The following is a 51,204-nucleotide window of genomic DNA, read 5'->3' as shown; positions in this document are numbered from 1 at the left end:
TCAAAATCGACTACACATTGAATATTATTAATTGTCGAACCATCGTTCAACGCTATAAATTGATTGTTTCTAAAAGTTCTAACCCAACCTTTTGCATTTACTTCATAATTCGCTTTCGAACTATTTAATAAGTCTTTAACTTTTGTATGTTTCATTATAAATATTAGATTTTAAATATTAAATATTAGATATGAATCTTATTGCAAATATAAATTATTCTACTGATTTAGCCCAGATATCTAATTGCTTTCGCATTTACCTTTTTATTTTTTTCTTTACAAAAAGAAAATGAGAGAGCAGATACTTAGATTAACTCCTGAAAAACTATTTATTTTTGTTTTCTAACTCGTCTAATTCTTCGTCGGTGTGCTCTAAAATATCAATTATTGGAGTTTTCAATTCTTGTTCGTTTGCCAATGTTTTGTTCAAAGTTAATACTAATGACGGAAGCAAAACTAAATTAGATAACATTCCGAAGAATAGTGTCAAAGCAACCAATCCGCCAAGAGCAATGGTTCCGCCAAAACTTGATAACATGAATACGGAAAATCCAAAGAACAAAACAATTGATGTATAAAACATACTGATTCCGGCATCGTCGAAAGTGGCAAAAACCGATTTTTTTATTTTCCAATCGTTTCTAGAAAGTTCTAAGCGGTATTGTGCTAAGAATCTCAAGGTGTCATCAACTGACATTCCGAAAGCAATTCCAAAAACCAAAATCGTTGATGGTTTTAACGGAATTCCTAAAAAGCCCATCAAACCAGCGGTCATTAACAGTGGCAATAAATTTGGAATGATAGAAACCAAAACCATTTTAAACGAGCGGAACATTATGGCAACTAAACCTGCTGTGATTAAAAATGCGAACAATAATGATGACAACAAATTATCTAATAAATATTTAGTTCCTTTTTGAAAAACCAAAGCTTTTCCGGTGATAATAACCTCATATTTTGGTGACGGAAATATTTTATTGATTTTGTTTCGAAGTTGTGCCTCGATTGATTTCATTTTTTCACCATTTTCATCTTTAATAAAAGTGGTGATTCGAGCAATACTTCCATCATTAGAAATATAACTTTTCAGTTGATTGTCTTTCGAATTTTTTAACGAATTTTTTATGTAAGGCAACAATGCAAACTCTTCATTTGGTGAAGGCAACGAGTAAAATTCTGGATTTCCGTTGTAGTAAGCTTGATTAAAACTTTTGGCAACATTAACGATTGACAATGGTTTAGAGAGTTCAGGAATGTCAGTTATGGTTTCTTCTAAATCTTCCATTCTTCGCAAATTGGTCAATTTCATAGCACCATTTTTCTTTTTGGTGTCAATCATTATTTCTAATGGCATTACACCATCAAATTCTTTTTCGAAGAAACGAATGTCATCAAAGAAGGCCGTTTTTTTAGGCATATCTTCAATAATACTTCCCGAAATTCTTATTTCATAAATTCCTATGATTCCAAACACAAGAAGAATTACCGCCGTTACATAAACTCCAACGCGATTGAATTTTACTGTGCGAACAATCCAGTTCATAAACGAGGTGAGATACTCTCTTTCTAAATGTCCTAAATGTCTTGGAATTGGCGCAGGAATGTAACTAAAGAAAATCGGAATTACGATTAAGCAAAGCAAATAAATTGCAATAATATTGATAGAAGTAACCACACCAAACTCTGACAATAAGGTGTTGTTTGTAGCAATAAAAGTAGCAAAACCAAAAGCAGTCGTTAAATTGGTCATCAACGTTGCTGTTCCGGTTTTTGTAATAACGCGTTGCAGTGCTTTGGCTTTATTGTGGTGTTTTTGATATTCTTGATGGTATTTATTTATTAGAAAAATACAGTTCGGAATTCCGATTACAATTACCAATGTTGGTACTAAAGCAGTTAAAACGGTGATTTCATATCCGAAAAGCGCAATGATGCCGAAAGACCACATTACACCGATTATTACTATAAGGAGCGAAATTAAAGTTGCCCTAAACGAACGAAAGAAGAAGAAGAAAATTAAAGAAGTGATTAGCAATGCAGCTCCAATAAATATTCCGATTTCGTCTACAATTGTTTTTGCGTTTAGTGTTCTAATATAAGGCATTCCTGAAGTGCGAAGGTCAATTCCAGTTTCTTTTTCGAATTTATCGATTTCAGGTATAAACTTTTTTAAGATGTATTCTTTTCTTGCAATAGTATTTACGATTTTTTTATCTAAATAAATAGCTGAACGAATAGCGCCTGATTTTTTATTGAACAACAATCCTTCATAAAAAGGCATTTTGTTAAACAATTCAGCTTTGATTTGTTTTAAATAATTTTCGTCAAGCGTTTTAGATTGATCTACTAAAGGTTTGAGTTCAAAGGTTTGTGAAGCATTGTTTTTACTGAGTTTTTGAAGGTTATCAACGGTAATCACTAAATCAATTTCTTTATCAGATTTGATTTTGTGCATCAATTCGCTCCATTTTTTATAAATGTCGGGAGTGAATAATTTTTTGTCTTTTGTGGCAATAACAATAAGGTTTCCCTCTTCACCAAAGTTTTTAAGGAACGTATTATAGTCAACATTTACTTTGTCATCAGCAGGAATTAAGTTGGCTTCAGTTTGAGTAAATTTCAAATTCTTCCACTGAAATGCCATTAGCATTGTAAACAATACAACTAGACACAAGAGTAAAATTCTATTTCTAAGGATAATTCGGGCAATTAATTCCCAAAAACCAATACCTAATAACTTTTTCATTTGAAATTTTAAAACGAGTGCAAAGGTAGTGAAAACCGCTTGGACTTAAAGAATTTAATGCTATCTTTTATGCTTAAATTTAACTAGAAAAGCAGGGATTTAAAATTTATATTAATTTTATAATATTGCGCCAATTTATAATTAAGTTTTCTCATATTTGTAGTGGAAAAAAGTGTTTTTTAAGATGAAGAAATTTAAAAATGGAATATTCTACATTGGTGTAACGGGCGGTTTTATAGCGCTAATGTTTTGGATTGTCACCAAAGGAAAAGATTTGGAAATTGGTCGCGATGTGATTACCAAAACGTCAAATGATACTTTTTTTGGTCAGTTTCTTAATTCATTGATACACAATCTTGAACATCCATTGGCTATCTTGTTGTTGCAGATTATTACCATTATCATTGTGGCTCGTTTTTTCGGATGGATTTTTAGAAAAATTGGTCAACCTAGCGTTATTGGTGAGATTATTGCCGGAATCTTTCTCGGTCCATCTGTTGTTGGAATGTATTTTCCTGAATATTCGTCACTGCTTTTTCCGAAAGAGTCATTAGGTAATTTACAATTCTTAAGTCAGATAGGTTTGATTCTTTTTATGTTCGTGATTGGAATGGAATTGGATTTAAAAGTATTAAAAAACAAAGCGAACGACGCAGTAGTTATTAGTCACGCAAGTATTGTATTTCCGTTTGCCTTAGGAATAGGATTGTCTTATTTTATTTATTATAAATTTGCGCCCGAAGGCGTTGAATTTCTATCTTTCAGTTTGTTTATGGGAATTGCTATGAGTATCACGGCGTTTCCGGTTTTGGCAAGAATTGTTCAAGAACGAGGAATTCACAAAACCAAACTCGGAACCATCGTTATAACCTGTGCTGCAGCCGACGATATCACAGCTTGGTGTTTGCTTGCAGCAGTTATAGCCATTGTAAAAGCAGGAACATTTGTGAGTTCGTTATACATCATTTTATTAGCGACTTTTTATGTGTTAATGATGCTTTTCTTGGTGAAACCATTCTTGAAAAAGATTGGAGACTTATATGCTACCAGAGATAATTTAAGCAAACCTGTTGTTGCCATATTTTTGCTGACCTTAATAATTTCATCTTATTTAACTGAAATTATCGGAATTCATGCACTTTTCGGAGCTTTTATGACTGGTGCAATTATGCCAGACATCATCAATATCAGAAAAATATTTATTGAAAAAGTTGAAGATGTAGCACTGATTTTATTACTTCCATTATTTTTTGTTTTTACCGGTTTGCGCACACAAATAGGTTTGATAAATGACATTTATTTATGGAAAGTTACTGGCTTAATTATCCTTGTGGCGGTTGTCGGAAAATTTGTGGGTAGTGCTCTTGCAGCAAAATTCGTGGGGCAAAATTGGCGTGATAGTTTAACAATTGGTGCCTTGATGAATACTCGTGGATTGATGGAATTAGTTGTACTTAATATTGGCTACGACTTAGGTGTGCTTTCTGCGGAAGTTTTTACAATGATGGTGATAATGGCCTTGTTTACAACCTTTATGACTGGACCAGCAATTGATTTTATTAATTATATTTTTAAGCGAAGAGAAGTTATTATTCCTACCGAGATTAGTAACAGTAATTTTAAAATATTAATTTCTTTCGGGAATAATGAAAAAGGAAAATCGCTTCTTCGTTTGGCCAATAGTTTTGTCAAAAAGCAGAAAGAGAATTGCAATGTTACTGCTTTGCATTTGTCTTTGAGTGATGAGGTGCATTCTTACAACCTAGAAGAATATGAAAAAGAAACTTTTGAACCAATACTTGAAGAATCACAGGTGTTGAATCAAAAATTAACCACGATATTTAAATCTACTATAGATATTGAGAATGATATCGCTGATATTGCCGTTAGAGGAGAATATGATTTGGTACTAGTTGGTTTAGGAAAATCAATTTTTGAAGGTTCGTTTCTAGGAAAAGTTTTAGGATTTACCACACGACTTATAAACCCTGACCGATTATTAGATAAATTTACCGGAAAAGAAGGTTTGTTTGTCAATTCACCATTTGATGATCGAACACGTTTAGTGATTTCTAAAACTAAAAAACCACTTGGTATTTTAATTGATAAAGATTTAGTAAAAGTTGAAAATGTATTTGTTCCAATATTTGGTTCAGAAGATGCTTTTTTGATGGAATATTCTCAAAAATTAATTTATAACAACGATACCAAAATCACTATTTTAGACATTAACAATCAGGTTAAAAATAATTTTGTTATTGAAAATGCTATAAGTACGCTTCAAAATTCTTTTGTAGATAGAATTACAACTATTGATGAAACTCAAATGAAAGCTGGTTTTCTTTTACAACAAGACATGATGATGATATCACTTGAAAGTTGGAAAAATTTAGTAGATTCTGAAAGTGTTTGGTTAAGTAATATTCCGTCGGTTTTGATTATTAAGCCTTGAAACTAAAACCCTAAATCCAAAACATAGCTCAATTTTAAAGCAAAATTATCTTCAAATTTTGGTAAAGCATTTGGACCATATCTCATAAAAAAGGTCAATCCAAATCCTTTGAAAATTTGGTTGACTTCAACGCCACTTTCAAAAAAACCTCGCTCCATCGTTTTGTATTTTAAGCCAATGTGTTGTTCTGGTTTATCCATTTCGCCCCAAGCCATTCTTGTTACGACTGAAATTAATGGTTTAATTTTATAAGCTAATCTAACTTTATTGAACGTATGTTTTACGTGAAAACTCACATATTTGCTAGAGAAAAATTCATTAAAAAACATTGTTTCAAAACTGTTTTTTCCGGCAAATGTAATTCGTTTAAACAATGTTTCACGATTTAAATTGTTGGGTGCAATACTGTATAAATGCGTTAAAGGAACGTCTCCAAAGGCAAATCCGCTTTGAAAAATTAACGAAGTATTTTGTCCTGATAGATAAGGTATTTCGTGTGTTATTCGCAAATCAATTTTTGAAAAATCAAAATCGCTGTCTAGAATATTTTCAAATGATTTTGTAAACTGAAAAGAGAATTTGGGGAACCTTTTCTCGATTTCTAGTCGTCCTGAAGAAGTTTGCATGTAACTACTAAACGGATTCCATTGAATGGCAAACTGCGCTGTTGTCATCTTATATTCAGCATACGATTTATCATTGGTATTGAACGTATAATCAAAAAGCGGTTGGACTTCCGATCGTGCAAGCCCAAAATAAATTTCGGTTTTCGGAACATACTTACTTTCTATAAACGATGCATAGGTTTTGTTACTATAAAAAGTTGAAATATTAATTGGTCGCGGATCATAAATTTTGAAACGGCGTGTTTGTGTAGCAAATTGAATTTGACCAATTTCACTTAAATCTTCGACATAAGAAGCGCTTAACCAGGTATTGGTTTCTTTGTTTAATAGATATGAAGGCGTTATTCCGTATTTTAATTTGTCATCTTTAAATCCGTAGGCAACATAACCGTTGATTTTGTATTTATTGGATAATTTGTTGTTAGTTGTACCGCCAATTCCAAGTCTAAATCCTTCATAATTGTTGTATTTAACTAAGGTTTTTAAATCAATATCTATAAAACTCACAGGTACATAACCATTGATTATTTTTTTGCCTAAAAATATTTTTTCTTCAATATTTTCGGCCAACGACAAGCTGTCTAGATTGGTATACGTGCGCAGTTTTCTTCGGTCTAAAGTGTCTTTTTTTAACGATTGCCAATAAGAATCAGGTTTTGACATACTTGCGTCAGGAACATCAATTTTTATACTTGGTGTTTTAAATGCAACAGCTTCATTTATTTTAATATCATAAGGTGTTGATTCTAGCTTAAGATACATTTGATCGGTGGCATCTTTTTGAAGTCCTTCGATACTAGAATTAAATTTAATAGTGCCACCTAATACTTTTAAATCTTCGCTATTATTTCCTTTTACAACAATAAATTTTCTTTTTTCCGGAAACCATACTTTGTGATCTTTTAGATAATTAAAAGTATAAGTTGCATTGATGTTTATAATTCCATAAATTCGGTAGAATGCTTTTGCGATGGCAAAATTTTCAGCGTCAACATATAACAAACCACGAAGCTTATCTGAATTTAATTTTTTAGGTTGAAAATAAATTCGGTAAACGGTTCGATTTTGAATTTTTACAGTATCAATGATTTTGAAAACAAATAATTTTCTTCCATAGTTCGAAATCGGATTCCGAATTGGAATTTCTAAAATTTCTAAGCTGTTTTCATATAAGGAGTAAGAAACTAAATTAAGTCCTAAATATTCGTAAAGAGGTTTTTTGAAACCTGCCATTCTTGATGCAATTACGGTTTCTTTGGTACCATAATTATTGTGCTGAAGTAAATTAACTTTTTCGGTTTGATAGATATGTTGTTTTTCTACGAGTTTTTTAAACTTATAATTGGTTGAGTCAAATTGCATTTTCTTTTTGCCAAAAAGTGACTTTTTGTAGATTGTATCAATTTTGTTTGAAATAGAATCGGGATTAGCCGTTACTAATAAATGTTCGTAATTTTTATATTCAAAAGTATTTAAAGCTTTTTCAGGTTGGTTGTTTTTCTTGTTTTCAATAACTTTTTTAATGATAAGATTTACCTGATTTTCTGAAAAAATTTCTTTTTCTTTCATGGTGTTGTTATTCACCATTTTTATTAAAAGAAATTTTGCGCCAACTGTTAAATAGTAGTTTTTATCATAATAACCTTTATAAGAGATGACTATTGGTTTTTTGTCGTCTTTAATTTCAAGGTTGAATTTGCCTTCCCAATTGGAAGTTATGGTTTTATTGTTATAAGTTATTTTTGCAAAAGCTATTGGTACAGTAGTATCATAATCAATAACTTGACCTTTCATTATAGTTTGCGAAAAAGCAAAATTGCAAAAAAGAAGCAGCCAAAAAATGCAAAAATTTCTCATTAAGTTGATTTTGTTTCAATCGTTTAAACGAATAGTGACAAATGTAGGAATAAAAAAATCCGCTCGAACTATCGAACGGATTTTAATATACATTTAACGAAAATTACTCCTTCACCAATTTTTTACTAACAACTGCACTTTCATTGTTTTTTAAAACAACTACATAAGTGCCTTTTTCTAGTGATGAAATATTTAGAATTGCAGAAAAATTTGTTGCTTCAAGAGGTTGTTCTTTATGTACAACTCTACCAGTTATGTCATAAATAATAATAGTGTTGACGTTAATTGTACCTTGATAACGTATTCTTACTTCTGAACTTGTTGGATTTGGGCTTAGTACTACATTATTTTGTATTGTTTTATACTCATTATTTGCTAAGGTACATCCAGCTATGTTTAATAAACCTGGTGAAGTTGTAGAAGTAGCTGTACCATTACCCAATTGAGCATAAGTATTATCACCCCAAGTGTAAACACCACCATTTGTTTTCATTGCTACAACGTGGTAACGACCAGCAGAAACCGTTGCCCAATTACTATCTGTGCCAATTTGGGTAGGTGTAAAAGTATTGGTTGTTGAACCATTACCCAACTGACCATAATCATTTTTACCCCAAGCCCACAAAGTACCATCGGTTTTGATGCCTAATGTGAACTGATCACCACCAGTAATTTCCTTCCAGTTACCAGCAATTTGATTTGGGACTGAACCGGCATAAGAAGAATTAGGATCAATACCTCTTTCACCTTCACCTCCGCAACCCCAAGCCCAAAGTGTACCATTTGTTTTCAAAGCTAGCATATGTCCAAAACCTGCGTTTATAGTTTTCCAGTCGGTATCAGGAAATCGTTGTGTTGGTGTTTGCCAAACCGATACCGAACTATCTCCTAACATAAAACAGATATTCTGACCCCAAGCCCAAAGTGTGCCGTTATTTTTTAAAGCAAAACTAGAACTAACTTTTGAAACAGCAACCATTTTCCAGTCGGTGGCCGTACCTATTTGTACTGGACTTAATACATTAGCACAACACGTGCCAATACCAGTTTGATAAAAATCATTTTGGCCCCAACCCCAAATGGTATTGTCGGCTCTAATACCTATAGTTTGTGAAGTACTGCCAGCAATTTCTTTCCAATTGGTGGCAGTACCAACTTGGACAAACACATCTGAGCCAAGAGCAGTAGTTCCTATTCCTAAACTTCCATAAACATTATAACCTGTTGCCCATAATGTTCCATTTGTTTTTATAGCAAAAGTATTTCCATTACCATTTGAGATATAACTCCAATCTGCTGTTGTGGCTAATTGTATTGGTTCATATTCGTCAAAATTAGTACCATTATTTAGTTGGCCATTACTACCATTACCCCAACCCCAAATTGTGCCATTAGGTTTTATAGCTACTCCATTAAATGCGCCAGCATTTGCTTTAGTAAAACATTGTCCGTAATTATTTAAAGTAGTTAAAAAGGCTATCAATAAAAAAAGATTTTTTTTCATGATTACTCATTTATTAGTTTTTGTTGAAAGAGGTTGTAGTTGCTAGTTTTCGAAGATATTAAAATTTTTATAATTATCACTAAGTAGTTTTACGTGATTTTTAAAAATAAAAAAATCCGCTCGAACTATCGAACGGATTTTAATATACATTTAACGAAAATTATACTTTCATTATTTCAGCTTCTTTTTGAACCAAATGCTCTTCTACTTTTTTAATGAAACTGTCGGTTAGCTTTTGAATAGTTTCTTCAGCTACTTTACAAACATCTTCAGAAACACCTTCTTTTTCTTGTTTTTTGATGTCGGAATTGGCATCTTTTCTATGGTTACGAATTCCAATTTTAGCATCCTCAGCTTCGGCTTTGGCTTGTTTTACTAAATCACGACGACGTTCTTCTGTAAGTGGTGGAACACTGATAATGATTAAATCACCATTATTCATTGGGTTAAAACCTAAATTAGCAATCATAATTGCCTTCTCAATAGGTTGTAACATGTTTTTTTCATAAGGTTGAATTGTAATAGTTCTTGCATCAGGAACATTCACATTTGCAATTTGCGAAAGTGGTGTTTGTGAACCATAGTACTCAACAAAAACACTTCCTAGCATTTGTGGTGATGCTTTTCCGGCACGAATATTTAAAAAAGATTTTTCTAAGTGTGCTACCGAACCGTTCATCGCTTCTTTAGCTTCATCAATTATAAAGTCAATTTCTTCCATTGTATTTCAGATTTTATTCTAAAAGTTTTTTAATTATATATTCACTACTGTTCCAACACTTTCGCCTTCACAGATTTTTAGTAGGTTTCCCTTTTTGTTCATATCAAATACCACGATTGGTAATTTGTTTTCTTGGCTTAAAGTAAAAGCTGTTGTGTCCATTACGTTCAACCCTTTTTTAAGAACGTCATCAAAAGAGATGTAATCAAATTTTACTGCCGTTTTATCTTTTTCAGGATCGGCTGTGTAAACTCCATCAACTCTAGTTCCTTTTAAAATCACATCGGCGTGTACTTCAACACCACGCAAAACAGCCGCAGTGTCTGTTGTGAAATACGGATTTCCTGTTCCTGCTCCAAAGATTACAATTCTTCCTTTTTCTAGATGACGTACTGCTCTTCTTTTGATATAAGGTTCAGCAATAGCTTCAATTTTTAGTGCTGTTTGTAAACGAGTTAACATTCCTTTATCTTCTAGTGCGCCTTGAAGAGCCATTCCGTTAATAACAGTTGCTAACATTCCCATATAATCACCTTGCACTCGGTCCATTCCGTTACTTGCTCCAGCAACACCTCTAAAGATATTTCCGCCACCAATAACAATAGCAATTTCTACTCCTTTGTCGTGAATTTGTTTGATTTCTTCTGCATATTCGGCCAAAATCTTAGGGTCAATTCCATATTGTCTTTCGCCCATTAATGCTTCGCCACTCAGTTTTAGAAGTATTCTTTTGTATTTCATTTATTCTGAATTTATTTCAGAATCTCATCTTTTTAAGATTCTTATTATTGTTTTTAGTTGTGTAATTCTTGTGCAAATATAGTTAATATATGATTTTGTGAAATAGTAATTTAAAAATTATACAGTCAATTGTTCAAATGATTTTTTTGCTGCTTGATATCCAATTTCAAAAATGGCATCCATTTTAATTTTACTCGTTTCAAAGGTACTGAAGTGGACCAATTCTTCAGGTTCAATAACCCAGTCGCAGTGATTAAACTTTTGGAAATTAGAATTTGCCGAAAGCAAATCAAATGCTCGTGTGGTAACTGATTTAATCGAGTTTAAATCTTTAGCTTCGATCTTTTGAATCGGACTTACATATACACCAATAATTGTATCACATCTTCCGTGTAAAATATCGGTCGGAAAATGATTTAAAATACCACCGTCACTGTACAAATTTCCATAAACTTCATAAGGTGAAATTACGCCAGGAACGGCTGAAGAGGCTAAAACGGCATCAACAATTCGGGTACTGTTGTTGAAAATTTTTAGTTTTCCTTTGACCATATCTGTGGCGGTAATTTGCATTGGTATATTCAAATCACACATTTTATGGTCTTTAAAAATTTCTTCAAAATATTTTATAAACGATTCTGAATCTATGATGCCTGCTTTTTTTAGCGTAAAATGTTTCCAATGAAAAAAGTAAATTGATTTAAAAAAACTCAAAATTTCTTCGGGAGTTTTACCCCAAGAATATAAAGCACCAACGATGGCACCAGCGCTGCTTCCGGCTATTTGTGATGGTTTTATATTTAGTTCATCCAAAAATTTTAAAACGCCTGCGTGTGCAAGTCCTTTAGAACCACCACCAGATAATGCTAATCCGATTGATTTTGATTGTAAATCCATAGGTGTTTTTTGTTTAGATACTTCAAGTGTAATCTGTGTTACATTTAGTATGTAAAAATAATACTAATTTTGTGGAATAAATTTAAAAAAAGAAATGAAATCAATTATAGCCAATAGTCTAAAAAATAGTTTTTCGTACCCAGAATATAGAGCACACGTTTCGAATTTAGCAACTCAAAATAAAACTACTGGAAACGAACAACGCGAGGATTTAATTCATTACACGCAATTAAACGAAACGCGAATGAATAGATTAGACAAAACTATGGAGGTGATTGAAGAAGTAAAATTGGTTTTAAATAATTTAAACAAACAATACACTTGGTTGGTACTTTCAGAAAGTTGGTGTGGTGACGCTGCGCAAATACTTCCTATTATTAACAAAATGGCAGCGGTTTCAGAAAAAATAGATTTAAGAATTGTGTTACGTGACGATAATGAAGATTTAATGAATTTGTTTTTAACCAATGGAACAAAGTCTATACCTAAATTAATTATTTTGGAAAATGAAACTAGTGAGGTTATTAATGTTTTCGGACCACGACCAAATGCCGCTAAACAACTCATTTTAGATTATAAAGCATTACACGGAATGGTAGATGAAACTGCTAAAATTGAATTGCAAAAATGGTATTTGAACGATAAAGGGATGTCGACTCAAAAGGAAATCATTGCGTTGCTGTAAGTCTTTATTTATATGTTGGAATTGCTATTCCTAAGCTGAAACTTCCGGTGTTTTCAATATTGCGAACACCAAAACCGTTTAAACTAACATCAGCAAAAAGTAGAAAGTCATCATCTCCAAATCCTATTCGAAACTTATTGTAATATCCTGAGAGATTGCCTCGACCTATCGCAAAAGATTTTCCATAACCATATTGAAGTAAAATGGAGTTTTCGTCTGAAATTCTAGGCGTTAAAACTATTGAACCATAAACAGGAACGCTGAATAACTTTTGTTGTGCAACAACGTCAAATCCGGCGTTTAAACTAAATACAATCCATTCGCTGAAATGAATTCCGTAACCAAATTTGGCTCCGATTCCGTCGGGTAGAAACCAATAGTCGCTGCGATTTCCGTTTTCATCGACTTCGCCATAAGTTTCATTACCACGAAAAGGAATACTAAAGTCATAAATAAAAAATTGGCCATTATCTGATAACGCTTTTGGTTTTTCTTGTTCGTTATAAGATTCTAAATGACTTTTTGAAACTTGCAGACTGTCTTTTTTCACTTGAGCTATCAAAAGAGATGGAAGTAAAAATACTATAAATAAGAACAACTTTTTCATAGTTAAAAAAGGTCTAATGCTTCGGGCGAATGTCCGTTTTCAACTGAATAATCTCCAATTTTTGTTCTACGTAATTTAGATAAATAGCCACCAGATTGTAATGCACTACCAAAATCAAAAGCTATAGAGCGAATATAAGTGCCTTTGCTGCATTGAATTCTAAAGTCAATTTCAGGAAGTGCAATTCGTGTGATTTCAAATTCGTAAATCGTAGTTTTTCTTGAGGTAATTTCAACTTCAATTCCTTCGCGAGCACTTTCGTACAGTCGTTTTCCATCTTTTTTTATGGCCGAAAAAACAGGTGGTTTTTGGTCAATTTCACCAAGAAATTGTTTGGTAGTTTCAAGTACTAAAGCTTCTGTAATATGTTCCGTAGGAAATGTTGCATCAACAGCTGTTTCTAAATCATAACTTGGAGTAGTTGCTCCAACAGTTATTGTGCCAGTATATTCTTTGGTTTGTGATTGAATTTCAGTAATTCGTTTGGTGAATTTACCGGTGCAAATAATTAGTAATCCGGTTGCTAATGGATCTAAAGTTCCGGCGTGACCGATTTTAAATTTTTTAGGAAGTTCATATTTCCTTATTAAATGATATTTCAATTTATTCACCGCCTGAAAAGAACTCCAAGTCAATGGTTTATCAATTAAAAGAACTTGACCTTCAAGAAAATCTTCTGCTGTTTTCAAATTTTATTTGTTTAAAGAAAAATAAGTCAATAAAATAATTCCAGCAATAATTCTGTAATAACCCCAAGGTTTAAAGCCATATTTTTTAATGATTCCGATGAAGAATTTTATTGCAATTATGGCCACAACAAAGGCGACAATATTTCCGATTAGAAACAATTTTAAATTATCACTTGATTGTGTTAACAATTCGTATCCTTTTAATTGTGAAACTTCATAAGTTTTAAGGAAAAGAGAATAAGTAGTTACAGCCAACATCGTTGGAACTGCGAGAAAAAAAGAGAATTCGGCAGCGGTTTCTCTTGTTAATCCTTGTTGCATTCCTCCAATTATTGATGCAGCCGAACGACTTGTTCCTGGCATCATCGCTAAACATTGCCAAAAACCAATAGTTACCGCTTTTTTTATAGTGATGTCTTCTTCGTTAGCAATAGTTGGGCTGTTAAATCGACCGTCAATAAATAGCAAAACAATTCCGCCAAGAATTAAAACGATGGCAATTGGAATCGGATTTCCTAAAACGGCATCAATTTTATCATCAAATATTTTTCCTAAGATTAAAGCAGGTATTACGGCACAAGCCAATTTGATATAGAAATTGATTTTTTTGAAGTCAAAAAACTTTTTCCAATACAAAACAACAACTGCGAGAATGGCTCCAAATTGAATTGAAACTTGAAATAATTTTACAAAATCGTCCTCTTGAATACCAAAGAACGAGCTTGTAAAAATCATATGAGCTGTTGAAGAAACCGGCAAATATTCTGTTAATCCTTCTACTATTGCAATAAGAATTGCTTGAAGTAAATCCATTTTTTTGTAATTAGCGATTAGTGACTAGTCAAGAAGTAATTAATGAATAGAATTAAAAAACTATTCACTATTTATCATTCACTATTTACTAGATTTAGGATTTTTAAAAATCGAATAAATGGTTACACCAAATCCTAGTAAAACAACTGTTGGTGCTAATCTAATTCTTCTAAAACTAAACAACTCTGCTTCATTAAATACTTTTGGATCATCACTGCCGCCACCAGCCATTAAAATAAATCCAACTGCAATCACTGCAATTCCTATCAAAAGAAATTTATAATTGATTTGATCAAAAAGAAAGTCTGGTTTTTGTTCGTTATTTTTCATTTATGCTGAGAGTTTAAAATTAGTAAAGATCGTCGGTTCTTAAGTTTAAAAAACGTTGGGTTGCAAAGTGCGTACTGATCCAAGTGATTAACACACCAAGAACTAACACACCTAATAATACTATAATGGTTAGTTCGATATCTTTAAAAATATCTAAAGCAGGATAATTACTAGAAACATAAAAAAGAACACCTAACAATGCGAAAACGGCTAGAATAGCGCCAATAACACCAAGAATAATGCTTCGTTTTACAAATGGTTTTCTAATAAAGGCTTTGGTTGCTCCAACCATTTGCATCGTTTTAATGATAAATCTATTGGCATAGATAGAAAGTCGCATCGAACTATTAATTAATAAAACCGATATAAAAGCAAAAACGCCACTAACAATTAAAACCCACATACTAATGGTTTTTACATTATCGTTAACCAAAGTAATCAATTGTTTGTCATAAACAACATCGGCAACTAACGGGTTTTTACGAATTTGACTTTCAACTTTAGAAAAACCTGGATTGGTTACATAATCTGCTTTGAGGTGAATATCATAGGAATTTTGCAACGGATTAACTCCTAAAAACTGCATGAAATCTTCACCAATCACTTCTTTGTGTTGTTTTGCAGCTTCTTCTTTAGAAACATATTTAAAATCTTTAGCAAATTTTCCGGCGGTCATTTCGGCTTCAAATTGCTTGAAAATGGTATCGTTAGCTTCATTTTTAAAGAAAACAGTCATTACAATATCTTCCTTAAAATTATCAGATAAGCGTTTGGAGTTGATGATAAAAAGACCTAACATTCCTAACAAAAAAAGAACTAAGAATACACTCATCACAACCGAAACATAGGATGTAATTACTCTTCTTTTTTGGAATTTATCGAAATTTGATGACATATATTGTATTTTAAGCCGTAAAAATAATAAAGAATTTGTTTATTCATAGTTTATAACGTTTAAAGTTTTGAGTTTAGTACAATAAATGTAAATTTGTGACCAATTAGCGTAAACATTAACTTTCGATTAACTTTCAAGGTTTTAGCCTAAATTTTTATCAAAGTAAATTCTTACAAGTTATTGGGTTTCGATAACCAAAATTTTGTAATTAATTAAAACAAAACTAAGTCAATCACAATCGCAACGATTCAGAATCTTAACATATGAAATACCATCACGAAAAAGTAGAAGCCAAATGGCAAAAATATTGGGCAGATCATCAAACTTTTGCTGCATCTAATAACAGCGAAACCCGAGGCGAAGCCGAACTGAACGTAGTTAAACCAAAATATTATGTTTTGGATATGTTTCCTTATCCATCAGGTGCAGGTTTGCATGTTGGTCATCCATTAGGATACATTGCTTCCGATATTGTGGCTCGATTTAAACGTCACAAAGGTTTTAATGTTTTGCATCCGCAAGGATATGATTCGTTTGGTTTGCCTGCCGAACAATATGCGATTCAAACAGGACAACATCCTGAAAAAACTACTCGTGAGAATATTACACGTTACCGTGAACAACTAGATAAAATCGGATTTTCATTTGATTGGAGTAGAGAAGTGCGCACATCTAATCCAGATTATTACAAGCATACGCAATGGATTTTCATTCAGTTGTTCAATTCTTGGTACAATAAAAAAACCGATCAAGCCGAACACATTTCAACCTTAATAACCATTTTTGAAATGGCAGGAAATTCAACGGTACAAGCAGTTTGCGATGATAATGTTGAAATATTTTTTCCGTCAGATTGGAAGTTTTATACAGATGAGGAAAAGCAAAAAATTCTTTTAAAATATAGATTAACCTACTTAGCAGAAACCGAAGTAAATTGGTGTCCGGCTTTAGGAACCGTTTTGGCCAACGACGAAATTGTTAACGGAGTTTCAGAACGTGGTGGTCATCCGGTTATTCGTAAAAAAATGACACAATGGTCGATGCGAATTTCTGCTTATGCCGAACGATTATTGCAAGGTTTAGAAACTATAGATTGGAGTGAATCGATAAAAGAATCACAACGAAATTGGATTGGAAAATCGGTTGGAGCTTCGGTAGATTTCAAATTGAAAGATTCAGATAAATTAATTTCAGTTTTCACAACAAGACCTGATACTATTTTTGGAGTTACGTTTATGACTTTGGCTCCAGAACATGAATTGGTTTCAGAAATCACAACTCCAGAACAAAAAGCGGCGGTTGAAGCTTATGTTGATGCAACTGCTAAACGTTCTGAAAGAGAACGAATGGCCGACGTAAAAACCATTTCAGGAGTTTTCACTGGTGCGTTTGCCGAACATCCGTTTACAAAAGAACCAATTCCGGTTTGGATTGGCGATTACGTTTTGGCTGGTTATGGAACAGGTGCAGTTATGGCAGTTCCGTGTGGTGACGAACGTGATTATGCTTTCGCAAATTTCTTTAAAGGTCAAAACGGAATGCCCGAAATCAAAAATATTTTCAATCAAGATATTTCTGAAGCGGCTTATGGAGAAAAAGGTGGTTTCGAATTAGTAAATTCAGATTTCTTAAACGGATTGGGTTACAAAGAAGGAACGAAAAAAAGTATCGAAGAGCTAGAGAAAATCCATCAAGGTAAAGGCAAAACCAATTACCGTTTGCGCGATGCTGTTTTTTCTCGTCAAAGATATTGGGGTGAACCATTTCCGGTGTATTATGTGAACGGATTGCCACAGATGATTGATGCCAAACATTTACCAATTGTTTTGCCAGAAGTGGAGAAATATTTGCCAACCGAAGACGGACAACCACCGCTAGGAAACGCAACAACATGGGCTTGGGATAGCGAGCAGTGTTCAGTAGTTAGTAATCAGTTGATAGATAACGTTAAAATTTTTCCTTTAGAATTGAACACGATGCCAGGTTGGGCAGGAAGTTCTTGGTATTGGATGCGTTATATGGATGCGCACAATGAAAACGAATTTGCCTCAGCCGAAGCACTAAAATATTGGGAAAACGTAGATTTATATATTGGCGGAAGCGAACACGCAACCGGACATTTATTATATTCTCGTTTTTGGAACAAATTTCTAAAAGACAAAGGTTACGCTCCAACAGAAGAACCATTCAAAAAATTGATCAATCAAGGAATGATTTTGGGAATGAGTGCGTTTGTTTATAGAGCTTATTTTGACGTAACTTGGGTTGAACAAGACAACTCAACTAATGAGATGACTGAACTATTTAAAAAATTAATAAATGAAAATCCAATTCTTTTTTCTAAGGGCATTAAAGAAAGTATCGAAAGAGGAAATGTTACAGATGAAATAAATCAAAGAATTTCAGAAATTGAAAAGAAGTTTGAGGTTTTAATAACTAATAAAATATCAAATTTAGAAAGTTGTGGTGTTAGTGTGAAATTTGATTTTACTCCTATCCACGTTGATTTATCAGTGATAAATGATATTACCAATGAATTAAACATTGAAGCATTTAAAAACCATCCACTATATTCTGATTATAAAGATGCAGAATTCATTTTAGAAGATGGAAAATACATTGTTGGTCGTGAGGTAGAAAAAATGTCAAAATCCAAATACAACGTTGTCAATCCAGATGATATTTGTACTGATTATGGCGCGGATACTTTGCGTTTGTATGAAATGTTTTTGGGTCCGTTAGAGCAAGCAAAACCTTGGAATACTGCTGGAATTACAGGAGTTTCAGGTTTCTTGAAGAAGTTATGGCGTTTGTATTTTGATGAAAATACTGGTTTGAATGTAACTAACGATGAACCTACGGCAGAAATGTACAAGTCATTACATAAAACCATTAAGAAAGTTACTGAAGATATCGAGAATTTCTCGTTCAATACTTCGGTTTCACAGTTCATGATTTGTGTAAACGAATTGGCACAAATGAAATGCCATCACAGAGCGATTCTAGAACCATTAGCGATTTTGGTTTCACCATATGCACCACATATTGCCGAAGAATTATGGAATCAATTAGGTAATGAAGGTTCGGTTTCAACTGTGGCTTTCCCAATATGTGAAGAAAAATATTTAGTAGAATCTGAAAAAGAATATCCGGTTTCATTTAATGGCAAAATGCGTTTTACTATTAAACTACCTTTAGATTTAACCGTTCCGCAAATTCAAGAAATTGTAATGGCCGACGAAAGAACGATAAAACAATTAGACGGAAAAACTCCTAATAAAGTAATCATCGTTCCGGGAAAAATCATCAATTTGGTGGGATAATTTTTTCAATTATTATTTACCGCAAATTCGCAAATAACTTTATTGAAATTTGCGAATTTGCTGTTTTTTATAGCTATTGTTTTTATTTTCAAAACAATAAACGTTAGATGATTTATAATTTAAAGTTAAAAAGCAATTACATCCTAAATCCGATTTGTAGTTTTGATAAGAATAACTTAAACAAATAACGTATGAAAAATTTTAAGATTTTGCTGGCATTACTGTTTGTTAGTGTAACTTTTGCTCAAGAAACAACGTCAACCACGACTAAAGAGAAGCCAAAATTTTATTTCACTTACGGACTAAATGCTCAAGTCCACGATGAGTTGGCTATTGATAAAAAGTTACGTGCGGCAGGTTTGCCCGAGGTTAATAGTTTTACGCCCGAATTATTTATCGGAATGACTTTATTTGACAAAAAATTTTCGGGAGATCTTGATTTTGGTTTTTTGAATTCTAAAAACGATAATGCTGGTAATGAAAACAGATATATTGGTTTTACAACACGATTAAGAGTGCATTACAACGTAATCAATAAAGAAAAAATTGCTTTCACCACTGGATTGAATTTGTCAAATACTCAAGGCGAATTAAATATTTATGCTAAAAATAATGCATTTGATTTAAACGATTTGACGCCAGTAAACAATGTCGGAAATGTTTCGCTTAAAAACAGTATGGTTTACTTTGGACCTTCGGCTTCGTTATATCTTTTTAAAAATAAATCAACCAAACTTCGTTTAAATGCAGGTTATGAATTCGCAATTACTAACGGAAAATGGAAGTCGGATTATGCAAGTGTGAATAATACAGTAAAAGAGCAAGGTAATAACCGATTTGTCTTCGGAATCACATTGTTGTAGTCTTTTTGTAACATTTTTGATTTTTTACGTATAAATAAGAAACAATAATTTTGAATTTAGTTCCTTAAAACCGTAAAGTACATTAAAATGAGTAAAAAACACGAAATTCACATATTGAGTAAAAAATCTGGTTTTTCAAGTATGAAAAAAGAGCTGACGCAACAAGTAGAAGATTTTTTGAATTCAAAATCAGAGGAAGGATATGAAATCGTCAATGTTTCGTTTACATATTATGAATCAAGTGAGTTGATTGCCTTTGTAACTATTTGCAAATAAGCTAATGTCAAACTGTCATTTTTAAAGTTTGGCGTGTAATTTGATATTTATTATTTAATTTAAATTTTAATAATTATGTATTTTTTAATAATAGGAGTTATAGCTTTATTTAGTTGGATAGTAAGTTCAAAACTGAAAAGTAAATTTGAGCAATATTCAAAAATTAGTTTACGTAATGGAATGAGCGGCGCCGAAATTGCAGAAAAAATGCTAGCCGATCACGGAATTCGCGATGTAAAAGTAATCTCAACTCCAGGTATGTTGACGGATCATTACAATCCTGCTAACAAAACGGTAAACCTTTCGGAAGGAGTTTATAATCAACGAAATGCTGCTGCTGCTGCAGTTGCTGCGCACGAATGTGGTCACGCGGTGCAACACGCACAAGCTTATTCTTGGTTAACGATGCGTTCTCAAATGGTGCCTGTTGTAAATGTTTCTTCGACTTTATCGCAATGGTTGATTATGGGTGGATTGATTCTAGGAATTGCCTCTAAAGGAACTTCGCTTGGTCTTTACATAGCAGTAGCTGGATTAGTTTTAATGGCGATTGCAACGGCATTTAGTTTTATTACTTTGCCAGTTGAATATGATGCAAGTAATCGTGCTCTAGCGTGGTTAAAAAACAAAAACATGTTGAGTCAAGAAGAATACGCAGGTTCAGAAGATGCTTTGAAATGGGCCGCAAGAACTTATGTTGTGGCGGCACTTGGCGCATTAGCATCACTATTATATTGGGCTTTCCAAGTTTTAGGTCGCAGAGAATAATAAAAATAACATAAACTAAAAATCCGTCAACCGACGGATTTTTTTATTTTATAAAGGAAGAGAGTATTACCAAAATGGAAACCCAAACTACTCCGTGAATAACTAAACATTTTACGTAGCCTTTTCCGCCATACAATTGTTTTGTAAGATGAACCATAAAATAAATTAAACTTATTGGTATCAGCACATAAAATAATAATACACCAATATTTGGAGTTTTAGCATCGCCTGGAAAAAGTTCATAACATATTCCAGCAAGTAATATATAAATGGTATAAAATGCGATCGTAATGTTTTCTTTTGAAAATTTGTTGAGGTTCATTTTTTTTATTTTAAGTCCTACAATTGTATTTGTCGTTCTATTTGTTGTTCTAATGAAATGAACGTTTCTGTTCGAGAAACACCATCAATAGGTTGGATTTTTTTGTTCAAAAGTTGCATTAAATGTTCGTTGTCACGACAAATGATTTTAATTAAAATGCTCCAATTTCCGGTGGTATAATGGCATTCTAAAACTTCAGGAATTTTTTTTAATTCTTTTACAGCTTCCGCATTTGACGCTGCTTTTTCAAGATAAACACCAATAAACGCCATAGTTTTATAACCAAGAACTTTGTTGTTTACAATAAATTTCGAACCCGAAATGACGCCAGCATCTTCTAATTTTTTTAAACGTTGGTGAATGGCTGCTCCAGAAATTCCAATTTTATTTGCTATTTGCAAAATAGGTTTTCGAGCATCATCCATCAAAAAGCGAAGAATTTCTTTATCGATTCCGTCTATTTCAATTTGAAGTTGATTGATTTTCATTGCTTGTAATTTTAAAGCAAAAATAGCTATATTGTTTTAAAATCAAATAAGTATTAAACAGAAACCGCTAATTTGTCAGGATTGTAACCAATATAAGGAGCAACTGTTTCTTTAAAAATCACTCCGAATTCTTCTAATTCTTTTAAAATTGGTTCATAAACTTCTTTTTTGATGGGAAGTTGAACACCAGGAGTTTTTATGTTTCCGTTCAATATCTGCAAAGTAGCCATTGCGACTGGTAAACCTACCGTTTTAGCCATCGCTGTATAGGTTTGGTCATCGCCAATGCAAACCATTTTAGAATCAATTTGTTGTTCTTTACCGTTGAGTTCGTACCCAAATTTGTGGTACATTACAATCATGTCTTTGTCGTCAGGTTGCAAAGTCCAACTGTCGTTTAAAATTCGTTCTAAAATCTGTGCAGGAGTTGCATTCTTCATCCCAACAATCTTGTTCGGATTGAATAAATCTAAATCTAGAAGTTTGTCCCACATAATATCGTCTTGCTCGATGTTTAAGGCCAAACGCATTTTAATCTCAACAGAATCTGTGGGATGATAAGGTAAAAAAGAATTAGTAAATTCGCGGAAACTCATAGTTTCAGAATTTTCCATTACATAAGTGTCATCGGTCATTCCGAGTTGTACAAACATATTCCACGCTTTTGAAAAACCAACTCTTCTTATCGTTCCGCGATAAAGCGTTAGAACGTCGTCTAAACCATAAACGCTTCGGTATTTTAGCGAATCACGATTGGCATAACCTTCGAATTTACCATAACCTTCAACCAATAAAAATTCGGTTCTACGAAATAATTTGTTATACGGAATGTATTTGTATTTTCCTTCTTGAATGAATTTTGCTGCGCCACCTTGTCCGGCCAAAACCACATTTCTTGGTGCCCAAGTAAATTTATAATTCCAAAGATTATTGTCAGATTCAGGAGCAACCAATCCGCCACAAAACGATTCAAATAAAATCATTTTTCCGCCTTTTTCACGAATTTCATCAATGACTTTCATTGCGCTCATGTGATCAATTCCTGGATCAAGTCCGATTTCATTCATAAAAATCAAACCGTTTTCTACGGCAGCTTCATTTAGATTTTGCATAGCATCAGAAACGTAAGATGCTGTAACCATGTGTTTTTTAAAGGTGATACAATCTTTTGCAACCTCAATATGCATGTGTGCAGGCAACATTGAAATGACAATATCTGCTTTTTGGATTTCGGTATGACGTTGATTTTCGTTATGAATATCGAGCTGAATTGCAGTTGCATTTTTGTGGTTGTTTGTTTTTCTTTGAGCCAATTCAAGCGACAAATCACCTATAGTTAAATGAAGATTTTCTTGCTCTGATTTATTTAGAAGGTATTGAATTAAAGAAGAAGCCGAACGACCTGCGCCGATGATAAGAATGTTTCTCATGGTTTGTTTGTAATTGGATACAAAACTAAAGAAATTCCAATAAAAAATTCCAAATACCAACATTATTAATTGGAATTTGGAATTATTGCAGTGTATTTATGATTATTATTCTAAGCCTTCTAGATCTTTTTCAAGGTCTTCGAGTTCTTGTTTTGCCTCTTGTTTGGTTTCAATTTTTTGTTGTTCAAATTTCTGGTCGGTTGCGATTTCATCTTTTATAAGAAACGTTTTTCCGAGAACAACTAACCCACAAATGTACGTTATGGCAAATAAAATTTTAACCGTTTTACGTTGAGGTACTTCTGATTTTTGAAACGTTAGAAATAACAAAATTAATCCGATTCCGATTGGTAAGAATGCTAACGTGTCTAATGGTAATATGGAGAAAACAACACTAAGTACTACAAATAGTATCGATAAAATTAATAACGTCTTTCTCATATTTTTCTTAGATTGTAATTGTTTTTTTCTAAATTCTTTTTACTTTTTAAATACCAGTTGCTGAAGTTAAAGCCAATTGACCTGTACCAACAGGAATACTAAATTTCATTAATGCTGGAACTTTTTTAGCATCGGCAGTCAACCAGATTAAGTTTTTATCTTTGCCTTTTAAAGCGTCTGTTTTTGCTCCGATAGATAATTTATAGCACGATTTATCGCCAAGATTTCCTGCTTTTACAGTTTCAGTTCCCATATATTTTAAGGTTACTGGAATTTCTTTTTCGTCAAAAACAATAATGAAAGACTTGGTTTGTCCCGATGTCATTTTAGAAAAATCGATAGTTCTTACTTTGTAAAGAAGCGAGATAACGTCTTGAGTAGAACTTCCAATGTTGAATGTTCTTGTAGTTTCAGGTTTGTTTCTTTTTTTTGCAGTGCTAGTTACAGAATTACCTTTGAAAACGTACTTTTCTTTTTTGGTATATCCACCTTCGTCAATACTTCTTTTATATAAACTAGGTTTTAATGTTGACGGATTTACATAAGATTCATAAATATCACGAATTCTAAAAAACTTATCCCATTTGCTAAACGTTGCTAATTCACAATTTAAATGCAAGTAACTGTTTTTAGAAGTAGTTTCTGTATCGGTAGACATTGTTACCTGAGCCAATTGTGTCATCAATCCACTCATGTTGTAAGATCCAGAATAAACTAGTCGTTCACCTGATGGAATAACCGCCTTAGTATCTGCTTTAAAAGAACAGAAAATCAATAATATCGCCGTTATAAAGGTTATTTTTTTCATAGTTATAAATTAGAGTACAAATATAAAATTTTAAAATTGTTAAAATCAAAAGGAAAACATAAAAATCCTTTAGCATTCCACATATAACTGATATTTTTGTTAAATATTACTAAGAATAAATACTATGGATAAGAAAATATTTTCGGCAGCTGGTTTTTTTGGAATGACGGCAATTGTTTTGGGTGCTTTCGGAGCGCATGCGTTAAAAAAAGTATTGACTGTTGATCAATTAGATACTTTTGAAACTGGAGTTAAATATCAAATGTATCACGCATTATTTTTATTATTTTTAGGATTGAATGCTCATTTAAGTTTGAAGACCAAAAAAAGTATTTTAGTACTTACAATTTTGGGTATAATTATGTTCTCGGGTTCGATTTATTTATTAGCTACCGATAGTTTAAATGCGTTTAATTTTAAAGTCATCGGTTTTGTGACACCAATTGGTGGATTGCTGTTAATACTAGCTTGGGCGTTATTTACTTTTCAATTTTTAAAGAAAAAATCATAAAATTTCAATAAACTACAACGTTGTAATAATTAATTTTTACCTTTGCAGTCAATTTAATAATTGCAACACAATACAATTTTATGGAGAATACTGCCCAATTTACGAAATCGATTTCGTTGGAAGCCTATGGAATCAAAAATGTACAAGAAATTATATACAATCCTTCTTTTGAATTTTTATATAACGAAGAGTTAAGTTCTAATTTGGTAGGCTACGAAAAAGGACAGCTTACAGAACTTGGTGCTGTTAATGTAATGACTGGAGAATTTACAGGTCGTTCGCCTAAAGATAAATATATTGTTAAAGACGCCATCACAGAAAACACTATTTGGTGGAATTCTGAAAAAGCAGTAAACGACAACAAACCCATTTCTCAAACTACTTGGAATGCCTTAAAAGAAACTACAGTTGAACAACTTTCTGGTAAACGATTGTTTGTAGTAGATGCATTTTGTGGTGCTAATGAAAACACCCGTTTAAAAGTGCGTTTCATTATGGAAGTTGCTTGGCAAGCTCATTTTGTAAAAAACATGTTCATCCGTCCGACTGATGCAGAACTTGAGAATTTTGGTGAGCCAGATTTTATTGTGATGAATGGTTCTAAAACAAGTTTCAAAGATTTCGCAGCTCACAATTTGAATTCAGAAGTTTATGTTGCTTTTAATCTTACCGAAAAAATACAATTAATTGGCGGAACTTGGTATGGAGGAGAAATGAAGAAAGGGTTATTCTCGATGATGAATTACTACTTGCCATTACAAGGAATAGCTTCGATGCATTGTTCTGCAAACAAAGGAAAAGATGGTGATGTAGCTGTTTTCTTCGGCTTGTCTGGAACAGGAAAAACAACATTATCAACTGATCCAAAACGTGAGTTGATTGGAGACGATGAACACGGTTGGGATAATGACGGCGTTTTCAATTTTGAAGGCGGTTGTTATGCAAAAACCATTGATTTGAGTGCAGAAAACGAACCTGATATTTTTGGAGCAATAAAAAGAGACGCTTTACTTGAAAATGTTACGGTTGATGCAGATGGAATAATCGACTTTAAAGATGGTTCTGTTACTCAAAATACTCGTGTTTCTTATCCGATTGATCACATTCAGAATATTGTAAAACCAGTTTCAAAAGCAGGACACGCAACCAAGGTAATTTTCTTGACTGCAGATGCTTTTGGTGTGATGCCTCCAGTTTCTAAATTAACTCCAGAGCAAACTAAATATTATTTCTTATCTGGGTTTACAGCTAAATTGGCTGGCACTGAAAGAGGTGTGACACAACCAGAACCAACTTTTTCAGCTTGTTTCGGAAAAGCATTTTTATCACTTCACCCAACTAAATATGGTGAAGAGTTAGTTAAAAAGATGGAAGAGCACAAAGCAACAGCTTATATGGTGAATACAGGTTGGAACGGAACAGGAAAACGTATTTCTATTAAAGATACTCGCGCTATTATTGATGCTATATTAGATGGTTCAATTGAAAATGCAGAAACTAAGATTATTCCAACATTTAATTTTGTGGTTCCAACTTCATTAAATAATGTTAATGCAGCGATTTTAGATCCAAGAGATACTTATGCAGATGTTTCTGAATGGGAAACCAAAGCAACTGATTTAGCAGGAAGATTTATTAAAAATTTCGTTCAATATACAGATAATGCTGAAGGGCAGAATTTAGTCAATGCCGGACCGCAATTATAAAAATAACAAACAAACTTTATCAAACCAAACGAAAAAACTCAGCAGTAATGTTGAGTTTTTTTTAAATTAAAAAACCCCAAATTCATCTGAATTTGGGGTTTTTATATAGTGTTATTGAAATTTATTTTCCTTTATTAGCTTCGGCAACATAACGTTCTAAAGCCATTGTCATTGATGGTGTTTCTGGTGTTGGAGCAAGGATATCAATTCTTAATCCGTGTTCCAAAGCTTCTTTTTGAGTGGTGCTTCCAAAAACTGCAATTCTTGTATCATTTTGTTTAAAATCTGGAAAGTTTTTAAACAATGATTTAATTCCTGTTGGACTAAAAAACGCTAAAACATCATAATAAACATCTGCTAAATCAGATAAATCGCTCATTACTGTTTTATAAAAAACGGCTTGCGTCCAATTGATTTTTAAGTTGTTTAAAGTTACAGGCGCATCAGCATTTAATTGATCAGAAGCTGGTAACAAAAACTTTTCATCTTTATATTTCTTGAAAAGCGTTGACATATCTGCAAAATCTTTTTGACCAACATAAATTTTACGCTTTCTGTAAACAACATACTTCTGTAAATAAAAAGCAATAGCTTCTGATTGGCAAAAATACCTTAAATCTTCTGGTACTTTGTAGCGCATTTCTTCGGCCACTCTAAAAAAGTGATCTACTGCATTTTTACTTGTTAGGATAATAGCCGTGAAATTGTTTAGGTCAATTTTTTGAGCTCTAACGTCCTTCGCACTTACGCCTTCTACGTGAATAAAAGAACGAAAATCAATTTTTACCTTATGCTTTTGTTGTAAATCAAAATAAGGAGAATTCTCTACTTTTGGCTCTGGTTGTGACACCAAAATCGTTCTTACTTTCAAATTTGACATGTTTAAACTCTAATTTTTTGTAATCAAATAATATATGAAATAATAGGGCGCTATTTCAAGTGCGCAAAGATACAAAATAAAATAAAACAACTTACCAAATACAAAGTTTTGATAATTTTTTAATGAAATAAGATAAGTCACTAAATTTATTATTAATAATATAATGATTAATGTGATAAATAAAGAATCTGATGAATAATTACCATAAAATAAAATTATAGAAACCGGTAATAGCAGTAAGCCGATGTAAGTTCTAAAGGTAACTTTCTGTAAATTGAATTGTTCTAGTAGTGATTCAATGCCAAATGTTGCAGCTAAGATCTTCTCAATTAAGAATTTACACAATATAAAAACCGACAATAATGTGAATACTCTAACAAATAAAACCCAATCGGTTTTGAGTTTTATATCATCTTCATAATTGGCTAAGGCTAGTTGTATAAAAAAAGAAAGAGAAATAACATTAACTAAAAATAGAATGACATTAAAACCACTCATTAAGTGACTACTTTCTTTATAAATTTTGGTGTATTTATCAGATACTAATAGTCGAATATAATCGTTGAATCTTGTTTCAAATATCGTTTTTGCTAAAACAATTAAGAACAAAGAAATCACAAAAATGATAGTTGCCCAATCTTTGCTTGCAATAATTCGAGGATGTAATTCTAATGCTATCATAAAGTGCAAAATTACTAAATTTTATTTGTTGATTAGTATTATAATATTATTAAGATTATGAAGTAATAAAATGAGTATTTTTGCACAAACTTTTATTGATTACTATGAATTGCGGTATTGTAATTATTCCAACGTATAACGAAATTGAAAATATTGAAAGTATAGTTAGAGCTGTATTTTCTTTGCATAAACCATTTCATATACTAATAGTTGATGATAATTCTCCCGATAAAACTGCAGATAGAGTAAGAGAATTGCAATTAGAATTTCCTGAAAGACTTTTTCTTGAGGTAAGAACTAAAAAAGCAGGTCTGGGCACAGCTTATGTACACGGATTTAAATGGGCTTTGTCAAGAGAATATGAATTTGTTTTTGAAATGGATGCCGATTTTTCGCATAATCCACACGATTTAGAACGATTGTATGAAGCTTGCCATTTTGGCGGTGCCGATTTAGCCATAGGTTCGCGTTATGTTACTGGTGTTAACGTTGTGAATTGGCCTTTGAGTAGGGTTTTGTTGTCATATTTTGCATCAGTTTATGTGAGAATGATTACGGGTATGAAAATTATGGACGCCACTGCCGGATTCATTTGCTACAGCCGAAAAGTATTAGAAAGTATTAATCTTGATAATATAAAGTTTATTGGATATGCCTTTCAAATTGAAATGAAATACCGCGTTTTTGTAAAGAATTTCAATATTCAAGAAGTGCCAGTTATTTTTACAGATAGAACTAAAGGTCAATCTAAAATGAGTGGATCTATTATTAAAGAAGCTATTTTTGGGGTTTTATCTCTTAGAATTAAAAAATTATTTAATCGATTATAAAAATACAATATGAATACCATTTTAATAAAAAATGCAAAGATTGTAAATGAAGGTAGAATTTTTGAAGGTGACGTTCTTATTGAAGGTGAGATAATTAAAGAAATTGCCGAGAGCATAAGCCACAAAAGTTCAAACTGTAAAGTTATTGATGCCGAAGGAAATTATTTAATTCCGGGCGCGATTGATGATCAAGTGCATTTTCGTGAACCAGGTTTAACGCACAAAGGCAACATTGAATCGGAAAGTAGAGCTGCAGTTGCTGGCGGAATAACATCGTTTATCGAACAACCAAACACTGTTCCAAATGCGGTTACTCAAGAATTATTAGAAGATAAATACCAAATAGCTGCACAAAGTTCTTATGCCAATTATTCTTTTATGATGGGCGGAACCAATGATAATCTGGAAGAAGTTTTAAAAACCAATCCGAAGAATGTTGCTGGAATCAAATTGTTTTTAGGTTCATCAACCGGAAATATGTTGGTGGATAACACAGAAACACTCGAAAAAATATTTTCAAATACTAAAATGCTAATTGCTGTTCATTGTGAAGATGAAGGAACGATTAAAGCTAATTTAGAAAAATATACAGCTGAATTTGGTGAAGATATTCCGCCAACGGTTCATCATTTAATTCGCAGTGAGGAAGCTTGTTATTTATCCTCTTCAAAGGCAATCGAATTGGCGAAAAAAACCGGAGCAAGATTGCACGTATTTCATCTGTCAACGGCTAAAGAAATGGAGTTGTTTACCAATAAAATTCCGCTTGAAGAAAAACAAATTACTGCTGAAGTTTGTATCCATCATCTTTGGTTTTCAGAAGAAGATTATGCAACCAAAGGAAATTTCATAAAATGGAATCCTGCAGTAAAAACAGCATCAGATAGAGAAGCTTTGTGGAAAGCGTTATTGGATGATAGGATTGATGTAATTGCAACCGATCACGCACCGCACACATTAGAAGAGAAATCTCAAAAATATGCCAACGCGCCTTCTGGTGGTCCATTAGTGCAACATGCAGTGGTAGCTTTATTTGAAGCGTTTCATCAAGGTAAGATTTCTGTTGAAAAAATCGTTGAAAAGATGGCTCATAACCCAGCTAAAATTTTTAAAATCGAAAATAGAGGATTCATAAAAGAAGGTTATTATGCCGATTTAGCAATAGTAAATCCAGCAAAACCTTGGAGTGTAAACAAAGATAATATTTTATATAAATGCGGTTGGTCACCTTTTGAAGGAACTAATTTTAAATCAAGAATTACACATACATTTGTAAACGGACAGTTGGTGTATGAAAACTCTAAAGTGAAAGAAATTAAAGCAGGTAAACGTTTACTTTTTGATAGATAAAAAATGAAAAAATCACTATTTTTTTTGTTGGTACTTTCGTTTACAGCCTTGAGTTGTAAAGATGATTTTGTTGAAAAACCAAAAAATCTTATCGATAAAGATAAGATGAAAGAGATCATTTATGATTTAGCCGTTCTTGAAGCTGCCAAAAATCAAGCAACAATGAACCAAGTTTATCCTAAGCCAAGTGAATTGTTAAGAGAAAAGTATAAAGTTGATAGTTTGACTTTTGCTAAAAGCTCTCAATATTACGCCGCTGATGCTAAAGATTACAAAAAAATGTATGAAGAAGTAAAAGAGCGTTTGAATAAAGATAAAGAAAAAATGAATCGTATTTCACCTGCTATTCAAAATCCAGAGCAAGGAATTGTAAAATAATTATTTCTTATAGTGAACTAAAATACGATCCAGATAAGCTGGAATTTCTTCAAAATTATAACCTAAATAATTCTTTATTTTTTCATTAGATATAGTGTCACTATTTAAAAGTGATTGCGCCGAATGTTTAGATATTCTTCTTTTTGTTCTAAAAATAGTCGAAAATAACCAGTCTAAACGCCACGCTAGATGAAGCATCCAAGGTTTGGCTTCGGTTTTAGGTTTTTTGGCACTTATTTTATCTGCTATCAAATAAATTATTTCTTTATAGGTATAATTTTTTGACAATAGTGCAAATCGTTCTCCATTGCAGTCGCTTAACATCAGTAGATGCATAATTTTCACTACATCGCTAACAGCAACATATCCAGACGTTCCATAGGTATAAAACGGCATTCCTTTTTCGATAGAAGTAAAGAAAGCACCACTTCCTTGCTGCCAAAAACCTGGTCCAAAAATCACACCCGGATTGACAATAACTACGTTCAATCCTTCTTGCTGTCCGCGCCAAACTTCCATTTCTGCGCCGTATTTTGAAATGGCATAATCGCTGTGTAGAACTTCAGGATTCCATTCGGTTGTTTCGTTAACTTCTTTTTCATGAGGTGCTAAATCTCCGAGTGCAGCAATAGAACTAACGTGACAAAGTTTTTTAATATTTTTATCAATACAAAAATTTACAATGTTAGCTGTACCTTCAATATTGACTTTTCTAAGTTGGTCTTCGTCATTTGGATTAAAAGAAATACAAGCCGCACAATGATAGACATAAGTAACATTTTCGAAAGCTAGTTCTAAGGTTGGAACTTCTAAAATATCACCTTGAATCCAATGGATTTTTGAGAATAATTCACCTTTTTTATATAATTCAAAAAGTGCTTTGGTTTTTTCTATGTTCCTTTGCTTTCGATAAAGCGCACGAACATATTCTTCGCCATTTTCTATCAAATGAAGAAGTAAATGAGCTCCTACTAATCCGGTTGCGCCTGTAACTAATATCATTCTGTAAAGATAAGATTTAAGAAACAAGTTTAAAAGTTTAAAGGTTTAAAAGTTTGAACAGAGAACTTCAAGTACTTATTTATTTAGTAAAATAATTCAAATTCTGAAATCTGAAATCTGAAATCTAAAATCTTAGAGTTATATTTGCGCAAATTATTAAATAAAATGAAGAATTTAGTAGAAGAATTGCAATGGAGAGGATTGGTTCACGATATTATGCCCGGAACCGAAGAGCAACTTTTAAAAGAAATGACATCGACTTATATAGGATTTGATCCAACAAGTGATTCGTTGCATATTGGAAGTTTAGTGCCTATTATTTTGTTGGTTCATTTAGAAAAATTTGGTCATAAACCTATCGCTCTTGTTGGTGGTGCTACCGGAATGATTGGTGATCCATCCGGAAAATCTGATGAAAGAAATCTTTTAGACGAAGTTACTTTAGATAAAAATGTGGCCGGAATTAAAGCGGTTTTATCTCGATTTTTAGATTTTAATTCAACTGCAGCAAATGCTCCCATTTTAGTTAACAATTATGATTGGATGAAAGACTTTTCGTTTATCAATTTTGCGCGTGATGTCGGAAAACGTATCACAGTGAATTATATGATGGCAAAAGATTCGGTTAAGAAACGATTGAGCGGAGAAACTGGCGAAGGAATGAGTTTTACTGAGTTTACTTACCAATTAATTCAAGGTTATGATTTTCATCATTTATATAAAACACACCATTGTTTGTTGCAAATGGGTGGTTCAGACCAATGGGGAAATATCACAACAGGAACAGAGTTAGTAAGAAGAATGAATGGTGAAGGTGCTAAAGCTTATGCTATGACTTGTCCGTTAATTACCAAAGCTGATGGTTCTAAATTTGGTAAATCAGAAGGTGGAAATGTTTGGTTGACAGCCGATAAAACTTCGGTTTATAAATTTTACCAATTTTGGTTGAATACAACCGACGTTGACGCTGAAAAATACATTAAAATCTTCACTTTTTTAGATAAAAATACTATTGATGCTTTGATTGCTGAACATCAAGAAGCGCCACATTTGCGTGTTTTACAAAAACGATTAGCTGAAGAAATAACGATTTTTGTGCATGGAAAAGAAGAGTTAGAAAGAGCAATTTTTGCATCAAATGCTTTTTTTAGTCCAACTATGGATGATTTAGCGCAATTGGATGATGCAACTTTTGTTGAAGTATTTGATGGCGTTCCAAATGCCGAAATTGCAAAAGAAGACATCGTTGCCGGATTGGATATGATTGCTGCGCTTGCTGCGAAAACAGGTTTCTTAGCTTCAAATAGCGATGCTCGACGTGAATTGAAACAGAATGCAGTTTCTTTAAACAAAGAAAAAGTCGCTGAGGATTACGTGATTACCGAAAAAGATTTGGTGAAAGATAAATTTTTAGTCCTTCAAAAAGGAAAGAAAAATTATTATTTGATCAAAGTAATATAAATTAGGAAGGAGCTTTTTAGCTCCTTTTTTTATTCGCTAAAGTTAAGTTCCATTTTATTGGAAATGATCCAACCACTAATAAAATTGGGGTTTTTCATTATCTTTTCATAATCTTCTGGAAGCAGTTTTTCTTTAAATTGTTCTTTCATTAGGTGTAAAGTAAGCTCCAAATAATGAGGTGTGTTTTCGTCAAGATAAAACTCGGCATTTCCAAATTTAAAATAACGTGTTTTATCCCAATGAATCACTTTTGTAAACGTAATTTTTTCTTTAGCTTTTATAGTAAAAATATCGGCCATTAAGCTTTTACTTTGTTGTTTCAAATAATAATTCACATCGTTTTTGGCTTCTTCTATATCCGTTTTTTCATCAATATTCAATTCTTTGAATCTTGCTTGAATAATTGCTTTTCGTTCTTCATCCGTTTTTGCAGCTTTAAGTTGCTCTTCAAAAGAATTAGCTTTTCGGCCATCAAAAATGTTGTCAATATCAACAAGCTCGTCTTTTTGAAACACTTTGTAAACTAAAGCTCTAGACATAGATGCTCTAGCATTTGGAACTAATCCTTTTGGGTTAAAGAAAAAAGAAACCTCTTTATCGCCAAGATTTTCAATATGATAAGTGATGATAAATTTTCTTTCATCAGGAATAGAATCAATTGAAGTTATGGCGTCTATTTTTAAATCAATTTGGCTTGATGCTGAAAGTGATAGAAAGAATAGAAGGTAAAGAAGACAACGCATAAAATTAGTTTCAGTTTATGAAATAACGTTTATAAATGCAATAAATTACAAAACCATCAAATTACAACCTCGAATATCTGAATTATCAAAGCGACCTAATACTTCAAAGGAATTGTTGGGATATTTTTTTCCTAAATCTTGTGTCGCAATGAAGGAACACGAATTGATGTTGGCTAAATCTATAACGTTTATTCCGCCAGTTTTTCCGGCTTCGATATATGATAATGCATCTTCGGTATCGCGAATTAAAATATTCATCCAGTTGGGACATTCAAAAATTCCGTTACCTAAAGAATAGGCTTGCGATAACAATTCGGTCATTCCATATTCTGAATGTATACTTGCAACGCCAAAACCTTCGCAAAGCATTTCGTGCAATTCTTCGCGGATGATTTCTTTACGTTTGCCTTTCATACCGCCAGTTTCCATAATAATGGTATTTTTTAATTGAAACTTTCGTTGTTCAATTAAATCCAATAAAGCATAAGTTACACCAATTAGCAGTACATTTTGTCCTGATGCATCAAGTTCAGTTAATTTCGAAATGAGTTCGTCATAGTTGTGTAAATAAAAACCACTATTTTCATTGTTGGAAAGTGCAATCAAATCTTTTACCATATAAATGAGAGAAGAGCCAGAACGTTCAAGATAGGATGGAAGTAAGGCTAAAACGGCATAATCTTCTATATTTCCATAAAATTCTGAAAAAGCATTGCGGTAGCTTTCTTCATATAAAGTTACATCGGTTATTAGATGTTTACTTGTAATCATTCCAGTCGTGCCGCTACTTGTAAAAGTCTCTTGGATGGCATCATTTGAAGATAAAACATCGTGACTTTTAAAAAACTGAATCGGTAAAAACGGAATTTGTTGCAACGATTTTACAGTTCCTTTTTCTACTTTTAATAACTCACAGAATTCGCGATATACTTTGTTATTATCGTATTGAAAACGAAAAACTTTTAGAGCTATTTTTTCAAATTGCTTTTGGTTGGAAATTGTGAATATATCGTTAGATGCAATCAAGGTTTAGAGTCTTTTTATTATATCTGAAATAAGTTCAAATGCATTGCAAAAGTAATGAAAATAAAAAAGCTCCAACATAAATTGGAGCTTTCTAATATAATTTTAAAACTAATTACTCAATAACTAATTTTTTAGAAGCTGTATTTCCTTCTTCAGAAATTTGAACCATATATACACCAGCAGTTAGGTTGTTTACATTGATAGCAGATTCAGAAGTTGTAACGTTTAATACTTGTTTGCCTAATACGTCAAAAACAGTAACTGTTCTTTCAGCATTAGCATCAGTATTGATGTAGAAAACACCATTTTTCACTGGATTAGGGAAAACTGATAAACCAGCGATAGCGTTTTGGTTATTGGCTAAACTACAAGTATTTGTTGTTGTTGCAGAGTTTCTAGCCGCTGGTGTTCCAACAGTAAAATCAGCAGCATTATCATTTGTATCAGTACAACCATTGTTGTTTCTTAAACCAGCAGTTGAATTTGATAAAGGTGCTGTAGCAGCGGTTCCTTCAAAGTTTGTAGCAGAACCATATCCAACTTTGTCAATGATTTGAGCTCCAGAAGGTGTTGCAGTAGTTTCAGCAACTATAGTATTAACTAATATTAATTTTCCATTTGTACCTGCCATTGAAATACCAGGAATTGCTGCAGGTGTTGCTCCACCTGAAAACGAACATGCACAAGTTGTTGCGTCTAAATCTGGAGTAGGTAATGCTGCAGCTGCAGTTGCTCCAGCGGCTTGTTGAATAAGATAGTATTTACCAGGTTCTATGGTAACATTTGGAAGTTGAGTCACCGCCCATGATGAACCAGTAGCTGAAGCATATTGAACTGACCAACCAGATAAGTTTTGGGCTACAGTTCCTCTGTTGAATAATTCAACAAAATCGTTTGTATAAATCGCACCACCATTTCCACCACCGCCATAGAATTGGCTAATTACAACTTGAGCGTTAGATAGTGAACTAACTAAAGCAATAGCAAACAAAAAGTAAATTTTTTTCATAATTTTAATATAAGATTTTAGGATACAAAGATAAAGACTATTTTTTTAAATAAAAATAATCAAAGTAAAAAAAAGGTTAACAATAGCGTTATTTAACTATCTGACAATTAATTTTCTAGTAGCGCTTGCGTCACCTTCTTCTATCTTAATAAGGTAGATTCCTGGTGTCAATGAAGAAATGTTCAATTCTCTTGATGAGAGAGTTGTTTGTAGTACTTTTTTTCCAAGTACATCAAAGATAGTGATTTGTTTGTCCTCGTTAGATCTTGAAGAGATATAAATCTTACCGTTAGTTGCAGGGTTTGGATAAAAACTTAATCCATCAATAGTATTCTCCTGCACTCTTGATGCAGATTTTCCATCTTGCGCCATCACACTTGCAGTGCTTAACGATAGGAATAAAAGAATAATATAAAAGTAGTTTTTGTTCATAATTCAACTTGGTTATAGCAAATATATAAATTAGTTTTCAAATACAATGCCAAAATTCAAAAATTTAACACAGTGACACACAATAATTATTTTTTACGGTTTTAAGTAGGTTACTTGAGCAATACTTTTTTAGATAAATTTTCTAATGTTACCAAATTGTTAAGTAAAAGTTTGGTAATTGTAAAAATAGTTATATATTTGTTATCTAATTATTAATTCAAAAACCCAAATACTATGAAAATATTAGTTGTAATCTTAGTTTTAATGTTGTCAGGTGTTGCATTTGGTCAGGAAATTCAACCTGTTTTAGAAGCTGAAGGAAGTTTAGTGAAAGCTACTTATCACTATAATAACGGTGCTGTACAACAAGTAGGATATTTCAAAGACGGAAAGTTAGACGGAAAATGGACTTCGTATGACGTAAACGGAAACGTAAGCGCTATTGCTGAATATACAAACGGTGAAAAATCAGGAAAATGGATGTTTTATTCCAATGGAAGTACGGTAAGTGAAGTAAGTTATGTTGACAATCGTATTGTTGATGTAAAAAAGTTCGCACAAAATAGTATTGCAGATAAAGATTAAGTTTATTTGCTTAAAACAAAAAAGCTCATCAGTAACGATGAGCTTTTTTTATTTGGTAAAATTTCGAATAGTAAATTAAGTTGACAATTTCATTCTTAAGTTTTATTTCAGCGAGTAGTATAGTTTTATTTATTGAAAATTTTGGAGTTCCAAAAGAATGTAAAAAATCTTACAAAAACAAAAAATCCCTCGAATTGAGGGATTTTGATTTTTATAGAGGTACTTATTAGTTAAAAGTATAACCTGTCCAAGTTAAAACTGAAGTGTTAGCTCCACCAGTTGAACCAGCAGTTGCATTAACTGTAGCTGCATTTGAACCAAGATTGTTATCTGCTAAATTTAAGTTAGTTCCTGAACCTACCAAAGTAACTGTAGTACCAGCAGCAGCTGAACCTAAAGTATCTGAACAGTCAACTAAATCTCCAGGAGCAGGAGTTGTGTTACCTTGTTTTACTAAACAATTAGTAATTGTAGCTTTACTTCCTCTTCTGATTTTGATGATATCGTTTAATGAAACGATTGAGTTATTTACAATTGTAACATTAGTAACTGTAACATCTGATTGTCCAGCTTGAGTTGGAGATAAACCGTCTAAGTTTCCATCTGCTTCAATTCCTCTTGGGTCAGAAGTAATGTCGTTGAATCCTAATTCTCTTATTGCATAAGCATTGTTGATTGTTCCAGTATATCCTTGAGTCCAATCTAACATATCATCTTTTGCATTAACAACAAGTACATTTGTTACATTAACTGATCCACCAAAAAATTCGATTGCATCATCATCACCGTTTAAAGAGGCAATGTTGTTTACAGTTGTTCCGTTACCAACACCGTAGAAAGTAATTCCGTTAAATTCTTTTTCTCCGTTAATTCTAGCTCCAGAATATTCAACAATAACATAAGATAATGTTCCAGAGTTGTCATTGTTTACAGTTCCACCATAAGTAAAATCAACAACTTCTGTAGTTGCAGTTCCACCACCACTTAATGGAGCTCTACCCATAATCAATAATCCACCCCAATCTCCAGATCTTTTATTAGAAGCATTAGAAGTAAAACGAATTGGAGCTGTAGCGCTTCCTGCTGCATTAATTTTAGCACCTTGTTCAACAGCAACATAAATTGCAGTTCCACCAGCTGTAGCTTTAAAAGTTGTTCCTGGTAAAATTGTTAATGTGTACGGGCTTTTTACTACCAAAGCACCATTTAAAATGTACTCACCTACTGGTAAAGTAATGTCAGCACCGATGTTTCCTTTTAAATCAGTTGCGCTGTAATCAGCATCTGTTAATGAAGTAATAACTCCGTCAAGTGCAGGTGCAGTTGTGTTGTTGTCATCATCACTACTACAACTTACAAATGTTGCGGCAAAAACCGAAAGCAAAAGAAATCTTTTAATTGTTGTGTTCATTTTTAAAAAGTTTTAATTGTTGTTATTAAAGTTGTTGTTTATAAATTCCAATAAATTCCAAAACTTGCAAATACTCCTTTTTTATAACTGCTTACGATAGTTTCTGTAGTCGTATTATTTTGAGAAGTTTCTTGCGTTAATTTAAAGTTTGGATTCAATATGTTTTTCACTGATAAGTTAATACCAAGTTTGTTTTTTATAAAGTCGAATTTGTTAACCAAATCTAATGTTGGTACTGATTTCTCAACAATGTTTTGGTTTGTAGCTGTTCCGATTGAATAAATTTTATCATAGAAATAGTTAAATACTAATGAAGTAGTTAAACTATTTTTAGAATTTGTGAAGTTGTAACTGATATCAGAATTGATTAACAATGGAGAAGCTCCTTCTAATTTATCTTCAGTGTTAGTTGGTTGTACAGTAAGTTTATCATTTTTATTGTCAATGATTTTCTGATTGGTGTACAAGTACGATAAGTTTAAACCAAAAGCTAAGTTTTTAGTAGTAGCATCCGTTTTAACATCGATAATTGATTTTCTAGCTTCAAGTTCAAAACCTGTTGCAAAGGCATCTCCAAAGTTTACATAAGATAATTCATTTGCTGCAGAAGCAACACGAATTCTGTTAATTGGATCTTGTATTTTCTTGTAAAAAGTTCCTAACGAAATGATTTCTTTGTTAGAAAGGTAAAAATCATATTTAAGGTCGAAATTTAAGTTAGTTGCAGGAACTAAATCTGGATTACCAAAACTTGAGAAGTTCACATCTTCATACAAGAAAAGTGCAGTTTCTTTAAATTGTGGAAAAGTATAAGTTTGACTTGCTGCTAATCTCACAATATTTTTTTTGTTAAACGAATATTTAGCTGTTAAACTAGGTAAGAAATAATCTTTTTTAATTAAAGACGGATCTACAGTCAAACTGTTTACACTGCTTGAAAGGTTTGTATCCCAGTCTACCTTCTGGTCAACATTTTCATATCTAAATCCAGCTTGTACCGTTAATTTATCTGAAAAAGGATAAACTATTTGTGTATATGCTGCAACAACTTTCTTTTTACCAATGTAGTAGAATGGGTCAAAAGCGTTGGCGCCTGTTCCTCTACCAGTTACAATTTCAAAATTCCCGCTAGCTAAACCTGCTTGATTGAAAACAGCATCTGGATTGTTAATTTCTATTGCAGTAGTGTTATCTGCAAAATCGAAGTTAAATTGAGTATAATTAAATGTTCTTTCAGTATTTCTATAATTTGCACCAAATGATAATTTTTTCATTAAATCAGATTCAGGATTAAAAGTGTAAGTGAAATCTAATTTTGCAGCTAAATCATCTTCGTCTAATGTTGAGAAAAAACGATTATTCAAAGCAACACTATTTGAACCTACTACATAATTTTTAGTTCCATCTGTACCGTCATAGTCATAATCATAAGAGTTTGTTCTTCTATCTGGCTCTGATCCTCGTACAGTGTTGTATGAAAATCCAGCTGAAGTTTCTAACTTAGGTGAGAACTTATATTCTAACAATAATTGGTTTGAGAAAAGATTATTATTGTTTATCTGTTGTCTTCTAATAAATGAGTTGGTAGCAAAATCATTGTCATTGATACTTGTTGTAAAACCGCTATAATCTCCAACACTTTGATTGCTGTCGTGAATATATAAACCATTATAAGTTAAGCTTTTTCCAGTTCCAAACTTGTATTTAATACTTCCTAACGCGGCTTGTGAAGCAACATAATCGTACTTTTTAAAGTTCAAATCTTGTTTTGAACCACCTTGAGAATTCACTTGTCTTGCGATACCTTCCTTGTAAACATAATCACTATTTGAAAGTATTACACCAAAAAAGTTTAATGTTTTATCGCTACCAATTTGAAATTTTTTACCTCCAACAATAGAAAAATTAGTATTGATTACATTGTTTTTTTCTGATGGCTTAAAACTATTATCAAATGCATAGGTATTTAAGTTAGAAAGAGGTACCGCAGTTCCGTTTTTAAGTAAACCAAAATAGTTATTACCATCGGCAACTAAAAAGTCAGAACTGATTGTATTAGTGTTATACCCAGTTCCGATTGCTAAGTTTAGTACTTGTTTTTGATCTAAATCTTTTGAAGCAATATCAATGTTCGCTCCAGCAACATCACCATAAAGATTAGTGTTAAAAGTTTTATTAACGTTTATATTTTTAATGATATTAGTAGAGAAAAACTTTAAAGAAATGTTTTTGTACTCCGGATCTTCTGATGGTAATGGAAGACCATTTAATGAAGTTGAATTATAACGATCGCCTAATCCTCTTACAAATACATTTTTCACTCCTTCTTGTTCGGCAACACCTGCTGTCTTTGCTACAGCACCAGCTGCGTCACCAACACCTTTTCTTGATAATTCTTGGGCGCCAATAGCTTGTTTCATATCAACAGCATTTTTTTGTTCTGATAATAATGCTGTTTCTTTTTCTCTATTTGTAGCTGCTTTTTTTATTACTACATCATCAAGTTTATATCCTCCTGCACCTAATGCTCTATTAACTTTAACATCTTGACCTGCTGTAACAGTTACTGCAACTTCTGTCGATTCATATCCAACAAAACTAAATTGAATTGTATAATTTCCTGGAGCAACTGAAATAGTATATTTTCCGTTCTCATCAGTAGATACCGAGTTTTGGGTACCTTTTATAATAACATTTGCAAAGGGTAAAGGTGAATTGTTTGAATCTTTATCTGTTATAACTCCAGAAATAGTACCTTTGGTTTGTCCAAAAGAAAGTGTACTAAGTAATAGAGTCAAAAATAATAATTTAAATTTCATTGTTGTGTTTAGTTATAAATTTGATGCAAAGAAACCTCTACAATGTAAAGTTCAAGTTACTTGCAATTTATCTTTAGGTTTTGTAATTATTATCTAAATGTTAACAGATTAAATTACAGTTAACTCAATTTTAATAAGATTTAATTACTGATATTATGTTATATTTACATCGCAAAACAGTTAAAATTTTTGCTTTATGAAGAAAAAAGACATAAAGATATTATTGGTTGATGATGAGCAAGATATCCTAGAAATTGTAGGATATAACCTTACACAAGAAGGGTACAAAATTGTTACTGCTTCTAACGGAAGAGAGGCAATTGCTGTCGCAAAAAAAGAGCGTCCACAACTTATTATAATGGATGTAATGATGCCCGAAATGGACGGAATGGAAGCTTGTGAAAACATAAGAAAAATTCCAGAGTTAAGTAATACCATTATCACGTTTCTGACGGCAAGAAGTGAAGATTATTCGCAAGTTGCAGGTTTTGATGCTGGCGCAGATGATTATATAGCTAAACCAATCAAACCAAAATTACTTGTTAGTAAAGTAAAAGCGTTATTAAGAAGATTAAAAGATGAAACTGTTTTAAGCGAAAACTTAAATGTTGGAGGCATCGAAATCAATCGTGAAGAATATAAAATTATGATGGAAGGACGCGAGATTGTGCTTCCAAGAAAAGAATTTGAATTGTTTTATTTGCTTGCTTCTAAACCTGGTAAAGTATTCAAAAGAGAAGAAATTTTGGATAAAGTTTGGGGCAATGAAGTAATTGTTGGTGGCAGAACCATTGATGTTCACATTAGAAAACTTCGTGAGAAAATTGGCGAAGAATTATTCAAGACAATAAAAGGTGTTGGTTACAAGTTTGAAGTTTAAAAAATCTTCTAAATAATATCAAATATAAGATATCGAAAATACCAAGCTAATGGGATTGACTTTCAAAAAAACATATACTTTCGCAGTTATTTCAACTTCTTACATTACCCTTTTTTCAACGGGTTTAATTGTTGTTTTGCAGTTTTTGTTTACCGAATTTTCTTGGCTATTTTGTTTGTCATTTGCAGTATCAATTGCGCTTTTTTCCTTTTTTGTGCTACAATATCGCGTAGAACATTTTATTTACAGAAGGGTTAAAAAAATATATGATGATGTATCCTTATTAGATTCAACCACATTAAGAAGTCAATCCATTACTACCGATATGGCGACTTTGACTAAAGAAGTCAAAAAATTTGCCACCGATAAAAAATTAGAAATTGAAAACCTAAAAGTGCGTGAAGAATACCGACGCGAATTTATGGGTAATGTTTCACACGAGCTTAAAACACCTCTTTTTACCGTTCAAGGTTATATTTCAACCTTGCTTGATAGCGGAATGAAAGATAAAGATTTAAGAAAAAAATATCTTGAAAGAGCTGAAAAAGGTGTCGAACGTTTAATCTACATTGTGGAAGATTTAGATATGATTTCTAAATTAGAAATGGGTGATTTGAATTTAGATTTTACCGAATTCAATATTGTGGAGTTAATTCAAAATGTGTTTGATTTACTAGAAATGCAAGCCGACAAGAAAAACATTATCTTAATGTTTGATAGAAAATACAACAAACCAATTAAGGTTTTTGCTGATCAAGAAAAAATTCAACAAGTGTTAACGAATCTGATAGTAAATTCTATAAAGTACGGAAAGGAAAACGGCTCTACCGAAGTTTCAATAGAAGATTTGGTTAATAACAAAATTATAGTTAGAGTTCGCGATGATGGCGAAGGAATTGAGAAAAACAATATTCCGAGACTTTTCGAACGTTTTTTTAGAGTAGATAAAAGTGGTGCCCGCAGTGAAGGCGGATCGGGTTTAGGACTTTCAATTGTAAAACATATTATTGAAGGTCACGACGAAAAAATATATGTAGAAAGTGAGTTTAAGAAAGGTTCAGAGTTTTCATTTACGCTCGAAAAGAAGGAATAATTGTTTCCAATTAACTGTATTCGATTCCATTTTTGGTAATCCGGAATATAGCGTAACGGCTAATAAATCATCTAATTTAAATCGGTCTTGTCTTGAATAAGGAACCAAACCTTCTTTCTTGTATTTTTTTGCTAAATATTCTTGTTCAAATTGTCCTGGTGTTGGAATAAAAAAAGCTTTTTTCTCTAATTTACACAAATCCATAACGGTTGTATATCCTGATCGACAAAGTACTATTTCACTTTCGTTAAACGTTTTTTCAAGCGCTTCCGATTGCATAAAGTTGTAATAAGAAACATTTTCGATTTGTTCTAACTTTTGTTCTTTTTCAACTTTTCCTTTAACAAAAACTATTTTTTTATCGGTGTTTTTTATTTCTTTAATCAACTTTTCTTCTAGAATAGTTCGTTGCGGTTCAGGACCAGAAAGTAAAATCATTAGATCATATTTTTTTTCTACTACTTTCTTTTCTAACCTACTTAAGACTCCAATATACTTGATGTTTAAGTTAGCGTTTTTTAAATGCCCTAATTTTCCGGTCAAATTCGGAATGTCGTTAACATCTGGAACCCAACATTCGTTAAATTTTTTTATAAAAAACTGATGTAACTTGCTCGAAATCCAAGTCGTTTTTCCTGATAAAACCGTCAATTGATGTGTCATAAAAACGGATGATACTTTTTTAGAATGAACGCCCAATCGATTGTCTGAAATAATTCCAATTAATTGATGTTCTTTTATCCATTTTTTGACCAATTGCTTTTCTGTTAAAATGGCACTAATAGTTTTTGGACTGTTTTTTATCAATTTCCATTTAAAATTCTCTCCTTTTTTAGCATATTCAATATTGTAAGAAGGCAATTCTAAAGCGGTTAAATGCGGAAATTCTTTCTTCAATAAAGCTAAAGCTACACCATCAGAAGCTAGAATCGGAGTAAACCCATTTTTTTCTAATTCACGAATAATCGGAATGCATCGAGTAGCGTGACCTAATCCCCAATTTAAAGGTGCAACGAGAATATTTTTGTTCATTTTTAGTTTTTTAATAACGTGATAAATTGTTCAGCAAGTTGGTTTTCATATTCAAATTGTTCTTCTTCAGTAATAAGATCACTTGGTGCGTGCTTATACAATTTCCACTTTTTATTGTTGTATTCTAGAGCAGTTAAATTTTCTATCCAATCACCTGAATTAAGGTATATTGTGTTGCCTTTTTCGTTTGAAATATACTCTATTTTTGGCTCATGAATGTGTCCGCAAATTACATAATCATACTTATTTTCAATTGCTAAATCAGTACAAACTGTTTCAAAGTTAGTGATAAATTTTACAGCCGATTTCACATTATTTTTAATTTTCTTTGAAAGCGAATAAGGTTCTTTATTCATTCGAGCTAAAATCCAATTCAGAAAACGATTGATAAGAATAAGAATGTCATAACCCCAACCGCCAAGTTTAGCCAGCCATTTTGCGTGGTTTATCGAAGCATCAAAAACATCTCCGTGAAAAATCCAAGCTTTTTTTCCATCTAAATTTAGTACTAATTTATTAAGCAGACTTAAATTTCCTAAATGCAAATCGGTAAATTTTCTTAAAAATTCGTCGTGATTTCCAGTAAGATAATAAACCTTGGTACCTTTCGAACTTAACGAAATGATTTTTTTGATTACTTTTAAGTGACTTGCCGGAAAATAAGACTTTCTAAATTGCCAAATATCAATAATGTCTCCGTTAAGGATAAGTATTTTTGGTTTGATTTCAGATAAATATTGCAATAGTTCTTTAGCGTGACATCCATAAGTTCCCAAATGAACATCAGAAATTACCACAACTTCAACTTTTCTTTTTTTCATATGTTCAAAGGATATTTTTTAGAGGTAACATATGCAATCGCATTGATTTATAAGTATTTGTTTTACAAAGTATTTGTAGTTGCGATTTCAAAATTTATAGTTTCTACAAAAATAGGCCAACAGCTGTATTGTTAAGGTTACATAAACATTATCAAAACTTTATTTGTGTTGGATATTATTTGCTTAATTTTGCCAAAATATTTTAGAGAAACGTGGGAAGTAAAAATAAGTTAAAAAGATTCAAGGAAAACGAAACATTCAACAACGTTTTTCAACCAACAAGAGAAGAAGTCGTAGGAAATGAGTTTCCGTTATTAGGAAAATGGAATAGTGATTTCTTTAAAAATGATAACCCAATAATCATTGAATTAGGTTGCGGAAAAGGCGAATATTCTGTTGGTTTGGCCGAACGCTATCCCGAAAAAAACTTTGTAGGTATTGACATAAAAGGAGCAAGATTTTGGCGTGGTGCTAAAACAGCTGTTGATGATGGAATGCATAATGTGGCTTTTGTTAGAACTCAAATTGAATTAATCAATCATATTTTTGCCGACGGTGAAGTGTCTGAAATTTGGATAACATTTCCTGATCCACAAATAAAATATAAGCGTACCAAACACCGAATGACCAATTCAGAGTTTTTGAAATTATACAAAAGAATCTTGAAACCTGATGGTGTTGTTAATCTTAAAACCGATTCTGAGTTTATGCACGGTTATACTTTAGGTCTTTTACATGGTGAAGGTCACGAAGTTTTATACGCTAATCATAATGTATATAAAAATGAAGGTGCGACAAGCGAAGTGACTGAAATTCAAACATTTTACGAAAAACAATATTTGGAAATTAACAAAGCAATTACGTATATTCGTTTTAAAATTAAAAAGTAGTGTTGTCTGTTGTCAGTTATCTGTTTTGAAAACACTGAAAACTGAAAACTGAGAACTGTAAAATGATAACATGAACATCATCCTTCCACTCTTATCGGGATTTATCGCTGCTGTTATAGGGATCCTTCCACCAGGATTAATAAATATGACTGCTGCCAAAGTTGATTTTACCGACGGAAGAAAACGCGCAATGGTTTTTGTTCTCGGAGCATTGATTATTATCTTTTTTCAAACTTATATTTCGGTAATTTTTGCTCAATATATAAATAGCCATCAAGAGATTGTGGTTTTATTGCGTGAAATTGGTTTGGTTATCTTTTCAATATTATCTATTTACTTTTTATTTTTTGCAAAAAAACCTAAACTAAAAGCGGCAGATTCATTGCATTTAAAAAGCAAAAGAAGTCGTTTTTTTATGGGAATGTTAATTTCTGCAATTAACTTTTTTCCTATTCCATATTATGTTTTTGTTAGTGTGACTTTAGCTTCTTATAATATTTTTACTTTCAATTCGTTATCGATTTATAGTTTGGTTTTTGGTGTTGTTTTAGGATCATTTTTGGTATTCTATTTATATGTTTTGTTTTTTACTAAAATGAAATCTAAAACCGATTATTTTATGCAAAACATGAATAAAATCATCGGAATCATTACCGGAATTGTAGCATTATTTACCTTATACAATGTTATAAAGTATCATCTGTAATGGAAGACAATTTCTTTGAACGCGTTTATGAAATCGTTAAACAAATTCCCGAAGGAAAAGTAACTTCTTATGGCGCTATTGCCAAAGCATTGGGAACAGCACGTTCTGCAAGGATGGTAGGTTGGGCAATGAATGCTAGTCATAATCGTGAAGATGTTCCAGCACATCGTGTTGTTAATAGAAACGGATTGCTCTCTGGCAAACATCATTTCGGTGGAACCAATTTAATGCAACAACTTTTAGAAAACGAAGGAATTGAAGTGATTGACAATCAAATTGTAGATTTTGAAAAATATTTTTGGATGCCGGAAATGGACGTTTAATTATTTCCTAATTTTTGAAAAATTTACAACTAATTACAAAAAACAATAGAATCCAACTATCTCATTATAACAAAACTTTAAAGCTTGTTATTATCATACTTTTAAACTTCTTACTATCTTTGCAATTCATATTTAGTTTAAATAAAAAGTCAAACAGCTTTTAAACTTTTAAACTCATAAACTTTTAAACAAGAAGATGAAGTTAGATAGAAAAGAAATCCTAAAAGCATTAGAAACAATTACTATTGCTGGTGAAGGAAAAAATATGGTCGAAAGTGGTGCGGTTCAAAATGTAATCACTTTTGGCGATGAAGTTGTAGTTGATTTGTTGATTTCAACTCCAGCAATGCACATCAAAAAAAGAGCTGAAGACGATATTAAAAAACTAATTCACGAACAATTCTCTCCAGATGCTGTTGTGAAAGTAAATATCAAAGTAGAAGCTAAAGAAAATCCAAACGAAATTAAAGGTAAATCTATTCCTGGAATCAGCAATATTATTGCGGTAGCTTCAGGTAAAGGTGGCGTTGGAAAATCTACAACAACTGCCAATTTAGCTGTTACTTTAGCCAAAATGGGATTCAAAGTTGGTGTTCTTGATGCCGATATTTACGGTCCAAGTATGCCCATAATGTTTGATGTAGAAAACGAAAAACCAATTTCTATAGAAGTGGACGGAAAGTCTAAAATGAAACCCATCGAAAGTTATGAAATAAAATTGCTTTCTATCGGATTTTTCACTTCTCCAAGTCAAGCTGGTATTTGGCGTGGACCAATGGCTGCAAAAGCATTAAACCAAATGATTTTTGATGCCGATTGGGGACAATTAGATTTTATGTTAATCGATTTGCCTCCAGGAACAGGTGATATTCACTTATCAATTATGCAAGCTTTACCAATAACAGGTGCGGTTGTGGTAAGTACACCTCAAAATGTAGCTTTGGCTGATGCTCGAAAAGGTGTTTCAATGTTCCAAAGTGATGCTATCAATGTGCCAGTTTTAGGAATTATCGAAAATATGGCCTATTTCACTCCCGAAGAATTACCTGATAACAAATATTATATCTTCGGAAAAGAAGGCGCCAAAAATCTCGCAGAAGATTTGCAAGTGCCATTCTTAGGAGAAGTTCCGTTAGTGCAGAGCATCCGTGAAGCTGGAGATTATGGTCGTCCGGCAGCATTGCAAACGGCATCACCTTTAGAAAAAATATACGAAGAAATCGCAAGAAATGTGGTTCAAGAAACAGTTAACAGAAACGAAAATCTTGCACCAACAGAAGCTATCAAAATAACAACAATGGCAGGATGTTCTGCTGTGAAGAAATAGTGTTCGGTAAACAGTTACAGTAAGCAGTTATTGATAAAACTGAAAAATGCGACTGAAAACCGAAAACTGAAAACTAAATAAAATGACACACGAAGAATTAACAGTAAATATCGAAAAAGCACTACAAGAAATCAGACCTTTTTTGAATTCTGATGGTGGTGATATTTCATTGGTTTCTATTGAAGATGAAAAGCACGTAAAAGTTCGTTTTGAAGGCGCATGCATTGGTTGTAGCGTAAATCAAATGACTTTAAAAGCAGGAGTTGAAACTACCATCAAAAAGTATGCTCCACAAATCGAAACGGTAGAAAATATTTCCTAAAACCAATAGGATATAAATCCTATTTTTAACCTTAGTGACTATGTTACTTTGCTATTTTGAAACTTGCAAAAAATGATAGAAACAGATATACTTATAATAGGTGCAGGTCCAACAGGACTTTTTGCCGTTTTTGAAGCAGGACTTTTACAGTTAAAATGTCATATAATTGATGCGCTTCCGCAACCTGGAGGGCAATTGGCAGAGTTATATCCTAAAAAACCAATTTTTGATATTCCAGGTTATCCCGAAGTTTTAGCAGGTGATTTAGTGACCAATTTGATGGAACAAATCAAACAATTTCAACCCGGATTTACCTTAGCTGAAACTGCTGAAACAATTGATAAATTAGAAGACGGAACGTTTATTGTTACTACAAATAAAGGAACAAAACATCACGCCAAAGCGGTTGCTATTGCTGGTGGTTTAGGAACTTTTGAACCAAGAAAACCACAGTTAGAAAACATTGCTTTTTACGAAGAAAAAGGTGTTGAATATTTTGTAAAAGATCCAGAATTATTCCGTGATAAACGAATTGTAATTGCAGGTGGAGGTGATTCTGCATTAGATTGGAGTATTTTTCTTTCCAATGTAGCTTCCGAAGTTACTTTGGTTCACAGAAGAAACGAATTCCGAGGTGCTTTAGATTCCGTTGAAAAAGTACAAGAATTGAAAAAACTTGGAAAAATCAATTTAATTACGCCAGCTGAAGTTGTAGCTATCAATGGAAAAGACCATGTTGAAAGTATTGTTTTAGAAAACGAAGGCGTTCAACAAATATTTGAAACCGATTATTTTATTCCGCTTTTCGGATTGACTCCAAAACTTGGAGCGATCGCCAATTGGGGATTAGAAATCGAGAAAAATGCTATTAAAGTAAACAATGCTTTAGATTATCAAACCAATATCGACGGAATTTATGCCATCGGTGATGTGAATACCTATCCTGGGAAATTAAAATTGATTTTATGTGGTTTCCACGAAGCAACTTTAATGTGTCAAAGTGTTTACCAAAGAATTAATCCAGGAAAACGATATGTTTTAAAATACACAACTGTTTCAGGAGTTGACGGATTCGATGGAACGAGAAAAGAAGCTGAAAAAGCAGTTGTAAAATCGATTGACTAATGCCACAAGACGTAACAGTATATATCACCGACAGAAACGGAAACCGACACGAAGTTCAAGCGCCAACCGATATGAATATGAATGTAATGGAACTTATTCGCGCTTATGAATTAGCCGAAGAAGGAACCATTGGTGTTTGTGGCGGAATGACCATGTGTGCTTCTTGTCAATGCTACGTTTTAAATGATGTAATTTCACTTGAAAGAAATCCTGATGAAGAAGCAATGCTGTGGGAAGCTTATCACGTAAAAGACAATTCGAGATTGGGTTGTCAAATACCAATTACAGATGCAATCAATGGATTAGAACTTGAAATTGCACCAGAACAATAATACAAGCGAGAAGAAATTCTCGCTTTTTTTGTAACAAAACTTTAACACTTACGTATAATCAAAATATTCCTTTAAATTATTTGGAATTCTATTTTGATGAATCAAACTTTATACTCTCCTGGATTACATAAATTGGTTACTTTGCAAGTCAATGACGTTGATAAACTTTGTAATTCAAATGATTTTATTATTTTTTCTGAAGATTTATTATTAAAATATAATTTAGAAAAAGTAGGAATAATTGTTCATAATTTTGAAAATAATAGTTTTACCATTGCTATTTGTTTAAAAGAATCCCATATTTGTATCCACACTTGGCCAGAGTTTAAACAATTAACTTTAGATGTTTATTTGTGTAACTACCTTCAAGATAATTCTAGTAAAGTCAAAGAGCTTGTACATGAATATGTTAGTTTTTTTAATGCTGTTGTGATCAAAGATTTTGAAATTAATCGATAAGTAAAATATGAATTTTCCTTGTTTCCATTGCAATACTGAAACGAAACTCGATGTTAAACTCGATGTTTCCTTTTTTTCTTGTCCAAGTTGTTGCACACTGTATTCTAAAAACAAGAATGGTGATTTTATCTTTAAAGACCGATTTAAAAAAAGTATTTACAACAATCCGTTTGCAGTTGGACAAAAAGCGCAATTCAACGGCGAGACTTTCACTATAATAAATTTACAAATAAAAAGGTATGATGCTAACACTAGATGGGCTGAATATCTTTTGCAAAATGAAAAAGGTGAATTTCTTTACTTATCAGAATCATCTGGAAATTTCATTTTATTAGAACTAATTGAATTCACAAAAAAAGTTGGAAATCATCCACTTACACTCGATTATGATGATCTTGTTTTTGATAGATATGATTATTCTTATCCAAAGTTAGAGTATGCTGAAGGCTATTTTGATTATAATGTTCTAGATAAAATAGAGTTGATTGAATATATAAATCCGCCTCATATTTTATCTTTTGAAAAATTTGGTCAAGAACAAACCGCTTTTTATGGAAAGCACATTTCTAGAAGTGCCATTAAAAGTGCTTTTGATTCATCAGCAATTCCATCAAAGTCAGAAATTGGAATGGCACAACCTTTTTTTATTGATGTTAGAAAATTAGTGATGATTTTTTGCGGTGTAGCTATTTTAATTTTATTGTCACATTGGTTTTTGAACAAAGATAGGTCGACTCAAGAAGTGTTGAATACAACTATTCCTTTTGATAAATATGCCACAAGTGATTT

At 32.4% G+C, this 51,204-nt stretch carries 51 protein-coding genes and 1 pseudogene (1 of these 52 cut by a window edge); 24 read left to right on the top strand and 28 right to left on the bottom strand.

Annotated features, from left to right (window positions below; all coding sequences use genetic code 11):
* A pseudogene (locus tag Q0050_RS01260) lies at positions 1 to 155 on the bottom strand (asparagine--tRNA ligase); the annotation flags it as partial.
* Between the two features lie 169 nt (positions 156 to 324).
* Complete coding sequence (locus Q0050_RS01255) at positions 325 to 2,745, bottom strand: MMPL family transporter (protein ID WP_298391864.1); 2,421 nt, start codon at positions 2,743 to 2,745, stop codon at positions 325 to 327.
* Positions 2,746 to 2,929: 184 nt separating this feature from the next.
* On the opposite strand from Q0050_RS01255, the gene Q0050_RS01250 reads away from it, so the two are divergent.
* Positions 2,930 to 5,197 carry a cation:proton antiporter gene (locus Q0050_RS01250; protein WP_298391862.1) on the top strand — a complete coding sequence of 756 codons (2,268 nt, stop codon included), beginning with the start codon at positions 2,930 to 2,932 and terminating at the stop codon, positions 5,195 to 5,197.
* 2 nt (positions 5,198 to 5,199) lie between these two features.
* On the opposite strand, the gene Q0050_RS01245 is transcribed toward Q0050_RS01250, so the two are convergent.
* The 5 genes from Q0050_RS01245 to Q0050_RS01225 form a co-directional block, all read right to left on the bottom strand.
* The gene (locus Q0050_RS01245; protein ID WP_298391860.1) at positions 5,200 to 7,617 is read right to left on the bottom strand and encodes a DUF5686 family protein; all 2,418 of its coding nucleotides are present in this window, start codon (positions 7,615 to 7,617) and stop codon (positions 5,200 to 5,202) included.
* Positions 7,618 to 7,783: 166 nt separating this feature from the next.
* Positions 7,784 to 9,184, bottom strand: coding sequence for a T9SS type A sorting domain-containing protein (locus Q0050_RS01240; RefSeq protein WP_298391858.1), 1,401 nt, complete (start codon positions 9,182 to 9,184; stop codon positions 7,784 to 7,786).
* A gap of 160 nt (positions 9,185 to 9,344) precedes the next feature.
* Positions 9,345 to 9,905: a ribosome recycling factor gene (gene frr / locus Q0050_RS01235; RefSeq protein ID WP_298391856.1), complete on the bottom strand. Its 561-nt coding sequence runs from the start codon at positions 9,903 to 9,905 to the stop codon at positions 9,345 to 9,347.
* 33 nt (positions 9,906 to 9,938) lie between these two features.
* On the bottom strand, positions 9,939 to 10,646 hold the full coding sequence (gene pyrH, locus Q0050_RS01230; RefSeq protein WP_298391854.1) for a UMP kinase: 708 nt from the start codon (positions 10,644 to 10,646) through the stop codon (positions 9,939 to 9,941).
* A gap of 117 nt (positions 10,647 to 10,763) precedes the next feature.
* Positions 10,764 to 11,543, bottom strand: a complete 780-nt coding sequence (locus tag Q0050_RS01225) for a patatin-like phospholipase family protein (RefSeq protein ID WP_298391852.1) — start codon at positions 11,541 to 11,543, stop codon at positions 10,764 to 10,766.
* A 94-nt stretch (positions 11,544 to 11,637) separates the two neighbouring features.
* Here Q0050_RS01225 and Q0050_RS01220 point away from each other — a divergent pair, with 94 nt between their 5' ends.
* Positions 11,638 to 12,228, top strand: a complete 591-nt coding sequence (locus Q0050_RS01220; protein ID WP_298391850.1) for a thioredoxin family protein — start codon at positions 11,638 to 11,640, stop codon at positions 12,226 to 12,228.
* A gap of 4 nt (positions 12,229 to 12,232) precedes the next feature.
* Here the strand turns inward: Q0050_RS01220 and Q0050_RS01215 are convergent, their stop codons facing one another.
* The 5 genes from Q0050_RS01215 to Q0050_RS01195 all read right to left on the bottom strand — a co-directional run bounded on the left by Q0050_RS01215 (position 12,233) and on the right by Q0050_RS01195 (position 15,562).
* Positions 12,233 to 12,835, bottom strand: a complete 603-nt coding sequence (locus Q0050_RS01215; protein ID WP_298391849.1) for a hypothetical protein — start codon at positions 12,833 to 12,835, stop codon at positions 12,233 to 12,235.
* A gap of 2 nt (positions 12,836 to 12,837) precedes the next feature.
* A complete protein-coding gene (truB, locus tag Q0050_RS01210) occupies positions 12,838 to 13,524 on the bottom strand; it encodes a tRNA pseudouridine(55) synthase TruB (protein WP_298391847.1) in 687 nt (228 codons plus the stop codon).
* Between the two features lie 3 nt (positions 13,525 to 13,527).
* A complete protein-coding gene (locus Q0050_RS01205) occupies positions 13,528 to 14,337 on the bottom strand; it encodes an undecaprenyl-diphosphate phosphatase (RefSeq protein ID WP_298391845.1) in 810 nt (269 codons plus the stop codon).
* Positions 14,338 to 14,418: 81 nt separating this feature from the next.
* Positions 14,419 to 14,667, bottom strand: a complete 249-nt coding sequence (locus Q0050_RS01200; protein ID WP_298391843.1) for a DUF3098 domain-containing protein — start codon at positions 14,665 to 14,667, stop codon at positions 14,419 to 14,421.
* A gap of 19 nt (positions 14,668 to 14,686) precedes the next feature.
* Positions 14,687 to 15,562 carry an ABC transporter permease gene (locus tag Q0050_RS01195; RefSeq protein ID WP_298391841.1) on the bottom strand — a complete coding sequence of 292 codons (876 nt, stop codon included), beginning with the start codon at positions 15,560 to 15,562 and terminating at the stop codon, positions 14,687 to 14,689.
* Between the two features lie 263 nt (positions 15,563 to 15,825).
* Here Q0050_RS01195 and Q0050_RS01190 point away from each other — a divergent pair, with 263 nt between their 5' ends.
* The 4 genes from Q0050_RS01190 (at position 15,826) to Q0050_RS01175 (ending at position 20,792) form a co-directional block, all read left to right on the top strand.
* Positions 15,826 to 18,885, top strand: a complete 3,060-nt coding sequence (locus Q0050_RS01190) for a leucine--tRNA ligase (protein ID WP_298391839.1) — start codon at positions 15,826 to 15,828, stop codon at positions 18,883 to 18,885.
* Positions 18,886 to 19,076: 191 nt separating this feature from the next.
* Positions 19,077 to 19,748: a hypothetical protein gene (locus tag Q0050_RS01185; RefSeq protein WP_298391837.1), complete on the top strand. Its 672-nt coding sequence runs from the start codon at positions 19,077 to 19,079 to the stop codon at positions 19,746 to 19,748.
* An 87-nt stretch (positions 19,749 to 19,835) separates the two neighbouring features.
* The gene (locus tag Q0050_RS01180; protein ID WP_298391835.1) at positions 19,836 to 20,024 is read left to right on the top strand and encodes a hypothetical protein; all 189 of its coding nucleotides are present in this window, start codon (positions 19,836 to 19,838) and stop codon (positions 20,022 to 20,024) included.
* Between the two features lie 69 nt (positions 20,025 to 20,093).
* On the top strand, positions 20,094 to 20,792 hold the full coding sequence (locus Q0050_RS01175) for a zinc metallopeptidase (RefSeq protein ID WP_298391871.1): 699 nt from the start codon (positions 20,094 to 20,096) through the stop codon (positions 20,790 to 20,792).
* 43 nt (positions 20,793 to 20,835) lie between these two features.
* On the opposite strand, the gene Q0050_RS01170 is transcribed toward Q0050_RS01175, so the two are convergent.
* The 5 genes from Q0050_RS01170 to Q0050_RS01150 all read right to left on the bottom strand — a co-directional run bounded on the left by Q0050_RS01170 (position 20,836) and on the right by Q0050_RS01150 (position 24,281).
* Positions 20,836 to 21,114, bottom strand: coding sequence for a hypothetical protein (locus tag Q0050_RS01170; protein WP_298391833.1), 279 nt, complete (start codon positions 21,112 to 21,114; stop codon positions 20,836 to 20,838).
* A gap of 17 nt (positions 21,115 to 21,131) precedes the next feature.
* Positions 21,132 to 21,602, bottom strand: coding sequence for an Lrp/AsnC ligand binding domain-containing protein (locus tag Q0050_RS01165; protein ID WP_298391831.1), 471 nt, complete (start codon positions 21,600 to 21,602; stop codon positions 21,132 to 21,134).
* Positions 21,603 to 21,655: 53 nt separating this feature from the next.
* Positions 21,656 to 23,032, bottom strand: coding sequence for a saccharopine dehydrogenase C-terminal domain-containing protein (locus tag Q0050_RS01160; protein ID WP_298391830.1), 1,377 nt, complete (start codon positions 23,030 to 23,032; stop codon positions 21,656 to 21,658).
* Positions 23,033 to 23,137: 105 nt separating this feature from the next.
* Positions 23,138 to 23,473: a hypothetical protein gene (locus Q0050_RS01155; protein WP_298391828.1), complete on the bottom strand. Its 336-nt coding sequence runs from the start codon at positions 23,471 to 23,473 to the stop codon at positions 23,138 to 23,140.
* A gap of 46 nt (positions 23,474 to 23,519) precedes the next feature.
* The gene (locus tag Q0050_RS01150; protein WP_298391826.1) at positions 23,520 to 24,281 is read right to left on the bottom strand and encodes a DUF3108 domain-containing protein; all 762 of its coding nucleotides are present in this window, start codon (positions 24,279 to 24,281) and stop codon (positions 23,520 to 23,522) included.
* Between the two features lie 124 nt (positions 24,282 to 24,405).
* Between Q0050_RS01150 and Q0050_RS01145 the strand changes: the two genes are divergently transcribed.
* A complete protein-coding gene (locus Q0050_RS01145) occupies positions 24,406 to 24,792 on the top strand; it encodes a DUF423 domain-containing protein (RefSeq protein WP_298391824.1) in 387 nt (128 codons plus the stop codon).
* Between the two features lie 80 nt (positions 24,793 to 24,872).
* The gene (gene pckA / locus Q0050_RS01140; protein WP_298391822.1) at positions 24,873 to 26,498 is read left to right on the top strand and encodes a phosphoenolpyruvate carboxykinase (ATP); all 1,626 of its coding nucleotides are present in this window, start codon (positions 24,873 to 24,875) and stop codon (positions 26,496 to 26,498) included.
* Positions 26,499 to 26,619: 121 nt separating this feature from the next.
* On the opposite strand, the gene Q0050_RS01135 is transcribed toward pckA, so the two are convergent.
* Positions 26,620 to 27,369, bottom strand: a complete 750-nt coding sequence (locus Q0050_RS01135) for a uroporphyrinogen-III synthase (RefSeq protein ID WP_298391869.1) — start codon at positions 27,367 to 27,369, stop codon at positions 26,620 to 26,622.
* Positions 27,370 to 27,387: 18 nt separating this feature from the next.
* Positions 27,388 to 28,059, bottom strand: coding sequence for a DUF4271 domain-containing protein (locus tag Q0050_RS01130; RefSeq protein ID WP_298391820.1), 672 nt, complete (start codon positions 28,057 to 28,059; stop codon positions 27,388 to 27,390).
* A gap of 104 nt (positions 28,060 to 28,163) precedes the next feature.
* Here Q0050_RS01130 and Q0050_RS01125 point away from each other — a divergent pair, with 104 nt between their 5' ends.
* From Q0050_RS01125 to Q0050_RS01115, 3 genes are read left to right on the top strand one after another with little or no spacing between them, the layout of a single operon-like run.
* The gene (locus Q0050_RS01125) at positions 28,164 to 28,889 is read left to right on the top strand and encodes a polyprenol monophosphomannose synthase (protein WP_298391818.1); all 726 of its coding nucleotides are present in this window, start codon (positions 28,164 to 28,166) and stop codon (positions 28,887 to 28,889) included.
* Between the two features lie 9 nt (positions 28,890 to 28,898).
* A complete protein-coding gene (locus Q0050_RS01120; protein ID WP_298391816.1) occupies positions 28,899 to 30,239 on the top strand; it encodes a dihydroorotase in 1,341 nt (446 codons plus the stop codon).
* A 3-nt stretch (positions 30,240 to 30,242) separates the two neighbouring features.
* Positions 30,243 to 30,617: a DUF4296 domain-containing protein gene (locus tag Q0050_RS01115; RefSeq protein ID WP_298391814.1), complete on the top strand. Its 375-nt coding sequence runs from the start codon at positions 30,243 to 30,245 to the stop codon at positions 30,615 to 30,617.
* Here Q0050_RS01115 and Q0050_RS01110 read toward each other — a convergent pair whose 3' ends face one another.
* Positions 30,618 to 31,619 (bottom strand): NAD-dependent epimerase/dehydratase family protein, encoded by a 1,002-nt coding sequence (locus Q0050_RS01110; protein WP_298391812.1) that lies wholly within the window; start codon positions 31,617 to 31,619, stop codon positions 30,618 to 30,620. It abuts the gene before it with no gap.
* Between the two features lie 165 nt (positions 31,620 to 31,784).
* Between Q0050_RS01110 and tyrS the strand changes: the two genes are divergently transcribed.
* On the top strand, positions 31,785 to 33,080 hold the full coding sequence (gene tyrS / locus Q0050_RS01105) for a tyrosine--tRNA ligase (protein WP_298391810.1): 1,296 nt from the start codon (positions 31,785 to 31,787) through the stop codon (positions 33,078 to 33,080).
* Positions 33,081 to 33,109: 29 nt separating this feature from the next.
* Here tyrS and Q0050_RS01100 read toward each other — a convergent pair whose 3' ends face one another.
* From Q0050_RS01100 to Q0050_RS01085, 4 genes are all read right to left on the bottom strand, one after another.
* A complete protein-coding gene (locus tag Q0050_RS01100) occupies positions 33,110 to 33,823 on the bottom strand; it encodes a hypothetical protein (RefSeq protein ID WP_298391808.1) in 714 nt (237 codons plus the stop codon).
* A 45-nt stretch (positions 33,824 to 33,868) separates the two neighbouring features.
* Positions 33,869 to 34,849, bottom strand: coding sequence for an acyl transferase (locus tag Q0050_RS01095; protein WP_298391806.1), 981 nt, complete (start codon positions 34,847 to 34,849; stop codon positions 33,869 to 33,871).
* A gap of 112 nt (positions 34,850 to 34,961) precedes the next feature.
* Positions 34,962 to 35,858 (bottom strand): T9SS type A sorting domain-containing protein, encoded by an 897-nt coding sequence (locus Q0050_RS01090; protein ID WP_298391804.1) that lies wholly within the window; start codon positions 35,856 to 35,858, stop codon positions 34,962 to 34,964.
* 96 nt (positions 35,859 to 35,954) lie between these two features.
* Entirely contained in the window at positions 35,955 to 36,290 is a 336-nt protein-coding gene (locus tag Q0050_RS01085; RefSeq protein ID WP_298391802.1) for a T9SS type A sorting domain-containing protein, read from the bottom strand.
* 234 nt (positions 36,291 to 36,524) lie between these two features.
* Here Q0050_RS01085 and Q0050_RS01080 point away from each other — a divergent pair, with 234 nt between their 5' ends.
* Positions 36,525 to 36,875, top strand: coding sequence for a membrane-binding protein (locus Q0050_RS01080; RefSeq protein ID WP_298391800.1), 351 nt, complete (start codon positions 36,525 to 36,527; stop codon positions 36,873 to 36,875).
* Between the two features lie 226 nt (positions 36,876 to 37,101).
* Here the strand turns inward: Q0050_RS01080 and Q0050_RS01075 are convergent, their stop codons facing one another.
* Entirely contained in the window at positions 37,102 to 38,286 is a 1,185-nt protein-coding gene (locus Q0050_RS01075) for a hypothetical protein (protein WP_298391798.1), read from the bottom strand.
* Positions 38,287 to 38,324: 38 nt separating this feature from the next.
* Positions 38,325 to 41,105 (bottom strand): TonB-dependent receptor, encoded by a 2,781-nt coding sequence (locus Q0050_RS01070; protein ID WP_298391796.1) that lies wholly within the window; start codon positions 41,103 to 41,105, stop codon positions 38,325 to 38,327.
* 196 nt (positions 41,106 to 41,301) lie between these two features.
* Here Q0050_RS01070 and Q0050_RS01065 point away from each other — a divergent pair, with 196 nt between their 5' ends.
* Both Q0050_RS01065 and Q0050_RS01060 read left to right on the top strand, forming a co-directional pair.
* Complete coding sequence (locus Q0050_RS01065; RefSeq protein ID WP_298391793.1) at positions 41,302 to 41,985, top strand: response regulator transcription factor; 684 nt, start codon at positions 41,302 to 41,304, stop codon at positions 41,983 to 41,985.
* Positions 41,986 to 42,034: 49 nt separating this feature from the next.
* Complete coding sequence (locus tag Q0050_RS01060; protein ID WP_298391791.1) at positions 42,035 to 43,078, top strand: ATP-binding protein; 1,044 nt, start codon at positions 42,035 to 42,037, stop codon at positions 43,076 to 43,078.
* Here Q0050_RS01060 and Q0050_RS01055 read toward each other — a convergent pair.
* Both Q0050_RS01055 and Q0050_RS01050 read right to left on the bottom strand, forming a co-directional pair.
* Positions 43,052 to 44,110, bottom strand: a complete 1,059-nt coding sequence (locus Q0050_RS01055) for a glycosyltransferase (protein WP_298391788.1) — start codon at positions 44,108 to 44,110, stop codon at positions 43,052 to 43,054. The two genes, Q0050_RS01060 and Q0050_RS01055, sit on opposite strands and share 27 nt — an antisense overlap.
* A gap of 2 nt (positions 44,111 to 44,112) precedes the next feature.
* Positions 44,113 to 44,931, bottom strand: a complete 819-nt coding sequence (locus Q0050_RS01050) for a UDP-2,3-diacylglucosamine diphosphatase (protein WP_298391786.1) — start codon at positions 44,929 to 44,931, stop codon at positions 44,113 to 44,115.
* A 212-nt stretch (positions 44,932 to 45,143) separates the two neighbouring features.
* Here Q0050_RS01050 and trmB point away from each other — a divergent pair, with 212 nt between their 5' ends.
* From trmB to Q0050_RS01005, 9 genes are all read left to right on the top strand, one after another.
* A complete protein-coding gene (trmB, locus tag Q0050_RS01045; RefSeq protein WP_298391784.1) occupies positions 45,144 to 45,821 on the top strand; it encodes a tRNA (guanosine(46)-N7)-methyltransferase TrmB in 678 nt (225 codons plus the stop codon).
* A gap of 70 nt (positions 45,822 to 45,891) precedes the next feature.
* Positions 45,892 to 46,527 (top strand): LysE family transporter, encoded by a 636-nt coding sequence (locus tag Q0050_RS01040; RefSeq protein WP_298391782.1) that lies wholly within the window; start codon positions 45,892 to 45,894, stop codon positions 46,525 to 46,527.
* Positions 46,527 to 46,850: an MGMT family protein gene (locus Q0050_RS01035; protein ID WP_298391780.1), complete on the top strand. Its 324-nt coding sequence runs from the start codon at positions 46,527 to 46,529 to the stop codon at positions 46,848 to 46,850. The genes Q0050_RS01040 and Q0050_RS01035 overlap by 1 nt, the downstream gene beginning before the upstream one ends.
* Positions 46,851 to 47,046: 196 nt before the next feature.
* Positions 47,047 to 48,177: an Mrp/NBP35 family ATP-binding protein gene (locus tag Q0050_RS01030; RefSeq protein ID WP_298391778.1), complete on the top strand. Its 1,131-nt coding sequence runs from the start codon at positions 47,047 to 47,049 to the stop codon at positions 48,175 to 48,177.
* A gap of 82 nt (positions 48,178 to 48,259) precedes the next feature.
* The gene (locus Q0050_RS01025; RefSeq protein ID WP_298391776.1) at positions 48,260 to 48,499 is read left to right on the top strand and encodes a NifU family protein; all 240 of its coding nucleotides are present in this window, start codon (positions 48,260 to 48,262) and stop codon (positions 48,497 to 48,499) included.
* 72 nt (positions 48,500 to 48,571) lie between these two features.
* On the top strand, positions 48,572 to 49,624 hold the full coding sequence (locus tag Q0050_RS01020; protein WP_298391774.1) for an NAD(P)/FAD-dependent oxidoreductase: 1,053 nt from the start codon (positions 48,572 to 48,574) through the stop codon (positions 49,622 to 49,624).
* A complete protein-coding gene (locus Q0050_RS01015; protein WP_298391772.1) occupies positions 49,624 to 49,956 on the top strand; it encodes a 2Fe-2S iron-sulfur cluster-binding protein in 333 nt (110 codons plus the stop codon). Before Q0050_RS01020 ends, Q0050_RS01015 begins: the two co-directional genes overlap by 1 nt.
* 96 nt (positions 49,957 to 50,052) lie before the next feature.
* Positions 50,053 to 50,415, top strand: a complete 363-nt coding sequence (locus Q0050_RS01010) for an S-adenosylmethionine decarboxylase family protein (RefSeq protein ID WP_298391771.1) — start codon at positions 50,053 to 50,055, stop codon at positions 50,413 to 50,415.
* Between the two features lie 7 nt (positions 50,416 to 50,422).
* On the top strand, positions 50,423 to 51,204 hold the 5' portion of the coding sequence (locus Q0050_RS01005) for a DUF4178 domain-containing protein (RefSeq protein WP_298391769.1). The gene runs 421 nt beyond the window's last position; the window shows 782 of its 1,203 coding nt (coding positions 1–782); the start codon lies at positions 50,423 to 50,425; its stop codon lies off the right edge, out of view.

It is taken from the genome of Flavobacterium sp., assembly GCF_027483985.1.
Classification (GTDB): Bacteria; Bacteroidota; Bacteroidia; order Flavobacteriales; family Flavobacteriaceae; genus Flavobacterium.
This window is presented reverse-complemented; position numbering and strand designations above follow the sequence as displayed.

What these genes read in the sequence shown, in the direction of transcription:
- Q0050_RS01205 (WP_298391845.1), bottom strand. Translation starts at nt 14,337, where the DNA reads ATGGATTTACTTCAAGCAATTCTTATTGCAATAGTAGAAGGATTAACA.
- frr (WP_298391856.1), bottom strand. Translation starts at nt 9,905, where the DNA reads ATGGAAGAAATTGACTTTATAATTGATGAAGCTAAAGAAGCGATGAAC.
- Q0050_RS01115 (WP_298391814.1), top strand. Translation starts at nt 30,243, where the DNA reads ATGAAAAAATCACTATTTTTTTTGTTGGTACTTTCGTTTACAGCCTTG.
- Q0050_RS01170 (WP_298391833.1), bottom strand. Translation starts at nt 21,114, where the DNA reads ATGAACCTCAACAAATTTTCAAAAGAAAACATTACGATCGCATTTTAT.
- Q0050_RS01110 (WP_298391812.1), bottom strand. Translation starts at nt 31,619, where the DNA reads ATGATATTAGTTACAGGCGCAACCGGATTAGTAGGAGCTCATTTACTT.
- Q0050_RS01065 (WP_298391793.1), top strand. Translation starts at nt 41,302, where the DNA reads ATGAAGAAAAAAGACATAAAGATATTATTGGTTGATGATGAGCAAGAT.
- Q0050_RS01245 (WP_298391860.1), bottom strand. Translation starts at nt 7,617, where the DNA reads ATGAAAGGTCAAGTTATTGATTATGATACTACTGTACCAATAGCTTTT.
- Q0050_RS01085 (WP_298391802.1), bottom strand. Translation starts at nt 36,290, where the DNA reads ATGAACAAAAACTACTTTTATATTATTCTTTTATTCCTATCGTTAAGC.
- Q0050_RS01130 (WP_298391820.1), bottom strand. Translation starts at nt 28,059, where the DNA reads ATGATAGCATTAGAATTACATCCTCGAATTATTGCAAGCAAAGATTGG.
- Q0050_RS01195 (WP_298391841.1), bottom strand. Translation starts at nt 15,562, where the DNA reads ATGTCATCAAATTTCGATAAATTCCAAAAAAGAAGAGTAATTACATCC.
- Q0050_RS01185 (WP_298391837.1), top strand. Translation starts at nt 19,077, where the DNA reads ATGAAAAATTTTAAGATTTTGCTGGCATTACTGTTTGTTAGTGTAACT.
- Q0050_RS01250 (WP_298391862.1), top strand. Translation starts at nt 2,930, where the DNA reads ATGAAGAAATTTAAAAATGGAATATTCTACATTGGTGTAACGGGCGGT.
- Q0050_RS01165 (WP_298391831.1), bottom strand. Translation starts at nt 21,602, where the DNA reads ATGAAAATCAATCAACTTCAAATTGAAATAGACGGAATCGATAAAGAA.
- Q0050_RS01040 (WP_298391782.1), top strand. Translation starts at nt 45,892, where the DNA reads ATGAACATCATCCTTCCACTCTTATCGGGATTTATCGCTGCTGTTATA.
- Q0050_RS01155 (WP_298391828.1), bottom strand. Translation starts at nt 23,473, where the DNA reads ATGAGAAAGACGTTATTAATTTTATCGATACTATTTGTAGTACTTAGT.
- Q0050_RS01255 (WP_298391864.1), bottom strand. Translation starts at nt 2,745, where the DNA reads ATGAAAAAGTTATTAGGTATTGGTTTTTGGGAATTAATTGCCCGAATT.
- Q0050_RS01180 (WP_298391835.1), top strand. Translation starts at nt 19,836, where the DNA reads ATGAGTAAAAAACACGAAATTCACATATTGAGTAAAAAATCTGGTTTT.
- Q0050_RS01030 (WP_298391778.1), top strand. Translation starts at nt 47,047, where the DNA reads ATGAAGTTAGATAGAAAAGAAATCCTAAAAGCATTAGAAACAATTACT.
- Q0050_RS01220 (WP_298391850.1), top strand. Translation starts at nt 11,638, where the DNA reads ATGAAATCAATTATAGCCAATAGTCTAAAAAATAGTTTTTCGTACCCA.
- Q0050_RS01145 (WP_298391824.1), top strand. Translation starts at nt 24,406, where the DNA reads ATGGATAAGAAAATATTTTCGGCAGCTGGTTTTTTTGGAATGACGGCA.
- Q0050_RS01150 (WP_298391826.1), bottom strand. Translation starts at nt 24,281, where the DNA reads ATGAAAAAAATAACCTTTATAACGGCGATATTATTGATTTTCTGTTCT.
- Q0050_RS01225 (WP_298391852.1), bottom strand. Translation starts at nt 11,543, where the DNA reads ATGGATTTACAATCAAAATCAATCGGATTAGCATTATCTGGTGGTGGT.
- pyrH (WP_298391854.1), bottom strand. Translation starts at nt 10,646, where the DNA reads ATGAAATACAAAAGAATACTTCTAAAACTGAGTGGCGAAGCATTAATG.
- Q0050_RS01125 (WP_298391818.1), top strand. Translation starts at nt 28,164, where the DNA reads ATGAATTGCGGTATTGTAATTATTCCAACGTATAACGAAATTGAAAAT.
- Q0050_RS01160 (WP_298391830.1), bottom strand. Translation starts at nt 23,032, where the DNA reads ATGAGAAACATTCTTATCATCGGCGCAGGTCGTTCGGCTTCTTCTTTA.
- Q0050_RS01120 (WP_298391816.1), top strand. Translation starts at nt 28,899, where the DNA reads ATGAATACCATTTTAATAAAAAATGCAAAGATTGTAAATGAAGGTAGA.
- Q0050_RS01090 (WP_298391804.1), bottom strand. Translation starts at nt 35,858, where the DNA reads ATGAAAAAAATTTACTTTTTGTTTGCTATTGCTTTAGTTAGTTCACTA.
- Q0050_RS01055 (WP_298391788.1), bottom strand. Translation starts at nt 44,110, where the DNA reads ATGAACAAAAATATTCTCGTTGCACCTTTAAATTGGGGATTAGGTCAC.
- Q0050_RS01215 (WP_298391849.1), bottom strand. Translation starts at nt 12,835, where the DNA reads ATGAAAAAGTTGTTCTTATTTATAGTATTTTTACTTCCATCTCTTTTG.
- Q0050_RS01080 (WP_298391800.1), top strand. Translation starts at nt 36,525, where the DNA reads ATGAAAATATTAGTTGTAATCTTAGTTTTAATGTTGTCAGGTGTTGCA.
- Q0050_RS01010 (WP_298391771.1), top strand. Translation starts at nt 50,053, where the DNA reads ATGAATCAAACTTTATACTCTCCTGGATTACATAAATTGGTTACTTTG.
- Q0050_RS01020 (WP_298391774.1), top strand. Translation starts at nt 48,572, where the DNA reads ATGATAGAAACAGATATACTTATAATAGGTGCAGGTCCAACAGGACTT.
- Q0050_RS01190 (WP_298391839.1), top strand. Translation starts at nt 15,826, where the DNA reads ATGAAATACCATCACGAAAAAGTAGAAGCCAAATGGCAAAAATATTGG.
- pckA (WP_298391822.1), top strand. Translation starts at nt 24,873, where the DNA reads ATGGAGAATACTGCCCAATTTACGAAATCGATTTCGTTGGAAGCCTAT.
- Q0050_RS01070 (WP_298391796.1), bottom strand. Translation starts at nt 41,105, where the DNA reads ATGAAATTTAAATTATTATTTTTGACTCTATTACTTAGTACACTTTCT.
- Q0050_RS01025 (WP_298391776.1), top strand. Translation starts at nt 48,260, where the DNA reads ATGACACACGAAGAATTAACAGTAAATATCGAAAAAGCACTACAAGAA.
- Q0050_RS01200 (WP_298391843.1), bottom strand. Translation starts at nt 14,667, where the DNA reads ATGAAAAATAACGAACAAAAACCAGACTTTCTTTTTGATCAAATCAAT.
- Q0050_RS01100 (WP_298391808.1), bottom strand. Translation starts at nt 33,823, where the DNA reads ATGCGTTGTCTTCTTTACCTTCTATTCTTTCTATCACTTTCAGCATCA.
- Q0050_RS01060 (WP_298391791.1), top strand. Translation starts at nt 42,035, where the DNA reads ATGGGATTGACTTTCAAAAAAACATATACTTTCGCAGTTATTTCAACT.
- tyrS (WP_298391810.1), top strand. Translation starts at nt 31,785, where the DNA reads ATGAAGAATTTAGTAGAAGAATTGCAATGGAGAGGATTGGTTCACGAT.
- Q0050_RS01035 (WP_298391780.1), top strand. Translation starts at nt 46,527, where the DNA reads ATGGAAGACAATTTCTTTGAACGCGTTTATGAAATCGTTAAACAAATT.
- Q0050_RS01075 (WP_298391798.1), bottom strand. Translation starts at nt 38,286, where the DNA reads ATGAACACAACAATTAAAAGATTTCTTTTGCTTTCGGTTTTTGCCGCA.
- Q0050_RS01015 (WP_298391772.1), top strand. Translation starts at nt 49,624, where the DNA reads ATGCCACAAGACGTAACAGTATATATCACCGACAGAAACGGAAACCGA.
- Q0050_RS01240 (WP_298391858.1), bottom strand. Translation starts at nt 9,184, where the DNA reads ATGAAAAAAAATCTTTTTTTATTGATAGCCTTTTTAACTACTTTAAAT.
- Q0050_RS01050 (WP_298391786.1), bottom strand. Translation starts at nt 44,931, where the DNA reads ATGAAAAAAAGAAAAGTTGAAGTTGTGGTAATTTCTGATGTTCATTTG.